General features: G+C 36.6%; 46 protein-coding genes and 1 tRNA gene. 16 read left to right on the top strand and 31 right to left on the bottom strand.

From position 1 onward, the window contains the following. Positions 1-18: 18 nt before the first annotated feature. From ACFSAV_RS06880 to rng, 4 genes are all read right to left on the bottom strand, one after another. A complete protein-coding gene (locus tag ACFSAV_RS06880) occupies positions 19-1,215 on the bottom strand; it encodes an aspartate aminotransferase family protein (RefSeq protein ID WP_379097765.1) in 1,197 nt (398 codons plus the stop codon). A 130-nt stretch (positions 1,216-1,345) separates the two neighbouring features. Beyond that, the gene (gene tldD, locus ACFSAV_RS06875) at positions 1,346-2,794 is read right to left on the bottom strand and encodes a metalloprotease TldD (protein WP_379097763.1); all 1,449 of its coding nucleotides are present in this window, start codon (positions 2,792-2,794) and stop codon (positions 1,346-1,348) included. A gap of 28 nt (positions 2,795-2,822) precedes the next feature. Continuing rightward, entirely contained in the window at positions 2,823-3,725 is a 903-nt protein-coding gene (locus ACFSAV_RS06870; protein ID WP_379097760.1) for a family 6 glucosyltransferase, read from the bottom strand. 63 nt (positions 3,726-3,788) lie between these two features. Further along, on the bottom strand, positions 3,789-5,264 hold the full coding sequence (rng, locus tag ACFSAV_RS06865; RefSeq protein ID WP_379097758.1) for a ribonuclease G: 1,476 nt from the start codon (positions 5,262-5,264) through the stop codon (positions 3,789-3,791). Positions 5,265-5,417: 153 nt separating this feature from the next. On the opposite strand from rng, the gene putP reads away from it, so the two are divergent. Together putP and cmoB are read left to right on the top strand one after the other, a co-directional pair. Further along, positions 5,418-6,932 (top strand): sodium/proline symporter PutP, encoded by a 1,515-nt coding sequence (gene putP / locus ACFSAV_RS06860; protein WP_379097755.1) that lies wholly within the window; start codon positions 5,418-5,420, stop codon positions 6,930-6,932. After that, positions 6,929-7,894 carry a tRNA 5-methoxyuridine(34)/uridine 5-oxyacetic acid(34) synthase CmoB gene (gene cmoB / locus ACFSAV_RS06855; protein ID WP_379097752.1) on the top strand — a complete coding sequence of 322 codons (966 nt, stop codon included), beginning with the start codon at positions 6,929-6,931 and terminating at the stop codon, positions 7,892-7,894. Before putP ends, cmoB begins: the two co-directional genes overlap by 4 nt. Positions 7,895-7,977: 83 nt before the next feature. Here the strand turns inward: cmoB and fabB are convergent, their stop codons facing one another. Next, entirely contained in the window at positions 7,978-9,198 is a 1,221-nt protein-coding gene (gene fabB / locus ACFSAV_RS06850; RefSeq protein WP_101775750.1) for a beta-ketoacyl-ACP synthase I, read from the bottom strand. 151 nt (positions 9,199-9,349) lie between these two features. Here fabB and mnmC point away from each other — a divergent pair, with 151 nt between their 5' ends. Next, positions 9,350-11,362 (top strand): bifunctional tRNA (5-methylaminomethyl-2-thiouridine)(34)-methyltransferase MnmC2/FAD-dependent 5-carboxymethylaminomethyl-2-thiouridine(34) oxidoreductase MnmC1, encoded by a 2,013-nt coding sequence (gene mnmC, locus ACFSAV_RS06845; protein ID WP_379097750.1) that lies wholly within the window; start codon positions 9,350-9,352, stop codon positions 11,360-11,362. A gap of 180 nt (positions 11,363-11,542) precedes the next feature. Next, on the top strand, positions 11,543-14,533 hold the full coding sequence (locus ACFSAV_RS06840) for a TonB-dependent hemoglobin/transferrin/lactoferrin family receptor (protein WP_379097747.1): 2,991 nt from the start codon (positions 11,543-11,545) through the stop codon (positions 14,531-14,533). A gap of 85 nt (positions 14,534-14,618) precedes the next feature. Here the strand turns inward: ACFSAV_RS06840 and ACFSAV_RS06835 are convergent, their stop codons facing one another. Both ACFSAV_RS06835 and grpE read right to left on the bottom strand, forming a co-directional pair. Further along, positions 14,619-15,935: an L-cystine transporter gene (locus ACFSAV_RS06835; protein WP_379097744.1), complete on the bottom strand. Its 1,317-nt coding sequence runs from the start codon at positions 15,933-15,935 to the stop codon at positions 14,619-14,621. A 186-nt stretch (positions 15,936-16,121) separates the two neighbouring features. Further along, a complete protein-coding gene (gene grpE / locus ACFSAV_RS06830) occupies positions 16,122-16,697 on the bottom strand; it encodes a nucleotide exchange factor GrpE (RefSeq protein ID WP_101776330.1) in 576 nt (191 codons plus the stop codon). A 163-nt stretch (positions 16,698-16,860) separates the two neighbouring features. Between grpE and ACFSAV_RS06825 the strand changes: the two genes are divergently transcribed. Both ACFSAV_RS06825 and recN read left to right on the top strand, forming a co-directional pair. Further along, positions 16,861-17,778 carry an NAD(+) kinase gene (locus ACFSAV_RS06825; RefSeq protein ID WP_379097741.1) on the top strand — a complete coding sequence of 306 codons (918 nt, stop codon included), beginning with the start codon at positions 16,861-16,863 and terminating at the stop codon, positions 17,776-17,778. An 84-nt stretch (positions 17,779-17,862) separates the two neighbouring features. Next, positions 17,863-19,539: a DNA repair protein RecN gene (recN, locus tag ACFSAV_RS06820; RefSeq protein WP_379097738.1), complete on the top strand. Its 1,677-nt coding sequence runs from the start codon at positions 17,863-17,865 to the stop codon at positions 19,537-19,539. Between the two features lie 76 nt (positions 19,540-19,615). Here the strand turns inward: recN and ACFSAV_RS06815 are convergent, their stop codons facing one another. Next, positions 19,616-20,230, bottom strand: coding sequence for an OmpW family outer membrane protein (locus ACFSAV_RS06815; RefSeq protein ID WP_379097734.1), 615 nt, complete (start codon positions 20,228-20,230; stop codon positions 19,616-19,618). Between the two features lie 285 nt (positions 20,231-20,515). Between ACFSAV_RS06815 and ACFSAV_RS06810 the strand changes: the two genes are divergently transcribed. The 7 genes from ACFSAV_RS06810 to mtgA all read left to right on the top strand — a co-directional run bounded on the left by ACFSAV_RS06810 (position 20,516) and on the right by mtgA (position 25,868). Further along, entirely contained in the window at positions 20,516-21,277 is a 762-nt protein-coding gene (locus ACFSAV_RS06810; protein ID WP_379097731.1) for a hypothetical protein, read from the top strand. Positions 21,278-21,283: 6 nt separating this feature from the next. Then, positions 21,284-21,838: a septation protein A gene (locus ACFSAV_RS06805; protein WP_379097729.1), complete on the top strand. Its 555-nt coding sequence runs from the start codon at positions 21,284-21,286 to the stop codon at positions 21,836-21,838. 2 nt (positions 21,839-21,840) lie between these two features. Further along, positions 21,841-22,296, top strand: coding sequence for an acyl-CoA thioester hydrolase YciA (gene yciA / locus ACFSAV_RS06800; protein ID WP_101776336.1), 456 nt, complete (start codon positions 21,841-21,843; stop codon positions 22,294-22,296). Between the two features lie 13 nt (positions 22,297-22,309). Beyond that, entirely contained in the window at positions 22,310-22,606 is a 297-nt protein-coding gene (locus ACFSAV_RS06795) for a YciI family protein (protein WP_379098044.1), read from the top strand. A 146-nt stretch (positions 22,607-22,752) separates the two neighbouring features. Continuing rightward, on the top strand, positions 22,753-24,813 hold the full coding sequence (locus ACFSAV_RS06790) for a transglycosylase SLT domain-containing protein (RefSeq protein ID WP_379097725.1): 2,061 nt from the start codon (positions 22,753-22,755) through the stop codon (positions 24,811-24,813). A 28-nt stretch (positions 24,814-24,841) separates the two neighbouring features. Further along, positions 24,842-25,150, top strand: a complete 309-nt coding sequence (trpR, locus tag ACFSAV_RS06785) for a trp operon repressor (RefSeq protein WP_101776338.1) — start codon at positions 24,842-24,844, stop codon at positions 25,148-25,150. Next, complete coding sequence (mtgA, locus tag ACFSAV_RS06780; RefSeq protein ID WP_101776339.1) at positions 25,128-25,868, top strand: monofunctional biosynthetic peptidoglycan transglycosylase; 741 nt, start codon at positions 25,128-25,130, stop codon at positions 25,866-25,868. The genes trpR and mtgA overlap by 23 nt, the downstream gene beginning before the upstream one ends. A gap of 62 nt (positions 25,869-25,930) precedes the next feature. On the opposite strand, the gene fdx is transcribed toward mtgA, so the two are convergent. The 8 genes from fdx to trmJ form a co-directional block, all read right to left on the bottom strand. Beyond that, positions 25,931-26,266: an ISC system 2Fe-2S type ferredoxin gene (gene fdx / locus ACFSAV_RS06775; RefSeq protein ID WP_174674058.1), complete on the bottom strand. Its 336-nt coding sequence runs from the start codon at positions 26,264-26,266 to the stop codon at positions 25,931-25,933. Positions 26,267-26,287: 21 nt separating this feature from the next. After that, complete coding sequence (hscA, locus tag ACFSAV_RS06770) at positions 26,288-28,147, bottom strand: Fe-S protein assembly chaperone HscA (RefSeq protein WP_174674059.1); 1,860 nt, start codon at positions 28,145-28,147, stop codon at positions 26,288-26,290. 153 nt (positions 28,148-28,300) lie between these two features. Continuing rightward, positions 28,301-28,819, bottom strand: a complete 519-nt coding sequence (hscB, locus tag ACFSAV_RS06765) for a Fe-S protein assembly co-chaperone HscB (RefSeq protein WP_379097720.1) — start codon at positions 28,817-28,819, stop codon at positions 28,301-28,303. Between the two features lie 43 nt (positions 28,820-28,862). Next, positions 28,863-29,186: an iron-sulfur cluster assembly protein IscA gene (iscA, locus tag ACFSAV_RS06760; protein WP_379097717.1), complete on the bottom strand. Its 324-nt coding sequence runs from the start codon at positions 29,184-29,186 to the stop codon at positions 28,863-28,865. A 67-nt stretch (positions 29,187-29,253) separates the two neighbouring features. Further along, the gene (gene iscU, locus ACFSAV_RS06755; RefSeq protein ID WP_101776342.1) at positions 29,254-29,640 is read right to left on the bottom strand and encodes a Fe-S cluster assembly scaffold IscU; all 387 of its coding nucleotides are present in this window, start codon (positions 29,638-29,640) and stop codon (positions 29,254-29,256) included. A gap of 266 nt (positions 29,641-29,906) precedes the next feature. Further along, on the bottom strand, positions 29,907-31,121 hold the full coding sequence (locus ACFSAV_RS06750; RefSeq protein ID WP_101776343.1) for an IscS subfamily cysteine desulfurase: 1,215 nt from the start codon (positions 31,119-31,121) through the stop codon (positions 29,907-29,909). Positions 31,122-31,175: 54 nt separating this feature from the next. Beyond that, positions 31,176-31,640 carry a Fe-S cluster assembly transcriptional regulator IscR gene (iscR, locus tag ACFSAV_RS06745; protein WP_379097714.1) on the bottom strand — a complete coding sequence of 155 codons (465 nt, stop codon included), beginning with the start codon at positions 31,638-31,640 and terminating at the stop codon, positions 31,176-31,178. A 75-nt stretch (positions 31,641-31,715) separates the two neighbouring features. Beyond that, positions 31,716-32,432, bottom strand: a complete 717-nt coding sequence (trmJ, locus tag ACFSAV_RS06740; protein ID WP_379097711.1) for a tRNA (cytosine(32)/uridine(32)-2'-O)-methyltransferase TrmJ — start codon at positions 32,430-32,432, stop codon at positions 31,716-31,718. A gap of 346 nt (positions 32,433-32,778) precedes the next feature. Between trmJ and suhB the strand changes: the two genes are divergently transcribed. Further along, positions 32,779-33,582 (top strand): inositol-1-monophosphatase, encoded by an 804-nt coding sequence (suhB, locus tag ACFSAV_RS06735; RefSeq protein WP_379097708.1) that lies wholly within the window; start codon positions 32,779-32,781, stop codon positions 33,580-33,582. A 69-nt stretch (positions 33,583-33,651) separates the two neighbouring features. On the opposite strand, the gene ACFSAV_RS06730 is transcribed toward suhB, so the two are convergent. The 4 genes from ACFSAV_RS06730 to metG all read right to left on the bottom strand — a co-directional run bounded on the left by ACFSAV_RS06730 (position 33,652) and on the right by metG (position 40,748). After that, positions 33,652-34,242 (bottom strand): hypothetical protein, encoded by a 591-nt coding sequence (locus tag ACFSAV_RS06730; RefSeq protein WP_379097706.1) that lies wholly within the window; start codon positions 34,240-34,242, stop codon positions 33,652-33,654. Positions 34,243-34,394: 152 nt separating this feature from the next. Continuing rightward, a complete protein-coding gene (locus ACFSAV_RS06725; protein WP_379097703.1) occupies positions 34,395-36,251 on the bottom strand; it encodes an ATP-binding protein in 1,857 nt (618 codons plus the stop codon). A 168-nt stretch (positions 36,252-36,419) separates the two neighbouring features. Then, positions 36,420-38,573 carry a bifunctional 23S rRNA (guanine(2069)-N(7))-methyltransferase RlmK/23S rRNA (guanine(2445)-N(2))-methyltransferase RlmL gene (rlmKL, locus tag ACFSAV_RS06720; RefSeq protein WP_379097700.1) on the bottom strand — a complete coding sequence of 718 codons (2,154 nt, stop codon included), beginning with the start codon at positions 38,571-38,573 and terminating at the stop codon, positions 36,420-36,422. Between the two features lie 132 nt (positions 38,574-38,705). Beyond that, positions 38,706-40,748, bottom strand: a complete 2,043-nt coding sequence (metG, locus tag ACFSAV_RS06715) for a methionine--tRNA ligase (RefSeq protein ID WP_101776350.1) — start codon at positions 40,746-40,748, stop codon at positions 38,706-38,708. Positions 40,749-40,929: 181 nt separating this feature from the next. Between metG and apbC the strand changes: the two genes are divergently transcribed. Beyond that, positions 40,930-42,042, top strand: coding sequence for an iron-sulfur cluster carrier protein ApbC (apbC, locus tag ACFSAV_RS06710; protein ID WP_379097697.1), 1,113 nt, complete (start codon positions 40,930-40,932; stop codon positions 42,040-42,042). Positions 42,043-42,185: 143 nt separating this feature from the next. Here apbC and rpsO read toward each other — a convergent pair whose 3' ends face one another. The 4 genes from rpsO to hutX form a co-directional block, all read right to left on the bottom strand. Then, the gene (gene rpsO / locus ACFSAV_RS06705) at positions 42,186-42,455 is read right to left on the bottom strand and encodes a 30S ribosomal protein S15 (protein ID WP_021035622.1); all 270 of its coding nucleotides are present in this window, start codon (positions 42,453-42,455) and stop codon (positions 42,186-42,188) included. Between the two features lie 177 nt (positions 42,456-42,632). After that, a complete protein-coding gene (locus ACFSAV_RS06700; RefSeq protein ID WP_379097693.1) occupies positions 42,633-45,551 on the bottom strand; it encodes a TonB-dependent hemoglobin/transferrin/lactoferrin family receptor in 2,919 nt (972 codons plus the stop codon). Between the two features lie 46 nt (positions 45,552-45,597). After that, on the bottom strand, positions 45,598-46,116 hold the full coding sequence (gene hutZ, locus ACFSAV_RS06695) for a heme utilization protein HutZ (protein WP_174674060.1): 519 nt from the start codon (positions 46,114-46,116) through the stop codon (positions 45,598-45,600). Positions 46,117-46,137: 21 nt separating this feature from the next. Beyond that, positions 46,138-46,629 (bottom strand): heme utilization cystosolic carrier protein HutX, encoded by a 492-nt coding sequence (hutX, locus tag ACFSAV_RS06690; RefSeq protein ID WP_101776354.1) that lies wholly within the window; start codon positions 46,627-46,629, stop codon positions 46,138-46,140. Between the two features lie 339 nt (positions 46,630-46,968). On the opposite strand from hutX, the gene ACFSAV_RS06685 reads away from it, so the two are divergent. Then, positions 46,969-47,053 (top strand) — tRNA-Leu (locus ACFSAV_RS06685). Between the two features lie 84 nt (positions 47,054-47,137). Here the strand turns inward: ACFSAV_RS06685 and ACFSAV_RS06680 are convergent. The 7 genes from ACFSAV_RS06680 to ACFSAV_RS06650 are packed head-to-tail and all read right to left on the bottom strand — an operon-like array spanning position 47,138 to position 56,275. After that, on the bottom strand, positions 47,138-48,307 hold the full coding sequence (locus tag ACFSAV_RS06680; protein WP_379097689.1) for a nucleotide sugar dehydrogenase: 1,170 nt from the start codon (positions 48,305-48,307) through the stop codon (positions 47,138-47,140). A gap of 15 nt (positions 48,308-48,322) precedes the next feature. Beyond that, positions 48,323-50,644: a phosphotransferase gene (locus ACFSAV_RS06675; protein WP_379097686.1), complete on the bottom strand. Its 2,322-nt coding sequence runs from the start codon at positions 50,642-50,644 to the stop codon at positions 48,323-48,325. A gap of 45 nt (positions 50,645-50,689) precedes the next feature. Then, positions 50,690-52,543 (bottom strand): ABC transporter ATP-binding protein, encoded by a 1,854-nt coding sequence (locus ACFSAV_RS06670; protein WP_379097683.1) that lies wholly within the window; start codon positions 52,541-52,543, stop codon positions 50,690-50,692. Positions 52,544-52,566: 23 nt separating this feature from the next. Then, a complete protein-coding gene (locus ACFSAV_RS06665; protein ID WP_379097681.1) occupies positions 52,567-53,760 on the bottom strand; it encodes a glycosyltransferase family 4 protein in 1,194 nt (397 codons plus the stop codon). A gap of 56 nt (positions 53,761-53,816) precedes the next feature. Continuing rightward, positions 53,817-55,040, bottom strand: a complete 1,224-nt coding sequence (locus ACFSAV_RS06660) for a glycosyltransferase family 4 protein (RefSeq protein WP_379097678.1) — start codon at positions 55,038-55,040, stop codon at positions 53,817-53,819. A gap of 31 nt (positions 55,041-55,071) precedes the next feature. Next, complete coding sequence (locus ACFSAV_RS06655; RefSeq protein WP_379097675.1) at positions 55,072-55,359, bottom strand: hypothetical protein; 288 nt, start codon at positions 55,357-55,359, stop codon at positions 55,072-55,074. Positions 55,360-55,372: 13 nt separating this feature from the next. Beyond that, entirely contained in the window at positions 55,373-56,275 is a 903-nt protein-coding gene (locus ACFSAV_RS06650) for a glycosyltransferase family protein (protein ID WP_379097672.1), read from the bottom strand. Positions 56,276-57,671: the final 1,396 nt, after the last annotated feature.

Raw genomic sequence — 57,671 nt, 5'->3', positions numbered from 1 at the left:
ACTTTTTTACTCTCCTACTTAGCTCATCAAGCTGTTAGCTAATCTTGCAAGCCCTAATTCTAATTCTTGTTCTGTAATATTCAAGGCTGGGGTAAAACGTAATACATTCGGACCTGCAACCAAAATCATTAAACCATTATTCGCTGCTTTTTTCACAAATTCACTTGCTTGACCATGATATTTGTCAATTAATTCTGCTCCAATTAATAAACCTTCTCCACGAATATCTTTAAACAACTGATATTGCTGATTAATTTGTTCTAATCCTTTTATCAATCTCGCTGAAATTTGTCTTACATTCTCTAAAAATTTTGCTTCTGAAATGGTATCAACAACTTTGGCAGCGACCGCGCAAGCCAATGGATTTCCACCAAAAGTCGTGCCATGCACACCTGGCGCAAAACTTCTTGCAATGATATCAGTGGTTAATATTGCTCCAATTGGAAAACCATTACCTAAGGCTTTTGCTGAAGTCAAAATATCAGGCACAACATCATACTTCATATAAGCATAAAAGTGCCCTATGCGCCCAACACCTGTTTGAACTTCATCAAAAATTAACAATGCATTATATTGAGAACACAACTCACGTAGCCCTAGTAAAAACGCTTTATTTGCTGGAATAACTCCACTTTCCCCTTGAATAGGCTCTATGATGACAGCACAAGTCTGCTCATCAATCACTGCTTTTGCTGCATTTAAATCGTTAAAAGGAATATGGATAATATCTGCGGGCTTTGGACCAAAACCATCAGAATATTTAGTCTGTCCCCCTACACTCACCGTAAAAAAAGTGCGTCCATGAAAACTTTGTTTAAATGAAATAATTTTACTTTTCTGATAACCAAAATGATCTACAGCATAACGGCGCGCTAGTTTCAACGCGGCTTCATTCGCTTCTGCACCTGAATTGACAAACATCACTCGATCAGCGAAGGTTTTTTCAACTAATTTACTTGCTAATGCTAAAGTAGGTTCACTGGTAAACCAATTACTTGAATGCCATAACTTTTGTCCTTGTCGTTGCAATATTTCCACAATCTCATCGGGACAATGCCCTAAACTGGTTACAGCAATGCCACTAGTAAAATCAATATATTCCTTACCATTCTGATCCCAAATTCGACAGCCTTTGCCTTTGACTGGAATAAAATCCGCAGGTGTATAGTTCTGAATCATGACCTGATCAAATAGTTCACGTGTATATTGCGTCATTAGCTTACCCTTTCTATTATCTTTTCTTTACTAAAGCATAGTTAAATTAAAATATTTAGTCAATATTAATGAATAAATATTCATTAATATACATAAAAAATCCAGATAAAGTTATCTGGATTTTGTTGTTTTAATTCGTTCCACCAACTGTGATTTTTTCAATCTTCAATGCAGGTTGACCAACACCGACTGGTACGCTTTGTCCCTCTTTACCACAAACACCGATACCATGATCAATTTCAACTTGATCAGCAACCATTGAAATATTTTGCATTACTTCAATACCGCTACCAATCAAAGTTGCACCTTTAACTGGCTGAGTAATTTTCCCTTTTTCAATCAGATAAGCTTCTGATGTAGAGAATACAAATTTACCAGAAGTAATATCTACTTGCCCACCACCAAAATGCGATGCAAAAATGCCATGATCCACAGAAGCAATCAAATCATCAAACTGACTTTGCCCTGCCAACATATAAGTATTTGTCATACGTGGCATTGGTAAATGAGCATAAGATTCACGACGGCCATTGCCTGTCGGCGCAACACCCATTAAACGAGCATTCATTTTATCCTGCATGTAACCTTGCAAAATTCCGTCTTTAATTAATACATTATATTGGCCTGGTACGCCTTCATCATCGACTGTAATTGAACCCCGACGATTTTGTAATGTACCATCATCAACAATAGTACATAATGGTGAAGTAACAAGTTCTCCGATTTTGCCTGTAAATAAGGAACTTTCTTTACGGTTAAAATCACCTTCTAAACCATGTCCAACAGCTTCGTGCAATAGTACACCCGGCCAACCAGCAGCCAGCACTACAGGCATCATTCCTGCTGGTGCTTCAATAGCATTCAAATTGACTAACGCTTGGCGCACAGCTTCTTTAGCAAAATAGGCTGCTCTTATTTCACCTTGTTCGCTCTCTAAAAACCAATCTAAACCGAAACGCCCTCCTGCTCCAGCACTACCACGTTCACGTTTACCTTCTTTCTCTACTAACACAGCAATCGATAAACGAACTAAAGGACGAATATCTGCGGCTAAAGTACCATCTGTTGCAACAATTAAGACTTCTTCATACACAGAACTTAAGCTTGCAGAAACTTGTACCACGCGAGGATCTTCATTACGAGCGCTACGATCAACTAAATGTAATAACTCAATTTTTTTCTCTTTACTTAAACTATCTAATGGGTTAATCGCTTGATAACGCAAGATAGGTTCAACAGGATTAAAAGTACTTGGTACTATAATATTACCTTGCTTTAACTGTGCAATACCTTTCACTGCATTAGCACATTGCTGTAAACTGGTTAAATTGATTTCATCGGAATAAGCAAAGCCTGTTTTTTCACCACTTACAGCTCTAACACCAACCCCACGATCAATATGAAAACCACCTTCTTTAATAATCCCATCTTCTAATACCCAATTTTCATCTTGACTTAACTGAAAATAAAGATCTGCATAATCAATATGACGATGTGACAATAAATCAAATGTGTTTTTTAAATTATCTAGATCTAAATTATTTAGAGTAAGTATAGTCTCTTGTACTTTGTTTAACATCTTATCCCTTGTCTTATATTAATATATGTTAGATCTTAGAAAGACCTTTAAATATAGCTTTAATTCTCTCTTTTAAATATCGACGATATATTTTTAAATCAAATAAAAAAGTTGACCAATTGAATTCAATTTTTTTATCAATAATACCTCTCATATAATCTTTTCCACCATATCTATAGTGATTTTTATTTCTCATAATTAATCTAACATCATTATTTCGCAAATATGATGGTTTAATATAGTGAGTTTTTTTACTTGGAAAATATTGTTGCCACTCATCTAACAAATAGCTACTAGGTAAAATAAATATTTTCTCTTTATTTTTCCAAAAGTAATGGTTTAAATGACTTTCATCATGCCATAATGCAATAATATCTTTTTTTAAGTCTAAATGGATATTATTATTCAATTGACGACACATCTCTAAAAAAGCAGAAGTTTTACCACCATTAAAACTTCCCATAACATAATGTTCACCCTCTCCATAAGGAATATATGCAGTAGATTGAGGATTTCTATCGTAAGTAGTTTTATCAATATCTAAACCAATAAACCAAGGTTGTAAAGCTGCGATTAAATCTTTCTCAGGAATAAGAATTTCATTTTGATATATATCTTTAATAAAAATTATATTTGCATTAATAAAAAAGAGATAATCTACATCTTTGAATAGTTTTTTCTCTTTTAAAAAAATATCAAAACGCATTAGAGTATCATAAGGCCAACCTAATTTTTTTTGATATATTCTATAAACATTTCCTGTTTCCTCCCCTAAAAAGCTCTCTTGATAATCTGAAAATAAGAAATACTTCTTAGCGACTCCCGGCATAAAATGCTTTTCTGAACTCCTATAGAAATCTTCCCAAAAAATATGGTAGCGTCCTGTTGCAATATACAAAATTCCAATACTACCAGAAGGTGAATTAATCATACTATTTTTCCTAAATAAATACGGAGTCTAACCTAAATCAATATAAAATATTAAAAATGGAAGTTACATAACAACAACATCAAACTGATCTTGATTGTAATATACTTCCGTTTTAATTTGTACTTGTTTACCGATAAAGACTTCTAATTCTGCCAGCAAACCATGCGATTCTTCATTAATTAAATAATCTGCCACTGCTCTTGAAGCGTATACCAAAAACTGTTCACTAGAGAATAAATGATGAACTCGAATAATCTCACGCATGATTTCGTAACAAACTGTTTCCACTGTTTTTACTCGCCCACGCCCTTGGCAAGAAGGACAATCACCACATAAAACATGTTCAAGGCTTTCTCTCGTTCGCTTACGAGTCATTTCAACTAAACCTAACTGTGTAAAACCATTTACACTGGTTTTTACGCGATCTTTTGCTAAAGCTTCTTGTAGTGATTCCAAGACACGATTGCGATGTTCATCTGTTTGCATATCAATAAAATCAATAATGATAATGCCACCAAGATTGCGTAACTGTAGCTGTTGCGCAATCGCTTTTGTGGCTTCAATATTTGTGTTAAAAATCGTTTCTTCGAGATTACGATGTCCTACAAACGCCCCAGTATTAATATCAATAGTCGTCATCGCTTCAGTTTGCTCAATAATCAAATAACCACCAGATTTTAAATTCACGCGTTTATTTAATGCTGTTTGGATTGCAGCTTCGACACCATACACATCAAATAATGGTTGATTACCTGAATAAAGTACCAATTTATCCACTAACGTTGGCATAAATTCTTCTGTAAACTGTTTTACTTCGGTAAAACATAATTTAGAGTCAATTCTAATCTTCTCTAAACCGGCACCAATGAAATCACGTAAAATACGTTGTGTTAATGCTAATTCACCATATAACATCGATTTGGTTGAATATTTAGCCCGACGCTCTAATACTTTACACCATAAACGTTTTAAAAAATCAGCATCTTGTTTCAATTCTTCTTCAGTTGCGCCTTCTGCCGCGGTGCGAATAATAAAGCCTCCGAGTTCATCACAAAATGGCAATACTAACTCTTTTAATCTTGCACGCTCTTCTTCACTTTCAATCCGTTGAGATACGCCGACATGGCTATTTTCTGGCATAAAAACAAGATAACGCGAAGGTAAAGTAATGTCTGTTGTCAAACGTGCACCTTTAGTACCAAGTGGATCTTTGACAACTTGTACAACAATATCTTGCCCTTCACGTACCAGTTCAGCAATATCTTTGACGACAAACTGTTTCTGTTCACTTTCTTCAACACATTCTGTATGTGAAACAATATCTGATGCATGCAAAAAAGCGGCTTTTTCTAAGCCAATATCAACAAATGCAGACTGCATACCGGGCAATACTCGTGTCACACGCCCTTTATAGATATTACCGACAATCCCACGCTTAGCTTGTCGTTCAATATGCACTTCTTTCAAAATGCCCATATCGACCAGCGCAATACGGGTTTCATTGGGGGTAACGTTGACTAATAATTCAACAGAATCCATAACTCTACCTAACTTAATAATTTTAAAAAACAAATTGCTAATTAGTCTAACGAAAAGGGAAATAGAATAATAGTGTCAAATAAGGTAAAATGTGAGCTTTCTCAAATTTTGGCAGATAACAATAACATTTTTTAACATGTTTGTGAGGTTAGCATGTTTGGATTAGATCCAACAATAATTACATTTACTATTTATATTTTCGGTATGTTACTGATTGGCGTATTAGCCTATCATTATACCAATAATTTATCCGATTATATTTTAGGCGGTCGTCGCTTAGGTAGCTTTGTCACAGCAATGTCAGCTGGGGCATCTGATATGTCAGGTTGGTTATTAATGGGATTACCCGGTGCAATTTATGTAGCGGGTTTAATTGAAGGTTGGATAGCAATTGGATTAACAATTGGTGCTTATCTAAACTGGCTATTTGTTGCAGGTAGACTACGTGTTTATACTGAATTTAATAATAATGCATTAACGCTACCAGAATACTTCCATAATCGTTTTGGTACTTCACATAACATACTAAAAATTGTTTCTGCTAGTATTATTCTCGTTTTTTTCACAATTTACTGTGCTTCTGGCGTAGTTGCTGGCGCAAAATTATTCCAAAACTTATTTTCTGTCGAATATTCAACCGCGCTTTGGTATGGTGCACTCGCAACAATTGCTTATACTTTCATTGGCGGTTTTCTAGCAGTTAGTTGGACTGATACTATTCAAGCTACTTTAATGATCTTCGCTTTAATTTTAACACCTATTTTTGTACTGCTTCATCTTGGCGGTCTTGACAATTTCACTTTGGTCCTTCAGCAAGCAGAGAATGCAATGCACAAAAACTTTACTGATATTTTCAGTAGTACAACACCACTTGGTTTATTAAGCCTAGCCGCTTGGGGCTTAGGCTATTTCGGGCAACCACATATTCTTGCACGTTTTATGGCTGCTGATTCCGTCAAATCACTCAACAACGCACGTAAAATCAGCATGACTTGGATGATCCTGTGTTTATTAGGCGCAATAGGTATCGGTTTCTTCGGTATTGCCTACTTTTATGCAAATCCACAAGTCGCCAATTTAGTGAATAAAGAACCTGAACAAGTCTTTATCGAATTATCAAAATTACTGTTTAACCCATGGATTGCAGGGGTGCTACTATCTGCTATTTTAGCTGCAGTCATGAGTACATTAAGTGCACAATTATTAATTTCTTCTAGTGCTATTACAGAAGATTTTTATAAAGGTTTTATCCGTCCAAAGGCTTCTGATAAAGAATTAGTCTGGCTAGGTCGTGCGATGGTACTCACTATTGCAGCTATTGCAATTTGGATTGCACAAGATGAACACAGTAAGGTATTAAAGCTTGTCGAATTTGCTTGGGCAGGCTTTGGTAGCGCATTCGGTCCCGTTGTGTTATTTTCACTTTTTTGGAAACGCATGACATCATCTGCCGCATTATGCGGAATGTTAACTGGTACCATTGTTGTCTTTGGTTGGAAACACTGGACACTTGAGGGTTCTCAGTTACATCAACTGTATGAAATGATTCCGGGATTTTTGATTGCTAGTTTGGTGATTATTATTGTGTCGCAACTGTCAGCCAAGCCAGAACAACATGTTATTGATACTTTTGAACAAGTAAAAAATGCTTATAAAAACGCACTATGATTGATTTTCGTCCTTTTTATCAACAAATTGCCACGACTCATCTATCTGCATGGTTAGAAACATTACCTTTGCAACTAAAGCAATGGGAAAAGCAAACTCATGGTGATTATGCCAAGTGGGCAAAAGTAGTCGATTTCTTACCACACTTACATGCCGATCATATTGATCTTAAAAGTGCGGTCAAATCTGAACAAATTTCACCTTTATCACAAGGCGAACAACAACGCCTTGTTTATCATCTAAGACAATTGATGCCTTGGCGAAAAGGGCCATACTATTTATATGGTGTACATATTGATTGTGAATGGCGTTCTGATTTTAAATGGGAGCGTGTTTTACCACACCTTGCCCCGCTCAAAGGACGCACTATTTTAGATGTGGGTTGTGGCAGTGGCTATCATATGTGGCGTATGTTAGGCGAAGGTGCCCAAATGGTGGTAGGAATCGATCCAACAGTACTTTTTTTATGCCAATTTGAAGCCGTACGTAAATTACTCAATAACGATCACCGAGTAAATTTAATTCCTTTAGGCATTGAAGAAATGCAGCCTCTCGCTGCTTTTGATACAGTATTTTCTATGGGAGTACTTTACCATCGTAAATCACCATTAGATCATTTAACCCAGCTGAAGAATCAACTTGTGCAAGGAGGTGAATTAGTTCTTGAAACGTTAGTTGTCGATGGTGATATCAACACAGTACTCGTCCCTGCTGATCGCTACGCTAAAATGAAAAACGTTTACTTTATTCCTTCTGTACCGGCTTTAATTCATTGGTTAGAAAAAGTAGGTTTTAAAAATGTTCGTTGTGTCGATACTGCAGCAACAACGCTAACAGAACAACGTAAAACAGATTGGTTAGAAAATGAATCTTTAGTTGATTTCTTAGACCCTCACGATCATTCTAAAACCATTGAGGGCTACCAAGCACCAACTCGTGCCGTCATTCTTGCTAATAAATAATGATACGAACAACAAAAAAGCTGGCAACTCGTCAGCTTTTTTAATAAAACATAAAGGCAGATATGCTATCTGCCTTCGTTAAATTAGCCGTGATATTTTTTGAAAATTAACGCTGCGTTTGTTCCACCAAAACCAAAGCTATTCGACATCACTGTTTGTAATCCCGCATTTTCAACCGTTTCTGTTACGATATTACAGCCTTGAGCCTGTTCATCTAAAGTTTCAATATTAATACTTGGTGCAATGAAATCATTATCTAACATTAATAAAGTATAAATTGCTTCATGCGCGCCAGCCGCACCTAAAGAATGACCTGTCATTGATTTAGTTGATGAAATTGCTGGGATGTTATCACCAAACACATTTTTAATCGCACCTAACTCTTTCACATCACCAACTGGTGTTGAAGTACCATGCACATTGATATAATCAATTGGTGTATCTACAGTTGCCATTGCTTGTTTCATACAGCGCTCTGCACCTTCGCCACTTGGCGCGACCATATCATAACCATCAGAAGTCGCACCATAACCTACAATTTCAGCGTAAATTTTCGCACCACGTGCAAGGGCATGCTCTAATTCTTCGACAACCACAACTGCACCGCCACCAGCAATCACAAAGCCATCACGGTTTGCATCATAAGCTCGTGACGCTTTTTCAGGGGTTTCATTGTATTTGGTTGACACTGCCCCCATGGCATCAAATTCAGTTGCACATTCCCAAGAAAGCTCTTCTGCCCCACCAGCAAAAACAATATCTTGTTTGCCAAGTTGAATTAATTCAAGTGCGTGACCAATACAATGTGCTGATGTGGCACAAGCTGAACTAATACTATAGTTCACACCACGAATTTTATATGGTGTTGCTAAACAAGCAGAAACACTTGATGCCATCGTTTTTGTGACTGCATAAGGCCCCACTGCTTTTACTCCACGTGGACCACGTACCGCATCACAAGCAATTAACTGGTTATGTGCAGAGCCTGTCCCCGCACCAATCACTAACCCAGTACGATCATTTGACACTTGTTCTTCAGTTAAGCCTGCATCTTCAATCGCTTCTTTCATTGACAGATAAGCATAAGCCGCAGCATCCCCCATGAAACGATAAATTTTACGATCGATTAATTCGCTTGGATTTAATTTAATGGTGCCTGCGACATGGCTGCGCATGCCAATTTCTACAAAATCAGGCACCACTTCGATACCTGATTTACCTGCTTTTAATGACGCCAATACTTCTTCTTTATTGTTACCAATACTCGAAATAATACCAAAACCAGTAATAACCGCTCTTTTCATAGAGTATTCCTTTTATTCAGAAAATGAAAATATGGTCGATAAAATAGCCTTCAAACTACAAGATTTCAAGTAGTAATTCGATCATTCGACCAGTATAGAAAATTTCGTTATTATAGTACGATTCAGCTTTTCTATAAAGGAATAAAAGGTCATGAATAAAGTTCAGTTTGCAGAAGTCCATTTCAACCAAGAAAATATACCTGTCTCTGCAAAATTTGATGATGTCTATTTTTCTAACCAAGATGGGCTCGCCGAAAGTCGCTATGTTTTTCAGCAAGGCAATCAGTTATGGCAACGTTGGCAAGATTATCCTGCAAGCCATTTTGTCATTGCAGAAACAGGATTTGGGACAGGGTTAAATTTTTTTGCGGTAACAACATTATTTCGTGAATTTTGCCAACAATATCCAGAGGCACCGCTTAAGCGCTTGTTTTTCATTTCATTTGAAAAATATCCCATTCCACTTGAACAATTAATTCTCACTCACCAAGCCTATCCCGAATTTATACAACTGGCTCAACAATTACAGCAATATTGGCTTGAACCTATCGAAGGTTGCTATCGCTTTCATTTTGCTGAAACTACGCTCGATCTTTGGTTTGGTGATCTGAATGATAACCTCCCTCAGCTTGGCGATTATATGTGTAATAAGATAGACGCTTGGTTTCTTGATGGCTTTTCACCAAGTAAAAACCCACAAATGTGGAATGATACGCTGTATCAACATATGTATCGTTACTGCAAAGAACATGGCACTTTTGCGACTTTTACTGCAGCAAGTACTGTACGAAAAGGCTTAGAACAAGCAGGTTTTGCCGTCAACAAACGCAAAGGCTATGGCAAAAAACGAGAATGTCTGCAAGGTAGTAAACCTCATGCAAGTCAAGCACACATTCACTTTCCATGGTATCTCGCACAACCTGCCCAATTTAAACGACAAGCTGATGTTGCAATTATTGGGGGGGGGATTGCTTCATTATTCTGTGCATTATCTTTATTAGAACGTCAAGCTAAAGTCACTCTCTATTGTGAAGATGAAGCGGTTGCCCTTAATGCTTCAGGTAATAAACAAGGCGCATTCTATCCACAACTGAGCGATGATGATTTGCTTAATATTCGCTTTTATATTCATGCCTTCGCTTACGGACAACAACGCTTACAACAAGCAATTCAACAAGGTATTGCGTTTGAATATGATTTCTGTGGTGTAGCGCTTTGTGGCTATGATCATAAAAGTGCGGTCAAATTAGATAAAATTTCACATTATCAATGGCACCAAAGCTTATATCAAACGCTTTCACAAACGCAATTAAGTGAAAAAGTTGGCTTACCCTTACCTTGTGCAGGTGGGTTCATTCCGCAAGGTGCATGGCTTGCACCACGCCAGTTTGTACAAAACATGTTTGCTTATTTAGTTGAACGTGGACTTGAAATCAAAACTCGACAAAAAGTGACCGCACTTGAACAACAAGATAGTAGTTGGCAATTAAAGAATGCACAAGGAGAGCAATTTAAACATCAAGTTGTGATATTAGCAAATGGACATAAAATCACCGAGTTCGCTCAAACTGCACATTTACCTTTATATCCTGTACGCGGACAAGTCAGTGAAATTCCTACAGGCAAATATCTGCAGCAACTTAACACTGTGGTGTGCTATGACGGCTACCTCACACCAATAGCACAAAGTAACACACATTGTGTGGGTGCAAGCCATGTGCGTGATTGTGATACACGTAAATTTAGCCTAGCAGAACAACACCAAAATCAGCAAAAAATCCAAACTAATCTAAAAGTCAATTGGGTAAAAGAAGTTGATACATCAGGCAATCAAGCACGTGTTGGTATCCGCTGTGCCGTACGTGATCGTATTCCCATGTTGGGAAACGTCCCCCATTTTGAACAACAATTAGTAGATTACCAAAATCTTTACAACCTTCGCCGCCGTAAGCAACCGATAAAAAGTGCGGTCAATTTTGACAACTTATTCTTAATCGCAGCGCTAGGTTCAAGAGGACTTACTTCTGCGGCATTGTTAGGTGAAACCCTTGCTTCACTCATCTACCAAGAACCATTGCCATTAAGCCAAGATATTGTCCATCAACTCAATGCGAATCGTAGCTGGATACGCAAACTATTAAAAGGTAGCACGGTAAAAAAATGACAAAATTTATCCATCACGAACAACATTCATACTAAAAAATTATTAATTAATTTAATTAGTTAACTCATTTCATTCGTTAAAGACAATATTTTTAATATTGTCCTTTTCATTTCTAAATTCCATCTCTATAATTGCGAATAATTTTCATAATCAATATTAATAATAACCTAAGAGGTACCTATGCAATTAAACAAGCAGTCTGCACTGATGCTAACCGCTTTAGCTTTAAGCCAACCCCTACTTGCGGAAGAAATTGAGCAAGTTGAACAACTCGATACGATTGTTGTTTCTGGTGCGAGTGGCGCTGAAGATATCAATATCCAAGAAAAGAAAGTGGGTGAAACTCAAATTAGTGCACAAAAAATTAGCAAACAACAAGTATCAGATAGCCGAGATTTAGTTCGTTACGAAACTGGCATCACTGTCGTTGAAACTGGACGTACAGGCGCTAGTGGTTATGCAGTACGTGGGGTTGATGAAAACCGTGTTGGTATTATGATTGATGGGCTGCGTCAAGCTGAAACTTTAAGTTCACAGGGATTTAAAGAATTATTTGAGGGCTATGGTAATTTTAATAACACGCGTAACGGTGTTGAAGTAGAGAATGTCAAAGTCGCGACCATTACTAAAGGAGCCGATTCAATTAAATCAGGCAGTGGAGCACTCGGCGGTTCAGTGATGTTTGAAACAAAGGATGCGCGTGATTATCTGATCGATAAAAATTATCATATTGGTGTCAAACGCGGTTATCAAAGCATGAATAATGAAGATATGACATCTGTTACTGTGGCTGGAAAATATAAATGGTTTGATGTGTTATTTATTAATACGCGTCGTGAAGGTCATGAAATCGAAAACTATTTTTATGATATTTATAAAACGAAAGAAGAAGACAAAGCTGCTGTAGGTAAGACGCGTGAAAAAACCGATCCTTATGATATTACTCGAGATAGCACTTTAATTAAATTTGGTTTCCAACCACATGAAGAACATCGTTTTACTGTGGCATTAGATGATTCCAAATTGCGATCACGTGGTGAAGATTTATCTTATACTTTGCGCCCAAGTAGCTATGTTGATACCGAAATCTATGGTGAAAGAAAGACTAACGATAGCTCTCATCGTAAAAATATTCAATTTGCTTATGAAAACTTTACGCAAACTGCACTTTGGGATCATTTCAAAGTGTCATTTTCTTCCCAAAAAATCAAAAATAATGCCAGAACAGATGAATATTGTAGTGGACCAAAATGTGTTTCTGTCTTGAATGAGCAAGGTTTAACGCTTGATAGCAGTACAAATGTTAATAAAATTGTAGATAAACATGGTGGTGACATTACAGCCGAAGTTATTACAGGTCGTTATGGTGGAAAAGATGTAAAATATAAAAACTCTAAAGGAGAAGAAATGCCAGGTCTCCACTATAAAGAATATTCACCACAGACTACATTAATTGATTGTTCCAAAATTGATTGTAATAAAAAATTTCGTGTTTATGTTAAAAAAAATGAAAATTACGGAGATGTATATCAATTTGAAGATAGGGAAATCACGATTAAAACCTTGTCTGATGGGAGAAAATACGGTGAAATTGAACTCAAATCGAAACCAAATGACTTCGGAGGGAAACAATACGAAGACGTCAAATTTATTCTTCCTTTCTCAACTGGTTATAGCCGCAATGACTACAATGATCGCGATCTGAATACGGATACGAAACAAATCAATTTAGATTTTGATAAAGAGTTCTCGACTTGGGGAATAGCACATCAACTGAAATATGGTGGTCTATACGGTAAAACAACCAAAAGTATGGTAAACAAAGACGGTTATAAAGGTGGTAATGTTCAATGGTGGGCAGATGCATTTTTCTGTAATCAACGTAAACCTGGTACATTTCCACCAGTCTATGAACCACGCCCAGATTACTGGCCTAGTGGTACTTGCACGGGTAATTTAAGAGAAAATGTGAATGGTCGTTATAGTTATTTGATTCCAGTGAAAACGAAAAACCAAGCAATCTATCTTGGTGATAAAATTACGCTTACTAATTGGCTTAACCTAGATCTCAATTATCGCTATGACAAAGTCGAACACCGCCCAAGTTATGATCCAAGCGTCCCTGTGCCAAAAGGACTCATTGCGGGTATTTTTATTCCATTACCCGGTAATTCTTATGGTATTGGTGCAGAATGTGGCTATAACACTGAATGTATGAACAAAAATGTTGCACAAAACTTGGCAATTATGCTGCAAAATAAAACATATAAACATCATTCTTATAATCTAGGCGTAAACTTAGATCCCTTAGATTGGCTGCGTGTACAATTAAAATACTCAAATGGGTTTAGAGCACCAACTTCTGATGAAATGTTCATGACATTTAAACATCCAAGTTTCTCAATTACACCAAATGTAAATTTGAAACCCGAAATTGCTAAAACAAAAGAGGCAGCACTGACTTTATATAAGAATCAAAGCTTCTTAACATTAAGCGCATTCCAAACCAATTATGATAATTTCATTGATTTAGTTTATGTAGGACAACGTGCAGTAGATGAAGGAAGTTCACTCACCTACCCATTCTATCAAAATCGCAATAGAGATCATGCTAAAGTTACGGGAGTTGAAGTCAGTGCACGTTTAGAATTAGCAGAACTTTATAGCAAATTAAAAGGCTTCAGAGTAGGTTATAAATTGACACATCAAAAAGGCAAAATCGAAGGAAAAATTCCGATGAATGCGATTCAGCCGACTACTGCGGTGTATAACATTGGTTATTCAACGGAAGATGACAAATATGGAATTGACTTCTTCATCACCGATGTCGCGGAGAAAAAACGCAGTGAAACTTATAACATGTATTGGGAAGGTCAAAAGAAAAATGGCACGTTAATTCAAGGTCAGAAAGTCACTGACAGCACATTAGCATGGCGTAATAATCACTATACGACAATTGATGCTATTCTTTATGCCAAACCAATTAAAAATCTGATGTTAACCGCAGGTCTATATAATATGACTAATAAAAAGTATATTACTTGGGATTCGGCTCGCTCAATTCGTTCAATTGGAACAATTAATCTCATTGACCAAAATACTGGTGCAGGGATTAAACGTTTCTATGCACCGGGCAGAAACTTTAGATTATCTGCGGAATTAACCTTCTAAGTTATCAACTAAAAGTAAAAGAGATAGCACTACGCTATCTCTTTTTTACCGTTCTATTTACTCATAATGAGGCGTTTAATTACTTTTACCTAATAATTTGATTCGTCACCGTACCTGCGACCATTGCGCCATTGACATTCAATGCGGTACGTCCCATATCAATTAAAGGCTCAATAGAAATTAATAACCCTACCAATGCAAGTGGTAAATTCAACGTAGAAAGTACCACGATGGCAGCAAAAGTCGCTCCGCCGCCAACACCTGCAATGCCTAATGATGAAATCGTGACAACTAAAATCAATGTTGCTAAATAAGTGAAACTAAAAGGGTCAAGTCCAACTGTTGGTGCCACCATGACCGCTAGCATTGCAGGATAAATGCCTGCACAGCCATTTTGCCCAATTGTTGCCCCAAAAGTTGCAGCAAAATTCGCAATCACACTGTTATTCCCCAATTTATTCGTTTGTGTTTCAATGTTCAGTGGCAATGTGGCGGCACTAGAACGAGAAGTAAAAGCAAAACTTAATGTGGGTAACACTTTTTTAAAGTAGCTCACTGGATTCACTTTAAAAAGTACCAATATCAGTGCATGTACCACGAACATGAATAAAATGGCTAAATAAGAGGCAACGATAAATGAACCTAAATTGACAATATCTGCCCATTTTGATGTTGTTGCCATTTTAATCATGAGTGCAAATACACCATAAGGCGTTAAACGAATCACCATACGCACTAAACGCATGATTAATTTATTCAATGTATCTACCCCTTGTGCAATACGTTCGCCTAATGCCTGATCTTCTTTACTTAAACTTAATGCTGCAACGCCTAACAGTGCAGAAAATAACACGACACTAATAATAGAGGTTGGATTCGCTCCTGTTAATTCTAAAAACGGATTTTTAGGAATAAATGAAAGTAACATAGCAGGAATCGTCAAACCGCTAACTTTTTCCATTCTTCCTTCGACACGGCTCTGAGCAGCTAATTCACGTTCACCAGCAACTAATCCCTCTGCACTCAGATCAAATACATAAGCCATAGCAATACCAATTGCTGCAGCAATTGCAGTAGTCACTAATAACACGGAAATCACACTGAAACTGATTTTCCCTAAAGCACTTGCCTGATTTAAACGGGTAATCGCAGATAAAATTGAAATAAAAACTAATGGCATGACAATCATTTGTAGTAAGCGTACATAGCCATTACCCACTAAGTTAACCCAGTCTAAAGTATGATTAATTACCTCTTGACTCGCTAGCTGTAATAATGCACCACCAACTAAACCCAATATCAAACCAATAAACACGGTAGTACCAAGTTTCTGTGTACGTTTAAAAATCCATGCCAATAGCACGAGTAATGCGACAAAAATAATAAGATTTATCACGGTCATAATTTGCTCTCAATACGAATAAAAAAACTACATATGATTAAATGGGAATTTCTAATAAACTACAACTACTTTTTTGCTATGGGTTATAATCTTTTATTATATAAACCCTCCTAAAATTGAATAAAAAAAGACCGCACTTTTGCTTTAAAAATAAAGTGCGGTCTATTTTGGTAAAATTTCTTGTAATTATGCAGCAACCATTACCATTGCAGGACGAATAACACGACCATTCAATAAATAGCCTTTTTGTAGCACAACCGTAATTTGATTTGTTTCAAATCCTTCCATCGGTTGCATAGAAATTGCTTGATGTAATTCAGGATTAAAGGTTTCACCAACAACACCGACAGGTTCAACACCGAAACGAGCAACGGTCGAAAGCAGTTCTTTCAAAGTTAGTTCAACGCCATCAAACAATGCTTTCACACTTTCATCTTCTAAATTTGCAGGCGTCGCTAAAGCACGTTCTAAATTATCGATCGTATTTAAAATATCTTTAGAAAATTTTTCTAATGCAAACTTATGTGCTTTTTCAACATCTTGTTCTGTACGGCGGCGGATATTATCAATTTCAGCACGTGTACGTAACAATAAATCTTGTTCTTTCTTTACTGTTTGCTCTAACTGAGCCTCTAATTCTTGAACACGAGCAATAGCTTCTTCTAAAGGATCTTCTTCTATTACTTCTTCGATTGGTTGCTCTAACTCAACTTCTTCTTGAATAACTTCTTCATTTTCAATTTGTTGTTCTTTTGCTGACATTGCATTCTCCGTTAATAACAAAATTTTGATTGATTCTAGCAAAAAATATAAAAGTTAGCACATCTATAGATACTTGCTGACAAATAAAAGGTTTTGTGTGTAATATAGTGGTTGATTTTTTGAATTCAAGTGCGGTCAGTTTTTTCGCCAAATGGAACATGCAATGAAATACCAAAATGCGGTTGATATTAAAGCGCTACAATCCTCATTTCAAATCATTGGGTTATTAGGCAAACCTCGCCATGATTTGACCTTACAAATGCATAAAAATCTTTTTCAATGGCTCATTGAAAAAGGCTATCAAGTATTGGTTGAACGCCCAATAGGTGAACAGCTTGGTTTAAACGAAGATTATTTGGCTTCTATTGAGGATATTGGACAAAAAGCACAATTAGGTATTGTGATTGGCGGTGACGGCAATATGTTAGGTCGTGCACGTATCCTTGCAAAATATGACATCGCATTAATTGGTATTAATAGAGGTAACTTAGGCTTTTTAACTGATATTGATCCTAAAAATGCTTACGCGCAGTTGCAGGCTTGTTTAGAACAAGGTGAATTTTTTGTTGAAGAACGCTTCATCTTAGAAGCTAGCGTAGAACGTGACGGACAAATTATTGCCAGTGGCAATGCAGTCAATGAAGCCGTTATTCACCCTGCCAAAATTGCTCATATGATAGATTTCCATGTTTATATTAATGATAAATTCGCTTTTTCACAACGTTCTGATGGCTTAATCATTTCTACACCAACAGGTTCAACCGCTTATTCACTCTCCGCTGGCGGTCCTATTTTAACGCCTCAGTTAAATGCAATTGCCTTAGTGCCAATGTTTCCGCATACGCTTTCCTCACGTCCTTTAGTCATTGACGGCGACAGCAAAATTTCTATCCGTTTTGCAGAATACAATACTGCACAATTAGAGGTAGGTTGTGATAGCCAGATTGCGCTAGAATTTTCGCCTGATGATATTGTACATATCCAGAAAAGCCAGTATAAATTACGATTGTTACATCTAAAAAATTATAATTATTACAAAGTACTGAGCTCAAAATTGGGTTGGCTTAGAAATCTAGTCTAAAAAACACAAAAAATGAACAAAAATCGCTTTACTGTATATAAAAACAGTTATAAACTGATAAATATACAGTAACGAGGGTTTATTATGCTTATTCAACTGACAATTAATAATTTCGCTATCGTTCGCCACCTCAATATTGAACTCACTGAAGGTATGTCTGTCATCACTGGAGAAACTGGTGCTGGAAAGTCAATTGCGATTGATGCACTAGGCGTTTGTCTTGGTCAGCGCACTGAAATCAATATGTTACGAGAAGGGCAAGAACGTGCTGATATTTGCGCCACATTTTCACTCGAAAAAAACACTCCTGCTTTCCAATGGCTGCAAATGCAAGAACTACAAGATATAGAAAATCCTAATGAATGTATCTTACGCCGTATTATTAATCATGACGGGCGTTCAAAAGCCTTTATCAATAGTATTCCTGTTTCAGCAGCTCAACTCAAAGAACTGGGACAATATTTAGTGCATATCAATGGACAACATGCCTCACAATTATTGCTCAAGACAGACTATCAATTACGATTGCTCGATAATTTTTGTGCCCACACAAACTTATTGACACAAATGCGAGCTGATCACCAAACATGGCAAGCTCTGCAATACCAAGTTGAAACTTTTCAACAAAAAGTCACTGAAAATGAAGCAAGAAAACAACTTTTACAATATCAAGTAGAAGAATTAGATGAATTTAATTTACGCCCAGATGAATACCTCGCATTAGAAGAAGAGCAAAAGCGCTTATCAAGTAGTGAACAATTAACCACGCTTTCACAGTCAACTTTACAGTTATTAAGTGAAAATGAAACGGTAAGTATTGACTCACTACTCTATAAAGCCACCCAATATTTAGACGAGCTTTGTGAATTAGATTCTCGTTACAATAATGTATCAAGTTTATTACAAGAAGCATTAATTCAAGTGCAAGAAGCAACAAGTGAAATACAGCAACTTGCTAGTGATATAGAACAAGACCCAACATCACTCTATGAAATAGAACAACGCTTAGGGCAAGCATTACAACTGGCACGTAAACATCATGTGAAACCTGAAAACTTAGTAGAATTACATCGCTGTTTAAAACAAGAATTGGCGCAATTGATTGACTTTTCCGATAGTGAAGAAATGTTAATTGCCCAAGAAAAAGCAGCATATGCACAAATGCAAGCAACGGCACTAGCATTACATCAAAGTCGCCAAATTGGCGCCACAAAATTAGCCCAACAAGTCACACAATCAATTAAAAAACTCGCTATGGAAAATGGTGAGTTTTTCATCGAATTAAATGCAGATTACAATAAGATCAACCAGCATGGTGCAGATAATTTGGTCTTTATGTTACGTAGTAATTTAGGTCAGATGACACAACCATTAACTAAAATTGCTTCTGGTGGTGAACTTTCACGTATTTCTTTAGCAATTCAAGTATTAACTTCTGATAGATCAGCGATTCCTACCTTAATTTTTGATGAAGTTGACGTTGGAATTAGCGGAGCAACTGCGAGTGTTGTTGGTAAATTACTACGTAAATTAGGACAACGTTGTCAAGTGATTTGTGTGACACATTTACCACAAGTTGCTTGCCATGGCCATCGACATTTCACTGTCGAAAAACAAACAGTAGAAGGCAAAACTGAAACAAAAATGACCGCACTTTCGCCACAACAGAGAGTAAAAGCCTTAGCTAAACTATTAGGTGGTAGCAAAGTAACAGATAGCGCATTAGCAAATGCACAAGAAATGCTCGATTTGGTTTCTTAACTCTGAAATGATTAGCGCACAAATAGGCAATGTATTTGCCCATTTGTGTAAATAAGAAATGAAAAATTACATTGAATTAAAAGCGATAACCCAATCCCAAAAAGAATACTGTAGGATCTAATTTTACATCGACTTTATGTTCATCATTACCTAATTTAAATGTAGCTTTTGATTTAATTTTTGCATACCAAACAGCTGTATTTAAAAATAAATTATCGGCTAATTTAATATCAACGCCAGCATTGAATGCCATGCCCCAAGAATCTTTTAATTTGAGGTCAGTCACACCATTTAATACTGCTTTTTCACTAAAAAACGTGGTGTAATTAACGCCCACGCCAACATAAGGACGCGCACTTGAGTCCTTATTTAGGAAATAATACTGCGCATAAAGGCTCGGTGGTAAATGTTTTGTTTTACCAACAAGTGTATTACCTAATGTAATCTCATGACTAAATGGCGTTGCGGCTAAAAGCTCAATACCAATATTATCAGTTGCCATATAAGTCGCGGTTAAACCCAATTGTGCATTGGAATTCACCTCAAATTTGAACGTATCACTGTTAGTTGATGCTTTTGGAACGACAACAATTGGACCACCACGAACAATAATGTTACCCGCTTCATGCGCCACAGCAGAAGTTGCCACTAATGATGCAACTATACTTAATGCCAATATTGCTTTTTTCATAAAAAATACCTCATCTGTCTATTACTTAAAGGAGAATATCCCCATAAAAAACGATGTCTTTTTAGATGCTGGGCAGAATACCACTTTCAAGGTACTATTTTTCTGATCTTTATCAAGCTTTTAAAATTTCGTTAAAAAAATTAATATAGACTTAACGCATTTTTACATTTAATTCTCAAACAAAGTAAAAATGATATAGATCAAAGTAATGGTTTTTATGAATTTCACGCCAAAAAGCAGTATAATATTTCCATCTTTTTTGAGTCCAAATCTGAGTCTTAATCAATGCCTATAAATTTTACGAAAATTTTGCAAGATAGTTGGAATTTTATTCAAAACCAGCGTCAACTTGTCTTAACATTTGTACTTGCTTTTTTTATAAGCGATTTATTCATCAATGTATTGTTAGGTCTAATGACCCCAATAGAAGCTGTTACAAATAATAATGAAGAATTAACGCAAATATTTGGAATGGATTCTGCAACCCCAAATATTGCAATACTTTTATTAGTCCACCAATTAATTTACTTATTTATCGCCACGTGGTGCTTACTTTCCATTCATCAAGTGAGCCAAAATCACTCATTTTCACTTAGTACCAGTATTACTATTGTATTGAAGCGATTCATTGGAGTGCTTCTAATCAATATTATTTTATTAGCGCCAATAATTATTGGGGTTTCTGAAATTTTCCTCGCTTTAGTCGTGAATAAAACACAGCCATCGATTTTTTCTTCGCTGTCAATGGGATTAGGTCTTTATTTATTTATCCGTTTTTGTCTCACTTCTGTACATTATATAACTAATCACATCACGATTAGCCAAGCTTTTCAGACTACATGGCAAGCAGGAGTCAAACGTGTTACGCCTTTATTTTTATACTGTTTAATTATTCATTTTCTATTGCCATTATTGATGCGACATATTTCTATCTTCAATATCAATTTAATTTTTGAAACGATTATTGATGGTATAAGAGCATTTTTAACCCTATTCTCATTAGTCTTTACTTACCGTTTTTACACTATTTTTATGCAAAAGGCGTAATTTACTATGAAACAATTACTCGAATTTATCCCACTTATTTTATTTTTCGCTGTTTACAAATTAGTCGGTATTCGCGAAGCCGCTTTAACTTTAATGATTGCCACTGTCATCCAGTTACTTATCCTAAAAATTAAGTACGGCAGAATTGAAAAACAGCAACTGATCATGGGAATTGCAGTCGTTTTCTTTGGCGCATTAACTGCTTACTTTAACCAACTCGAATACTTAAAATGGAAAGTCACTATCGTTTATGCCATCTTTGCGTTAGCCCTGCTCGTTAGTCAATATGGTTTTAACAAAAACTTGATTAAACTAATGTTAAGTAAAGATCAAAGCCTTGAGTTGCCTGAACAGGTTTGGCATAAACTCAATCTTGGCTGGGCTGTTTTTTTTATTCTATGTATGCTAATTAACATTTATATTAGCCAATACCTCTCCGATGATATTTGGGTTGATTTTAAAACCTTTGGCATTATTGGTATGACGTTAATTGCCACGCTAATTACGGGTATTTATATTTATCGCTATCTTCCACAAATCAATAGCAATAATAAGGAATGATTATGACAACGATGATTGATACATCAAAAAGCTGTGATGTAAGAGGCACTCTTTTATTGCGTACGCTTGCAATGCCTTCTGATACGAATGCTAATGGCGATATTTTTGGTGGCTGGATCATGTCACAAATGGATATGGGTGGTGCAATTTTAGCCAAAGAAATTGCACATGGGCGAGTTGTCACTATTGCCGTAGACAGTATGACATTTATACGACCTATCTCAGTTGGTGATGTTGTTTGTTGTTATGGTAAATGTCTCCATATTGGACGTTCATCAATAAAAATAAAAATGGAAGTTTGGGTCAAAAAAGTTTCAAGCGAGCCAATAGGTGAGCGTTATTGTGTCACAGAAGCTGTTTTTACTTTTGTTGCAGTCGATAAAGACGGGCGACCTCGCTCAGTACCAAGAGAAAATAACCCTGAATTAGAAAAAGCATTATCCCAAGTTAACTCATGAGGAAAAAACTATGATGTACTACGTTATTTTTGCACAAGATAAACCCAATACATTAGCACAACGTTTAGCTGTACGTGATAAGCACCTTGCACGTTTAACACAACTTCAAGCAGAAGATCGATTATTGGTCGCAGGTCCAAATCCTGCTATTGATGATGAAAACCCTGGTGAAGCTGGTTTTACTGGCTCAACTGTAATTGCGAAATTTGCAAATCTAGAAGATGCCAAACGATGGGCAAGCCAAGATCCTTATATTGAAGCTGGCGTTTATGCTGACGTAATGGTTAAACCGTTCAAACGTGTCTTCTAACCTCTTTCTTTTCATCACATGTTTGGGTGAAATTGAACTTTCGCCCATTTTTGCGTAAATAGGGCAAAAAGCATCAAATGCACTTTTAGTTAAAACTGCGGTCTAAACTGTATAATAATTAAACTTTAACAATTTTAGAGAACTTCATGAAATTCCCTGCTTTGACATTTGGTTGCTTATTTACGTTGCTTTCAATTTCGATATTGGCTAAAAATCAGCCTTCCCAAAATTCAGAACAAGTAATAGAAAATACGATATTGGAGCAACATTCCAAAGTAGTTTCACAACAACAAAAAGCACGCCAAATCTATCAAAAAATCCAACAATTGCTCAGTCGCTCACAAAGTGAAGCAACATTAACACTTGTTAATGCGCTATTAGTTCAAATTGAGGACTATCCACTTTATCCTTATGCACAATATCAATATTTAAAAGCCACACAAGATAAATTAACCTTAGAACAAATCAACGCTTACCAACAACGCTATTCGGCACTTCCTTTTGCCATCGAATTAAAAAAACAATGGCTACAACAAGCTCAAGCCAAGTCGGATTGGCAGAACATTATTGAGAATGTATCAAATCTACCTCAAGATGTTGTTTCCCGTTGTATCATTCTGCAAGCAGAATACGAAACTTTGCCAAAATCGACCGCACTTTCAACAGAAAAATGGCAAAAAAAAGTGGCTCAATTATGGCTAACCGGCGCTAGCTTACCTAAACAATGTGATCCTGTACTAGCAATATGGATTGAAAAAGGTTATCTCAGTAATGAATCCCTTAAAGAGCGCGCAGTTTTCGCTTTTGAACAAAAAAATCAAGGGTTGTTGACCTATTTACAGCAACAAGCCAAAGAAACAGAATTAAAACAATGGTTAATTGCACTTACACAGCTAGCACAAGCACCACAACAGTTACAAAATCCGAATACTGTATTTTACCCACCCAACATTTCCGCACAGGATACGTTTGCTAAACGTATTGTATTAAGCCATTTCCCAAGCTTTGTCAAAACACTTAAAGAAGGTGCAATACAAAACAATCAAGATCCATTTGCCCCTTATGAAGCTTGGGCAAGCGCACTGGCTCTTAGTCAGTCACAAAAAAATCAGTGGAAAAAGAACTTAATTAGTCATTTATTTGACAGTGAGAATTCCTCAATCCAAGATTGGCGCGATCAAACCATTATCACATTAAAAGATGATGCATTAACTGAACGTCGAATTCGTACTGCTATTCGTGAAAAAACAGATCTCCATCCATGGTTAGCCTTGTTATCTGAAAGTGCGAAAAATAAGGAAGAATGGCGTTATTGGAAAGCAAAAATCTTAACTCAAGATAAGAATACGCAAGCTCAAGCTGAAAAAATATTCACATCTCTTGCCAAACAGCGAGGTTTTTATCCTATGTTAGCTAGTGCTGAACTTGGACTGGAATATCAGCCTGAAATGCGTACATTTATGCCAAATGCCAAGCAAAAGATACAAGATGCTTTTCCCGAGGAATTGGCTCGTATTACTGAATTACGTTGGCTTAATGATTTAGCAAATATGAATTTAGAGTGGAAAACATTACTCGATAATGCTGCTTTTGAGCAAAAACTCGCTCTCGCCCATTATGCCAACATGCAAGAATGGTTTGACCTTGCCGTTGAAGCCACAATTCAAGCAAAAGCTTGGGGACATATCGCGCTTCGATTGCCAAATGCCTATCTTGATTGGTTTGATTTACACTTAAAAAATAAAAATATCGACCGCACTTTTGCTATGGCAATCGTGCGACAAGAAAGTGCATGGAAACATAATGTTTCCTCTCATGCTAATGCACGTGGATTAATGCAATTGTTACCAACAACAGCCAAACAAACAGCACAAAAAGCAGGGCTGCCTTATACTCATGAAAGTCAATTATTCGATCCTTTTGATAACATCATGCTTGGCACCGCACATTTACAAGAATTGTATGAAAAATATGGAAACAATCGAATTCTCATTGCGGCGGCCTATAATGCAGGTGCAAGCCGAGTAGAACGCTGGCTAGCCAAAGCGGATGGTAAACTCACTATGGCAGAATTTATTGCGAGTATTCCTTTTTATGAAACACGTGGTTATGTACAAAATGTATTAACTTACGACTTCTATTATCAAATTTTACAACAACGTTCACAGCAAAAATTTAGCACAGAAGAATATAATCGATTATACTAGTGTAACAGTCTAAACAGGAGGATAAATTATGTATCTCAGTCGCAACCTTGAACAATGGCATGCTTTTGTTGAAATGTTACGCACCGCATTCGAACAGGGTAAAGAGCAAGAAATTCTAACCTTATTACTCACCCCTGATGAGCGAGATTCCGTAGGCTTACGCTTACAGATTATTGCACAATTATTAGATAAAAACATACCACAACGTGAAATCCAACAAAATCTCAATACCAGTGCAGCTACTATCACTCGTGGTTCAAATATGATTAAAACAATGCCACCAGAATTTATGGCTTGGGTTAAAACACAGTTAGATGAGCAAGCAGAAAAAGATTAAACGCACATTTCCTTTCTTAAGTTGTTGGCAGCAAATTAAACCTTTTATCTACCGCATTTTTGCGTTTTTTCTGTTTGGATTAGTAACATGTACGTTACTATTTCGAGTCGTTCCTGTTCCCTTTTCAGCTTATATGGTGCAAAAGAAACTAGGACATCTACTACAAGGTAACTTTGATTATCAACTGAACTATCAATGGATTAGTTTAGATAATATTGCATGGCAAATGCAGCTTGCTGTCATTGCGAGTGAGGATCAGCTTTTTCCTGCCCATAATGGTTTTGATTGGCATGCTATTCAAACTGCACTACAACATAATAAATCGGGTAAAACTGTTCGCGGAGGTTCAACAATTAGCCAACAAACTGCTAAAAATTTATATTTATGGCACGGACAAAGCTGGCTGCGCAAAGGTATCGAAGTGCCCACTACATTTGTATTAGAAACGCTTTGGTCAAAAAAGCGAATACTTGAAGTTTATTTAAATATCGCGGAATTTGGACAAGGTATTTTTGGCGTAGAAGCCGCAAGCCAGCATTACTTTGCTAAACCAGCTAAATATCTTACTCAAACAGAAGCGGCTTTACTCGCTGCCGTTCTCCCAAATCCAATCATCTTTAAAGTAGATAAGCCCAGTGCTTATGTTAAACGCAAACAAATGCGAATTTTGCGACAAATGAATTTATTAGGAAAACGCTATTTAGATAAGTTAGATTAAAGTGCGGTCTGTTTTGATAAAGTTTAGAAGGCAAAAGGCTCAACATCGGTTGAGCCTTTTGTTTACTCTTCACGAGCATGATTAATAGTATATTTTGGGATCTCTACCACGAGATCTTCTTTGCCTACCAAACATTGGCAGCTCAAACGGCTATCAACTTCAAGACCCCAAGCCTTATCTAACATATCATCTTCATCTTCACTACTTTCATTTAGGCTATCAAAACCTTCCCGAATAATGACATGACAAGTTGTACAAGCACAAGATTTATCGCAGGCATGCTCAATATCAATTCCAGCATCCAGCGCAACATCTAATAAGTTCTCCCCTTCTGTAACATCTAAAGCCAGACCTTCTGGACACAGATCATCATGGGGTAAAAAAACGACTTTTGGCATTTTCTATCCTATTTCTTCATACTATTTCTGACTAACGACATCATCAACTGCTTTACCAGCTAATGCTGAACGAATTGATTTATCCATTCTACGTGAAGCAAACTCTTGGGTAGCCAAATCAAGTGCTTTAATCCCTTGCTTAATTGCTTGCGTATCCCCTTCTTTTTGCAATCTTTCTAAAGAAACTATCGCATTTTTAACCGTGCTTAATTCTTCATCATTCAATAAATCTTGGTCATAACTTAATGCGGAACGTACACTTTCTAATACACGTTCAGCTTCAACACGTTGCTCTGCTAATAAACGCACTTGAATATCTTCTTTTGCATTCAGCATAGAAGCTTTCAGCATATTAGCAATCTCATCATCTGTCAGTCCATAAGAAGGTTTGACTTGAATTGACGATTGCACACCAGTAGATTTTTCCATCGCGGTCACACTCAATAAACCGTCCGCATCGACTTGATATGTTACACGAACGTGCGCAGCACCAGCTGCCATTGCAGGAATACCGCGTAAAGTAAAACGTGCAAGCGAGCGACAGTCACCAACCATTTCACGTTCACCCTGTACAACATGTACTGACATAGCTGTTTGACCATCTTTAAAAGTGGTAAACTCTTGTGCTCGTGCTACTGGAATTGTGGTATTACGTGGAATAATTTTTTCCACTAATCCCCCCATAGTCTCAATTCCTAATGAAAGCGGAATGACATCTAACAATAACATATCCGTATCGGGTTTATTACCCACTAAAATATCAGCTTGAATCCCCGCACCTAAAGCCACAACTTTATCGGGATCAATTGAAGTTAATGGCTGTTTTTGGAAAAAGTTTGCCACTTGCTCACGCACAAAAGGCACACGTGTTGATCCACCAACCATAACGACTTCACACACATCATCAATACTGACATTTGCATCTTTTAATGCGCGACGACAGGCTAATAAAGAGCGTTTAACTAATGTTTCAATTAACTGATTAAACTGCTCACGGCTAATATTCCCTTTCCAATCTTGATAGACAATTTCCGCATTAGTATTAGTCGTCAAAGTAATTTTGATCTGAGTCGCTAACTCCACTAACAGGCGTTGTTGCTGTGCTGTTTGTGGTTGAGTTCCCGATTGTTGTACGATCCAATCCATTAATTGATGATCAAAATCATCACCACCAAGCGACGTATCACCACCAGTTGCAAGCACCTCAAATACGCCTTTAGATAAGCGCAAAATTGAAATATCAAAAGTGCCACCACCTAGATCATAAACAGCAATCACACCTTCTTGCCCACTATCCAATCCATAAGCAATCGCCGCAGCTGTAGGTTCATTTAATAAACGTAATACATTAATACCAGCAAGTTTTGCTGCATCTTTAGTGCTTTGGCGCTGTGCATCATCAAAATAAGCAGGCACGGTAATCACCGCACCAGAAAGCTTGCCAGCTAAGCGTTGCTCAGCAAGTGCGGTCAGTTTTTTTAAAATTTCAGCAGACACTTCGACCGGACTGACTAATCCTTTCACTGTTTTAATCAAGGGTAAGCCGTTCTCACTTGCTTCAAATTGATAAGGTAAATTCGGATAACGCTGCTTTACATCAGCCAAACTACGGCCAATTAAACGTTTAACCGAAATAATTGTATTATTTGGCGCCTTACTTGCGAGTTCACTCGCCTCATAGCCAACAAGCACGTTATCTCGTTGAAAATGCACGACTGATGGCACTAATGCACGATCTTTTTCATCTAATAAAATATCAGCTGTACCGCTACGTACTGTCGCAATCAAAGAATTTGTTGTCCCCAGATCAATACCCACTGCTAATTTATGCTGATGCGGTGCTGCACTTTGACCCGGTTCTGCAATTTGGAGTAATGCCATTATTTATCTCTTGTTCAAATGATATTATTTTTATTATAGCTTGTTTTGCTCTTTTTATTTAATTATCTATGCCACTAAGCAGGTTACATCTGAATGAATCAATTTTCTTTATTCTTAAGCGCTTAAGTGCAGTTAGAAAAAATGGCGCTAAACTTAAATTTCTAATAGTGACTCTTCTACTCGCTCAACTTCAACTAAAAGTTTTTTAATAAAACGCAATTTATCGTTAATTGCTTTTGCTTGCGACCATTGACATTCCGTAAGTGCGCTAGATAATTCAGCTAAAATAACTTTTCGTGTTTGTTCAATTTCTGCCGAAAAAGCCAAAAGTTTATCGCAACTGCGTTGATTCTCAATCTCTTCCAAACACTCACGCCACTGCATTTGTTGCATTAGAAACGCCATATCATGGTTACTCTTTTCTTCAAGATTTTGTTGTTCACCAGTATGAATAGCAATAATACTGTCTGCACGTAGAATTGGATCTTTTAAAATCTGCAATGCATCATTGACTTCTGCTGATTTTTGTATTGCAAGACGTTGTTCCTGCGCTGAATGCGTAGTGTAATTATCGGGATGCAACGATTTTTGCAAAGCAAGGTAGCGGCTTGATAATGTGGCTTGATCAATATGAAAATCAACGGGTAAATTAAAAATTTTAAATGGGTTCATCTTTAACTCAAGTTAAGAATAAAATAAAAAATGCGATCAATATTTAAACATGAAAACTTTCACCACAACCACATTGTTCTTTAACATTAGGATTATTAAATTTGAAACCTTCATTTAATCCTTCTTTGACGAAATCTAACTCTGTACCATCGAGATAGACTAAACTTTTAGTATCAACAATAATCTTTACACCATACTGCTCAAATACGTGATCATCTTCATGTAATTCATCGACAAATTCTAATACATAAGCCAAACCAGAACAGCCTGAGGTCTTAATTCCTAAACGCAAGCCTATTCCTTTACCACGATTTGTCAGAAATGTTCTGACACGATCCGCCGCAGTTTCAGTGAGAGAAATACTCATTAAATTATTTACTCCATATTCTTTTTTAATACTAAGGGGGCAAATATTTGCCCCACTTAATTTTCCATTATTTGGCTTCTTTTTTCGCTTTGTAATCAGCAATTGCTGCTTTAATTGCATCTTCTGCCAGAATTGAACAATGTACTTTTACTGGCGGTAATTCTAATTCTTCAGCGATCTGGCTGTTCTTAATCGCCTGTGCTTCATCTAAGGATTTACCTTTTACCCATTCTGTAATTAATGAGCTTGACGCAATAGCAGAACCACAACCATAAGTCTTAAATTTTGCATCTTCAATAATGCCTTCATCATTGACTTTAATTTGAAGCTGCATCACATCACCACAAGCAGGCGCACCTACCATACCTGTACCTACATTAGTATCTTTTTTATCTAAAGAACCCACATTACGCGGATTCTCATAATGATCAATCACTTTTTCACTGTATGCCATGTTTGTATTCCTTTAAGTTTTTTAAAGAATTTCAAGAACCTAAATTAGCATCCTACGGTATGTATTTCACCAAAATGAGTAAAAAAACAACCGCACTTTTCATTCTTTATATTCATAATTTTGTTTATAAACGCCTATGTGAAGTTTTATCTATCATTTTTAATTTGTGATATCTTTTCAACAGTCACAAGGCATGCTGTTAAAGACAGTACAAAGTGCACAGTAAAACAGCATAACGCCGCCAATATGGTGAAATATTCACAAATTTAGTGGTGAGTCCACTCAATCGTACTTAAATCAATCCCTTCTTTATACATATCCCAAAGTGGAGATAATTCACGCAATTTTTGTACTGCATTTTTGACTAAGTCAATAGTGTAATCAATTTCTTCTTCTGTTGTATAACGCCCTAATGTAAAACGAATGGAACTATGTGCTAATTCATCGTTCAAACCTAAAGCACGTAAAACATAAGAAGGCTCTAAACTTGCTGAAGTACAGGCAGACCCTGAGGAAACAGCAATATCACGTAATGCCATCATTAGTGATTCACCTTCTACATAGTTAAAACTAATATTTAAATTACTGTCTAAACGATGTGTCATTGAACCATTCACATAAGTTTCTTCGATATCTTTTAAACCATTATAGAGACGATCACGTAATGCTTTTAAACGCGGCATTTCAGTTGCCATTTCTTCTTTACAAATACGATAAGCTTCACCCATGCCGACAATTTGATGTACAGGCAATGTACCTGAACGCATACCACGTTCATGACCACCACCGTGAATAATAGCTTCTAGACGCACACGAGGTTTACGGCTCACATACAACGCGCCAATCCCTTTTGGTCCATATAACTTATGGCTTGACATTGACATCAAGTCCACTTTTAACTCAGCTAAATTAATGGGTAACTTGCCGACGCTTTGCGTCGCATCAACATGGAATAAAATTTTACGTGCACGACAAAGTTCACCTATTGCTGCGATATCTTGAATCACGCCGATTTCATTATTCACATGCATAATCGAAACTAAGATCGTATCATCACGCATAGTATTTTTTAATTCTGCTAGATCAATCAAACCATCAGATTTTGGATTTAAATAAGTCACTTCAAATCCTTCACGTTCAAGTTGGCGACAAGTATCTAATACGGCTTTATGTTCTGTCTTACAGGTAATAATGTGTTTGCCTTTAGTTTGGTAAAAATGAGCAGCACCCTTAATCGCTAAATTATCAGATTCCGTTGCGCCTGAAGTAAAAACAATTTCACGTGAATCTGCACCGATTAAATCAGCAATATGATTGCGCGCGATATCTACAGCTTCTTCTGCCTGCCAGCCAAATTTATGTGAACGTGATGCAGGGTTACCAAAGTTTCCCTCAACGGTTAAGTATTCCATCATTTTTTGGGCAACACGTTCATCCACTGGACAAGTCGCTGCATAATCAAGATAAATAGGTAATTTCATTTGTTTCTCACTCCTAAAAAATTCATTTTTTAACCGCACTTTTCATCAATCGGTTTAATTATCTAATATGATCAAATTATCAAAGTCACCGTGAAACTCAATTGGCGCGCATTTCTGACGATTTTGTTCAACCAATTCAGCTAACGTAATTTCATTTAAAAAGTCTTCAATACGTTGGCTTAATTCTTTCCATAAAGAATGGGTCAAACATTCTGCACCTTCTTGGCAATCACCACGTCCTAAACAACGTGTTACATCAATATTCTCATTTACTGCATTAATTACCATACCTACTGAAATTTGATCAGTCGATAATCCCAATTGATATCCCCCACCCGGTCCACGGACACTTTTTACTAATCCACGTCGACGCAATTTCGCAAATAACTGTTCTAAATAAGAAAGCGAAATATGCTGTCTTTCAGAAATATCAGATAAACTCACAGGGCCTCTGTTTGAATGTAATGCAATATCAAGAATCGCAGTTACTGCATAGCGTCCTTTAGAGGTTAATTTCATCTTTTTTTCCTTTAATTAATCAACAATTTTGGAATATTTACATATCATACTAAATTAGTCAACTATTCAAAAACACTATTTGAGTCGTTTTTTGACCGCAGTTAACATACCTTGCAAAATATTCAGTTCATTTTTTTCTAAACCTGCTCGCTGATATAACCGCCTTAATTTAGGCATAACTCCTTGATTTTGAATAAAACCTAGTTCTGTATAAAGCTGTTCTGTATGAGTAAAAAAATGTTCAATTTCCGCACTATTTGGATAGATATTTTCTATTGTTGAAAATGGCGCTGGCTTTTCTTGCTCAGCTAAATATGCCATACGGAATTCATAACATATAAGCTGTACTGCCATCGCTAAATTCAACGAGGAATATTCTGGATTGGCAGGAATGGTAAGATGATAACGACATTTTAATAACTCCTCGTTAGTTAAACCTATCCGCTCACGCCCAAAAACAATAGCTATCTGTCCATTTGCACTATGTGCAATTGCTTTTGCCGCGCATTCTCGAGGTTCAATCAGGGTATTTTGTAAATGGCGTAATCTCGCACTGGTTCCGATCACTAAAGAACAATCCGCAATAGCCTCATCAAAATCAACAACAGTAATTGCATTTTTAACCACATCTTCTGCCCCAGCAGCAAGTGCGATAGCTTGTTCATCAACTGGTTGTTTTGGTGACACAAGATACAAACGCTGTAATCCCATCGTTTTCATCGCTCTCGCAGTAGAACCAATATTGCCACTGTGTGAGGTTTCCACTAAAACAATTCGAATATTTTCCAACATACACTACACATCCATTTAAAAGAGGGGGCTATTCTAACATAATACCCATGATTTTTAGTCAAGAATTTGGTGCTTTTTTGTTAGAACACGCATAAAAAAGCGGATATGATAATATCCACTGTTTTTCTATTTTATCTTAAATTATCACTCATGATTTATCGCCTTTTTTACCTTTTGAGGAGTAAAAATCAACATGATAAAAATAGTATTTTATCAATATTATTTAATGAATAATTTCTCAATCCTAATCGAAAAAACCATCCTGGTTTAAATTTTTCTCGCTATCTTGACTAAAATTACCTATAATGCCAGTCCTTTTTATGTTCTTTAAAATCTGGTGGAAACAATGAATCCAATGTTAAATATCGCTATTCGTGCGGCACGAAAAGCGGGCAATGTAATTGCTAAAGGTTATGAGCGCCGCGATGATATTCAAATGACGTTGAAAAATACAAATGATTATGTCACAAATGTCGATAAGGCATCTGAGCAAGCTATCATTGAAGTAATTAAAAAATCTTATCCTGAACATACTATTATTACTGAAGAAAGCGGTGCATTAGAAGGAAAAGATAGCGATGTACAATGGGTAATTGATCCACTAGATGGCACAACAAACTTTGTAAAAGGTTTACCTCATTTCTCTGTTTCTATCGCTATTCGAGTGAAAGGTCGTACTGAAGTCGGCGTAGTTTATGATCCAATTCGTAATGAATTATTCACTGCAGTTCGTGGTGAAGGCGCTAAAGTCAATGATACGCGTTTACGCGTTGATAATAAACGTGAGCTAACAGGTACTGTCATTGCAACAGGTTTCCCATTTAAACAAACTCGTTTAATGCCAATTCAATTTGCTGTGATGAATAGCTTAATCACACAAGCAGCAGATTTTCGTCGTACTGGTTCCGCTGCATTAGATTTATGCTACGTTGCAGCAGGTCGTGTTGATGCTTACTTTGAAATGGACATTAAAGCTTGGGATGTTGCTGCTGGCGATTTAATCGTACGTGAGGCAGGTGGTTTAGTCTGTGACCTCCATGCTGGTCATCATTACTTAACCGCGGGGCATATTGTTGCAGCACCGCCACGTGTAATGAAAGAAATGCTTAATAAAATTCAGCCTTGTTTAGGTGATGTATTCAAAAAATAACTAAAATAGACCGCACTTAGCACAATAGGATTGAGATAAAAATACCCCAACAACTTGGGGTATTTTACTTCATAAATCTCTCAATAAGGTACGACGCTGTGGTCGCTCTTCTAATTTCTGTTCAAGAAGCAATAACTCAGGTGCAGAATAAATAATTTCTGCGGGTTGACGAATATCATTATAAGTTAGTAAAGTCAAAGCAACCGTCCCTTTAGCAAACTGATGAGTATCCAAAAGAGCTGTTTCATTTTTCTTACGTCGTTTGATCTTGCCTTGTAGCACATCTTCTTCAATTAAATCACGTTGCTCGACATGCATAGGCTTACCATACTTTTCTTGTAATACATGTAATAACAATTCTGCAGGATATTTTGGATACTCTGGCATGCGCAACTCAATTGCTTTTAGCTGCCCACCGATGAAACGTAATCTAGCTAATGCATAGCCATCATCAAAACGAAATTTATCACAAATCCAGTACCCACGTACAACACGTCGCCAATCATCAGTATCAGGTAAACGCCATTCCGTTTCACATAATTTGGTCTCTCTTGCTTGTTCAATTGTCATGCCAAACTTAAGTTCTTTATAACCGTCAATAGGAGAACTTGGTACAACGAAAGGCATTAGAAATGCCGATAATACAGCGAACACTTTCATAATAGGTCCTTAAAATGATTGATAATTGTGCAATAGAATAGCATTCATTTCCACATAATTAAAATGGTTAATATGCTGTTTTACACTAAATTAAATGATATTGTTAATAAAAATGCCACCGCTCAAATAGTTTAAAAAAGATGTAGTTAAATTTATTTTAAACGGCCTAAATACTGTTCTAATTCTTCGACATCTAATAACCAAAGTTGTGCTAATTGCTGGGTCCAGCCCTCAATCTTACATTCCCATTTTTCATGATCAGGATCCTGTGCTTGAGCTGCAATTTGTTGTAAGCGCTTCAATCCCACCGAAGCTGCGGCACCCTTTATTTTATGCGCAATAGAAAGTACCTCTGATTTCTTTGCTGCATCTTGTTGATAAGCCGAAAAAGCGAGTAATAACTCATTAATATAACTAGACATCGTTTCTTTAAATAGCACTAAATTTTTTTGTGCAAAACTAACACCGAGCATCTCAATCAATTCATTTAACATTTTCACATCAAAATGTGATGCAATAGAATCATCTTTATTTTTCACTAGCACATCTATCTTGATCGTACTTTCATTACCAAAATAGTCTATTAAACAGGCTGTTAGCTCTTCTAGCGAAAGCGGCTTACGTAATACATCATCCATCCCGTTTTGTTGATAGTCTTTTTTGTTATGCATGACATTTGCTGTCAATGCAATTAATGGCGGTAGGAAGTCATAATCACCATTTTCATACCCCAGACGAAGATGTTGTGCCACATCAAAACCAGACATATCAGGCAGTTGGATATCTAAAAGCAATAAATCATAATAATTTTGCTCAAATTTTTCTATCGCTTGTTGCCCTGTCATTGCTACATCTACAGCATAACCTAATTTCTCTAACATAGATCTAGCGACAACAACATTCACTTCAATATCTTCAACTAATAAAATTTTTAACGTTGTTGGGATCTGATTTTTTGCAGCTATCGGTTTATCAACCTCATTAATAGGCAAAATCAAAGTAAAACAGGACCCTTTACCAATTTCGCTGGTGGCATATAAATCTCCTCCCATTAATTGTGCAATCGTTTTTGAAAGCGCCAAACCAATCCCACTACCTAGTGGCTTATGCTCATTAGATTGTACTTGATAATACATTTCAAATACGCGTAGCAATTCATTCGCTGGAATACCAATCCCTGTATCTGTCACACTAAACGCAATTTGATAAGCTGAAACACGGCGAACATTTAAACTCACATTACCTGTAGGAGTAAATTTCACCGCATTACTAATCAAATTCCACAGAATTTGGCTTAAACGAGCATAGTCTCCCATCAGCCAACTAGGCAGATCATTATCCGTAATTAATTGAAAATCGAGCTTTTTTTGTTGTGCCATCAAACTGGCAAAATTACTGATATCATTTAAAAAACTATTCAATTCAACTTCTTTTAAATTTAGCTCAATCCTACGTGCATCAATTTTTTCAAGATCAATAATGTCGCTAAAAATATGCCCTAAAGAAATAGCACTAACATTAATCGTTTTTAGATAATTACGTTGTTGCTCAGTTAACTCCTCATCTAACAAAATACGACTTAAACCGATAATGCCATTTAGGGGGGTACGTAATTCATGACTAATGGTCGCCATTAAACGGGTTTTATCACGGCTTGTTTTTTCAATATTATCTAGTGCAATAGACAATTTTTTCTCAGCAATGACTCTTTCTGAAACTTCATTGCGTAAATTGTTAACTAACTGCGATAATCCTTGCCGCGAATGTTCCAATTTTTCCACTAAAACGGTAAAAAAATAAATCACAAATGGCGCAGAAATTAAGCCAAAAGTGATAGAACGAATTAAATCGCTCCAATACACTTCACCAATAATGAAAAAACTGAGTAGCGCTTGAGTACATAAAGCCAAGATAGCCAACACAATAAGCCCAAGAATAGAAAATTTTACGCGACCTAAACGAATCACCCAATCGACATATTTTTGAGTAAAATATCTTATATTTTTCATTTTATTGGTTTACTTTAGCTTGATGAAATTAACGGCGCCTATTGTATCATCAAGTCAATAATTGCAGAAGTGAGCTATTTCTCAAATTCAACATTTTGTGCCATATAAAACAACACCCTATTAGGCAAACTAATAGGGTGCATACAAACGAAAATATCAAAAATGTCGTTAAACTAAATTGATCAGCCAACAATTATGAATATGCTTATTGCGTTCAAAATCCAATGGTAACGTTTTTGTTGAAATTTCAACCGCACTTAAACCCAGTTCAGCAAGACCAGTAAAGTCCATTTTAAATCCTCGCTTATTATTAGAAAAAACGATAGTACCATTTGCACGTAAAATACGTTTTAAATGGGTCATCAATTTAATATGATCACGTTGTACATCCCAACTCTCTTCCATACGCTTTGAGTTAGAAAACGTTGGTGGATCAACAAAAATAAGATCAAATTGACGTTCACATCCTGCAAGCCACTGTAAACAATCTGCTTGAATTAATTTATGCTGCTTACCTTCTAAATCATTTAACAATAGATTTTGTTCTGCCCAATTTAAATAGGTATTTGACATATCAACTGTCGTCGTCGATTTTGCACCACCTAATGCAGCATGAACAGTAGCTGAACCAGTATAAGCAAATAGATTCAAGAAATCCTTCCCTTTTGCCATTTCACCCAGCATTTTGCGAGTCAAACGATGATCAAGGAATAATCCCGTATCCAAATAATCGGTTAAATTCACCCACAACTTCGCCCCATATTCATTCACATAGAAATACTCACCTTTGTTTGCTAATTTTTCATATTGATTAGTACCTTTCTGTTTTTGACGTACTTTTAAAATCAACTTATTAGTCTCAACACCTGTTACTTGCAAAGTTGCAGTGACAGCATCTAACAAGCGTTGACGAGCTTTATTTTCATCAATATTTTTTGGTGCAGCATATTCTTGTACAACAATATGATCATCGTAGCGATCCACTGCTAAATTATATTCTGGCAAATCTGCATCATATAAACGATAAGCATTAAGTCCTTGCTGTTTTGCCCACTTCTCTATTTTTTTACAATTTTTCTGTAATCGGTTAGCAAAATCTTGTGCGACTTGCACAGCTAGAGTGCGGTCAGTTTCTAAAGCATTTTCAATCATCCCTTCGTGCTCTACTATGCGTGAACGAGGGCTAATATGATAATTTTTTTGCACACAATCCAAAGGACCGTTCTTAGCTTTAAATTGACGGTGTGAACGTAAACGTAAACAATCTAATAGCGCAGGCTCAGCACTAAATACGGAAACATTCCAATCTGCAAACTGCGCTTTCAAACGCTGACCAAATACCGAATACAACGCAATCAATGCTGGTGTTGTCCCTAAACGCTCACCATAGGGTGGATTACAAATTACAGTGCCTTTTAATTCTGTAAATGGATTTTTTAACACTGCCACATCACCTTGCTGCCATTGAATTAAATGTGCAACACCTGCATTTTGTGCATTACGTTTTGCTTTTTGTAAAACTCGATGATCTAAATCTACACCATAAAAATTTGCTTTATGTTCTTGGTTAAATGCTTTCTCTGCTAAGGCGATTGCCTCACTTTTTACTTTCTCCCAAATCGCTTGATTATGCGCCTGCCAAAAATCAAAACCCCAGTGTAGGCGATGCAATTGTGGGGCAATCTTAGCTTGCATTTGTGCGGCTTCAATGAGTAATGTGCCAGAACCACACATAGGATCGACTAATGGCGTACCAATTTGCCAGCCTGAACGTAACACAATAGCGGCGGCTAAGGTTTCACGTAAAGGTGCTTTACCTGTATCTTCACGATAACCACGCATATGTAAAGCTTCGCCACTTAAATCCAAAGAGATCACCAATTCTTCACGATTTAAATAAGCATGCACTCGAATATCAGGATAGTCTTTATCTACATTCGGACGAGCTTTGCCATGACGTTCAAAATAATCGACTATCCCATCTTTAACGCGCATTGCCCCAAATTGAGTATGGCGAATTTCACGGTTTGTACCATTAAAATCCACCATAAAACGCACTTTCTCATCAAAATACGCTAGCCAATTTTGACTAGTGACCGTCGAATATAAATCTAAATCACTGTAAATTTTAGCCTGTACAATCGGTAATAAAATACGTGAAGCTAGACGCGTCCAAAGTAATACACGATATTGGGTTTCATCATCAGCATAAAAATGTACACCGCCCTGTGCAACTTGGCATTTTGTTGCGCCAAGCTCCGTTAATTCGACTTTTAATAATTCTTCAAAACCACGCGCAGTGGTGGCGAAAAGTTGTTTCATAGGTGATCTCTATCGGTAAAATGAGGAGGAATTATAGCAGGTTTAACCAGCAAAAACGTAGTAAACACAAAGTGCGGTCAAAATTCTAAAAATTTGCACCGCACTTTATGTTATAAACATAGTATAAATACTTTATTTCACTTGCATACCCGCTTTTGCACCTTGATCCACATCTAACAAGAACAAATCCGCACCACCAGTACCCGCACTTAAAATCATTCCCTCAGACAAACCAAATTTCATTTTACGGGGTGCGAGGTTGGCAATCACAATCACAAAGCGCCCTTCTAATTCTTCCGGTTTACTATAAGCAGCTTTAATTCCAGAGAACACTTGGCGAGTATGATCGCCAAGATCTAATTCAAAACGTAATAATTTATTCGCTTCAGGTACAGCTTCACATTTGATCACCTTCGCCACACGTAAATCTAATTTCGCAAAATCATCGATACTAATAGTTTCAGCAATCGGCTCAACATCACTTGTGCTCGGTGTTTCTACTTTCTGTTGTGCAGCTTGCATTTGTGCAAACTGTTCTTTGGTTTCATTCACAATTGCCTCAATTTGTTTTGCCTCTAACCGTTGAGCTAAAGCTTTAAATGGTAAAATTTGATGATTTAATAATGGGTTAGCTAATTTTTCCCACGTTAATTCATCTTGTAAAAATGCTTCTGCACGTTCGATAATCTGTGGAATAATCGGCTTCAAATAAATAGATAACACACGGAATAAGTTCAATGCCATAGAACATACATCCTGTAATTCCGCGTGACGAATTTCATCTTTCGCAATGACCCAAGGTGCTTTATCATCAATATATTTATTCGCTTTATCTGCTAATTGCATCACTTCTCGTACCACTTTGCCAAATTCGCGTTCTTCATAATAAGCCGCAATTTGCGTTGCTTTTCCTATAAATTCATTAAACAGCTCAATATCATCAACTTGCGCAGCAAGCTTGCCATCAAAACGTTTTGTAATAAAACTCGCGCTACGAGAAGCCAGATTAACAAATTTATTCACCACATCAGCATTTAAACGTTGAACAAAATCTTCTAGATTGAGATCTAAATCTTCAATGCGATTATTTAATTTTGCCGCATAGTAATAACGTAAATATTCTGGTGCTAAATGACGTAAATACGTAGCGGCTTGAATAAAAGTACCACGTGATTTCGACATTTTGACCCCATTTACTGTCACATAACCATGTGCAAACACATTTGTTGGTTTGCGTAAATCACACCCTTCTAACATGGCTGGCCAAAATAAACTATGGAAATACACAATGTCTTTGCCGATAAAATGATAAAGCTCGGCAGCGCTGTCTTTTTTCCAAAAATCGTCAAAATTTAACCCATTCTTATCACATAAATTCTTGAACGATGCCATATAGCCAATTGGTGCATCCAACCAAACATAAAAATATTTATCTTCTGTATCTGGAATTTTGAAACCAAAATAAGGCGCATCACGTGAAATATCCCATTGTTGTAAACCCGATTCAAACCATTCTTGCATTTTATTCGCAATTTCAGGCTGTAATGAACCTGACTTAGTCCATTCTTTCAACATATTCTCAAACGCAGGTAAATCAAAGAAAAAATGCTCTGACTCTTTTAAGACAGGTGTGGCACCAGATACGACTGAACGAGGGTTAATCAGTTCTGTTGGACTATAAGTCGAAGAACATACTTCACAATTATCACCATATTGATCCTCTGCCTTACATTTCGGGCAAGTACCTTTGACAAAACGATCAGGCAAAAACATGCCTTTTTCTGGGTCAAATAATTGTGAAATAATACGGCTTTTAATAAAACCATTAGCACGCAATTTTTTATACATCTGCGCAGTTAACTGCTCATTTTCAGGGCTGTGAGTAGAATGATAATTATCATAACTAATATTAAATCCTTCAAAATCAGCAACATGATCTGCTTTTGAGCGAGCGATCAATTCCTCGGGCGTAATCCCTAATTTATCTGCATTCAGCATAATTGGCGTACCATGTGCATCATCAGCGCAAATAAAATGCACATCATGACCACGCATGCGTTGGAAACGAACCCAGATATCTGCTTGAATATGTTCAAGTAAATGTCCTAAATGAATTGCACCATTTGCATAAGGTAAGGCGCAGGTAACTAAAATATTGCGTGCTGAATTCGCCATTGATTATTCCTATATTTTCACCAAAAAAATTGGCGTTTATGTTACCTTATCAGCGGTATTTTTTCCAGTTTAACCGCACTTTTCCACTTTTCTGCTTAACAGTTGCCAAGGTTCATGGTTAAATATTGTTGAGTGATTAACTAGGGCTTTAACTAGCTTCAAATATAACAGGATAAAATCAATGGGAATTTTATTTTCTGATAACTTAACAGACAACCAAAAACAAGCCATTCAAAAGCAATTTGAACAATTCCAACATCCAAGTTTACAAAAAGATTTAATCGCTTTAAATGCGGTAAAAAAAATTGAAAAAGATGGGGAGATTTTACGCATTGAAATCACAATGCCATTTGCTTGGAATACGGCATTTGAACAATTAAAAGAAACGCTTTCTGCTAATTTATTAGCATACAGTGAAAGCAGAGCTATTAAATGGCAATTAAATTATCAAATTGCGACATTAAAACGTGCCAATAACCACCCCGCAGTCAAGGGAGTCAAGAATATTATTGCAGTTACCTCAGGTAAAGGTGGTGTGGGTAAATCCACTGTTTCAGTCAATCTTGCGCTTGCTTTACAACAGCAAGGTGCCAGAGTCGGTATTTTAGATGCCGATATTTACGGTCCATCTATCCCACATATGCTTGGTGTCGCAGATCAACGCCCAACTTCACCAGACAATAAACACATTACACCAATTCAAGCACATCAATTATTTGCCAACTCTATTGGTTTTCTTATGGATGCTGATAGTGCAACAATTTGGCGCGGTCCAATGGCAAGTAGCGCATTAAGTCAGCTACTCCAAGAGACCTTATGGCCAGATTTAGACTATTTAGTTATCGATATGCCGCCAGGTACAGGTGATATTCAACTGACACTTTCACAGCAAATCCCTGTTACTGGTGCTATTGTTGTCACTACCCCACAAGATATCGCTTTACTTGATGCAATTAAAGGCGTAGCAATGTTTGAACGTGTTTCAGTGCCGGTGCTAGGTATTGTTGAAAATATGTCTATGCACATTTGTAGCCATTGTGGTCACCACGAAGCGATTTTTGGTACAGGTGGTGCTGAAAAAATTGCACAAAAATACAATGTGAAAGTCTTGGGTCAACAACCATTACATATTCGTTTACGTGAAGATCTCGACAAAGGTACACCAACAGTAGCTGCTGCGCCAGACAGTGAAATTGCGCAATCATTCATACAACTTGCAGAGAAAGTAGCAACCGAACTTTACTGGCAAGGTTCGGTGATCCCAAGTGAGATCATGTTCAAAGAAGTGAAATAATAAAATTTTACTAAAATCGACCGCACTTAAACCTAATCAGTTAAAAGAGCGGTCACTTTTGTATAAATTTTTTCAATAATATGCGATTACTAAAAAAGCCCTCAATATTGAGGGCTTTCTTTTGGAATATATCGTAATAAAAATTAGCGACGTAAACCTAAACGAGCGATAGTTGAAGTGTAAAGCTCAAGATTAGTACGTTTTAAGTAATCTAAAAGTTTACGACGACGAGAAACCATACGCAATAAACCACGACGACCGTGGTGATCTTTTTTATGTTCAGCAAAGTGAGCTTGTAAGTGGTTGATTTGTGCAGTCAATAATGCGATTTGCACTTCTGAAGAACCCGTATCTTTTGCATCACGACCAAACTCAGCAACGATTGCTGCTTTTTTTTCTGTACTTAGAGACATTCGATAACTCCTAAAAGTTAAGTTAAAAATACATCGTTAGCCGATCTCTAATCCAGCTACGACAAAGAAGTGTGAATTTTAGCATTGATTAGGATAAAAGCAATAAAATCTTTATAAAAACCCACCGCACTTTGAATCAAAAAGAAAGCCTGTATAAACAGGCTTTCTCTCGTTTAATTAAAAAGTAATTTCTGCACTTAGCTTATAATTTCTACCAGGTGAATAAAAACGATTGATACCTGCGCCTGTTTTTTGATTAATCAAGTTACTTGTTCCAAATGGCTTAATTGAACGAGCAGATTCCCAAGTTAAATATTTACGATCAGTCAAGTTATAAACACCAAACTGTAAAGTGACATTTTTAACTGGTTTCACATAAGTCACAAAATCAACTAATGTATAATCATCACTACGCCATCTCACGGCACTATCGGTATAACCTTGTTCTTTATAGAACATATTATAAGTATCTTTTGCTTTCTTCGCGCTTACATGAGTCACATACAAATCTGCTCCAAATTTATGCGCTTTATGATCATAACCAACACCAATAATTGAGGTCTTTGGTTGGATCGCATTCATTGGTCTATCATCAGCTAAACGCCCTCTTTGATAAGTAAATTTATAGCTTAAATTAAAGCCCTCTAACTTCTCAAAGAAATAACCAATATTCAGACGAGAGTTAATCTCAATACCTTTCACTTTAGCACGATCAACATTTATATTTTGATACACTTGGAAATCTCTCGCTTGTGCTTTACCACCAACAGAATTTGATAGATTTCTTGAACCTAAATAAGCTAAATCAATAAAATTGCGATATTTGGTTTGGAATACACTCGTACTCACAAAACCCCACTCATGATGGAAAGTCAATGCAATTTCTTGGTTTTTAGCTTCTTCTGGCTTCATCGTTGGATTTGGTAAAATCGTGAAATCAGGATGTTTAAAGGTAAAATACAATTCATCCGATGTTGGCGCTCTAAAGCCTTTTGAGTATTTCACTTGCAATCTTAAGAAATCAAGCGGATCAAAAGTCGCACCTAAAGAATAAGAGTGTTTTTTAAATTTTTTCTCTTGGGCAATATAAGCAATGTTGTCTTCTGCATTTTTACGAATTTGTTCTGGTGTGTAAATAGGATTACCACGCCAATCTTTTTTGTCTGTTGGAGGAAGCGGGATAAATAATTCTTTTACCATATCATCCGCGATCTTAGGCGTTACACCTGGAATATACTCTGGTTGATATTTAATATCATCATAACGATATCCCAAATCCACACTCAACATATTATGCAACTTCACCGTATCAGCAAAATACAACGATTTCGTTGTAGCTTCTACTGGGATCAAGAAAGAAGTTTTAGGTTCATGGCGTGGACAAAGCAAACCATTAAAAGACGAGCTAGTTTTACAATTTTTAGGATTACCTAAAAAATCTTGTCCTAATGTTCTTTCTGCCCACCAAGTTGGATTACTGCCATCATAACCTGATTTATTGACCATTTCCTTACGGGTTTTAGAGTAAACACCACCGTAAGAAACATTATTTTCTATATCAAATACAGAAAATGCTTTTGTTAAGTCCAAATTCACTTGTTTTGTATTAGTATTTAAATCACGTTCTTTATAATCAAATGGACGATAACCTTGGGAATTAGGTAAAATGACATGATAACGCCCATGGTTACTATCTTCATAAGTCGCAAATTTCTTGCCATCTACTTCCATAAATTTATTTAAAATAATTTCAGATTTTTCTGGATTATCAGATGAATAACGATATTTATAGGCAGTAAGGGGCTTAGTACAATCAAAAACAGAACAATCTAACCAAAAACCTGACGTTCCTAGCTGTTTGCCGTTAAACGCGGCATTATTGGTTCCTTTATCTGCAACAAAAGGATTACCATTCTTATCAATGATTTGATGTTTACCATCTCTTAATTCTAATTTAATCGGATTTCCTTCACGATCGACAATTTTCCCATCTTTAAGTTGCAATCCTAAAGGATTTTTATAAGTATCACATTTCTCATTCCCATCACAATAATCTTCTGTTCTGGCTCTTGTTGTAATTTTTTGTTGCGAATAACTTAACTTCAAGGTGTCCCAAAGTGGCGTAACTGTATAATTCTCATAAGTGAACGAGATATTACTACGTTTGACTCTATCATTTGCATGACGAGATTCTTTTTCATCATAAGTCAAATAATTAGACTGCGGTTGCAGCGTATAAGAACGGTCATGTCCACGTGTATGGGTTTGATATAGATCAGAAGCAATCGTAAAACGGTGGTTCTCATTTGGAGAAAAAGAAAACTTAACTAACGTACTTTCTTTAGTAATCGTATAAGGATCTGTTTTCTCTCTTTCCTTGCCTTGAATATCCGCAGCATATTTATAATCAAAGTTTTCTAGCTCATGACCATGGCGTTTAGTATGCATAAATAACACATCAAAATATTTATAGCGTCCCGCAGCAGTAATAGAATTTAAACTCTGATTATCGGCAGTACTATAGCCCGTTTTATAGCCAAGATGCCAATCTTTTTCAGTTAAAAAATCCCTTGCATCTTTGGTTTCAAACAGTACCGCTCCCCCTAATGAACCGCTACCGACTTTAACTGAATCTGCTCCTTTAGCAATTTTAGCGACTTTCAAAGTTTCAATTTCAACACTATTTCTTGTGTTATTAAAATTACCGTAGCCTTCAAAAAGTTCTTTAAAACCTTGTGATGAAAGCGTCTCTGCTTGATGAAGCCCATCTACAGTAATCGCAACACGGTTTTCATCAACACCACGAATCGCATAGCCACTTGAACCAAAGCGTCCTGCTTCTACAACACTGATACCTGTTTCATAACGCACCAAATCACGACTATCTTGAACTTGTTGACGTTTTAAAATTGAAGATGTTTTTACTGTCTCGCCGATTTTTTTCTCTTTGATTTCGATTGCATCTTGTTGAGAAGTGACGGTAATTGTATCTAATTCAGCCACCTCCTCTGTATCTGCCAAAACAAAACCGCAATAATTAAATAAAGCTAAAGTAATCAATGAAAGCTTTACTTTTCTATTCGCTACAATTGCCATAATCTTTTCCTAAAATAAAACTGCTACACCTTAAAGTTGTATATTATTAATCTTCTAAATGACCTTCATCTAAATGAACAAAGCTGACTAAATCATCATTACTCACTTGAAATGCCTGACCAAAGCCCTTTACAAATAAACCTTGCGTTGGTTTAAAACTAAATAAATGAAAATCTCTCATTTTTGATAATTCATCAATTAAATTTCCTTGTCTTGCTTTTAATGCTGCAATACTGTCTTTCCACTCGTCTGTTTCACGTTCAATAATCCGTACCGTGGCGTCAAAGGAAAGGCGGCGGCGCGCAAAAATCTGACGACTTTTACTTTCATCTTCAATTAACATTAATGATACTTTTGGCACTTCTTGTAAATTACGCGCATGGCGTGCAATTGTTGAAATGAAAACTTGATACTCACCATTAGTAATCGCGAAAGGTGCATAACTCACATTAGGATAACCATCTTCTCCTACTGTTGCTAACATGATCGTTTTACATTGTGCTTTTAATTCTTGAATCTCTGGTCCTAAACGGTTTTGTAATACTTCTTGACGATTTGTTGTCATTATCTTTCCTTAGTTTACTGCTTAAATAAATTGTTTAAATTTTTCCACTTGTTCTGGAAACAATTGACGCTCTTCATCACGCCCTAAATAAATTTTAAAAATGGTTTGTCCATTATCAGCAATAAATGCGATGTTATAACTTTCTTTGCCACGGAAAGGCAAACTGACAAAAGCAATTTTCGCAATATTATCTAGCTTCAAATGTCCATGTAATGCGCCTTCATTTCCCTTCATATTTAAATTGTAATAACCTCGCCCAATCATGCCTGTTGGAAAACGATCTTTGATTTCAAAAATAGAACCTTCTTTTTCAATGATAGTCGTAAAAGTTCCCCATTGACTCACTTCAGTCAAAATTTCGTCTGTTCTTGCTCCCGAAAAAATACGTACAAATGCTTCAGGTAATGCACATAAGATCTCGCCTTCTGGCTGATTAAAATGGGCAGCCATGTCCAATGTAATTGCCATCGGATTCTGCGCGATATAATCCGCAATTTGTTGTTTTAACGTCATCGCCTTTTTCATCCTCAATCAAAATATCTATGATACAAATAAATTAAAAAAAATAGTATTGATAATAGTTATTAATTATATTTGTGATTAACTTTTTTTTCAAAAAAAATTACATTTTTTTGCAAGAAATGTGATAAATATCGAATAGTTAGTATAAAAATCGCAATAAATAAAACCTTATTTTTTATAAGACTTTAGTTTAGAAAGTCTGTAACATGAGAATAAAAAATAGAAATGATGAAAATAAATACAATTAATCTTAAAGCCAGATTTTTTACTTGTAACCTGCCATTGAATGGGTATAATACTTCCCACGTTTTACTACTGCTTATTATTGCTGCCTGGGTGGCGAAATTGGTAGACGCAGTTGATTCAAAATCAACCGCCTTCGGGTGTGTCGGTTCGAGTCCGACCCTAGGCACCACTAATAAACAGTATGAGAAAACAAAAGCCGACAATAATGTCGGCTTTTTCTATATTTATTACACGCAAAACAATACAAAGCGTCCTAAAGATCACTCCCCTTTAAATCACGGGTGTACACTTTCGGGAGTACGTCTTCTAGATTTGTTGTTATTCTATTTGCTAAGATAATATCTGCACATTGCTTAAATTCCGTTAAATCTCTCACTAACTCTGCATCAAAAAACTTGTCTTCTTTATATTTTGGTTCATAAACAACAAGCTTAACACCCGCTTCGCTCAATCTACGCATAATACCCTTAATACTCGAGCTTCTAAAGTTATCCGAACCCGCTTTCATCGTTAAACGATACACGCCTACTACCGTTGGTTTCTTACTCAAAATATCATTAGCAATAAAATCTTTACGCGTGACATTCGACTGAACAACAGCACTAATCAAGTTCTGTGGGATATTTTGGAAGTTGGCAAGTAATTGTTTCGTATCTTTAGGTAAACAATATCCACCATAACCAAAAGAAGGATTGTTATAATGCGTGCCAATACGTGGGTCCAATGACACTCCGTCAATGATTTGCTGAGCATCTAGACCAAATGTTAAGGCAAACGAATCTAATTCATTAAAGAAAGCCACGCGTAATGCCAAATAAGTATTTGCAAATAATTTAATTGACTCTGCTTCTGTTGGATTAGTCAACAAAATAGGGGCATTCGGCTCAAGACTACAATCACGTAATAGCTGTGCAAATGTTTTTGCAGCCTCACTATGATCACCTACTACAATACGAGAAGGATGTAAATTATCATACAGTGCTTTACTCTCTCGTAAAAATTCAGGCGAGAAAAAAATGCGCTCATTGTTAAAATATTGACGCATTCTTAAGGTAAATCCGACAGGGATTGTTGACTTTATTACTAAATATGCTCGTGAGTTTTGCGCGATAGCCGTTTCTAACACAGATTCGACTGAGTTTGTATCAAAATAATCAGTAACGGGATCATAATCTGTTGGTGTAGCAATAATGATATATTCAGCTTCAGTATAAGCCTCCGTACTATCAAGAGTTGCATGCAAATTTAGTGTTTTTGTCATCAAATAATCACTAATTTCAGCATCTTGAATCGGCGAAATTTTACTATTAATTAGATTTACTTTTTCAGAAGATACATCCAACAATGTCACTTCATGCTGTTGAGCAAGCAAAATCGCATTTGATAGCCCAACATAACCTGCTCCTACAATAGTGATTTTCATACTTTTTCTCCTATGTTAAATCCAATCTCTTGTTAAATGAGAATTCAATTTTTCCTCACATAATGAAATTAAAGTTTCTGTCGTATGTTGACGATCTGGAAATTGAGTACTGAGATAAATATGACGAGCTAAAGACAATATTGTATAAACCTCAATATCTTGTGCTGTAGCGGTTGAATTATTCGTTAAAAAAGTATTAATAAATGCTTGTTGATGTGCAGATAACGCGTGAGGGTTTGCATACTGACGAATAGCAAACTCTTGAATATGAGCTAAGTAATTTCCCGCATCTAAGGCAGCATGTCCCTGACAAACTAAATCAAGATCAAGTAGCACCATATATCCCGGATACCCACTACGTTCTAATATCTGATCTTGATAAAAATCTCTGTGTACAGAAACAACAGGTAATTTTGAAAGTAAGCTCACTATTTTTTCACAATCAGAAAGCAGCTTTGCAATACGAATAGAAAATGCAGGTAACAGAAGTTGTACTTGCATTAGGCGATCACGCAAAATTTGTAATTCCTGCTCAGCCGTCCAAACAGGCAAATCTACCCATTTTTCGACCGCACTTTGATGTAATGCTCGTAGTGCTTGTGCCACTGCACAGCCCAAAAAAGCTAAACGTTGGTTTTGAGGTATTAGCATATCACCGATACAACGTCCACTCACTTTAACTTGTAGCCATGTTCTTTGTGCAGGCAATATACTTAATGGTTGTGAGACACTCACAGGCATACTTTGATCAAATCCATTTTGCCACAATGCTTTTTGAATTTGAAAAGAACGCTTATCTAATCCTTTACTCCGATACTTTCCTATCACACATTGCTTTGTTTTTTTAGACTCAATTTGGTATTCAATCAAGGCACGTCGTTGAATTTTATAACGGATAAGCTGCGCAGATTCTAATACTCCCTGAAACTGTTCAGGCAATACCTGCTTCAATAAATCTTGCATTTGCGTAATATCAGTTAGCGTAAATAAGATTGAATCAAAAGATAAATCTACCTGTTGTTTCTCTGCTGAAACGACAGATTGAGTAACTGTTTTACTTAGGATATTTTCAACACGTTGTAATAACAATAACGTATGCTGTTCCCATTCCAAACTCCGTTTACGGAAAGGTTCGATAGCCAAACGCAACATGGCTGAAGCCACAAACCAAGATAATCCTTCTAGACTAAATTGTGTTTTAGCTTGATAAGCACTTAAAAACTTAGTGATTAAATCCTCTGTCTGCCATACAGGTAAAACCCCTTCAATTACTTGCAATTCTAACCTTGCTTGTAGAGTAGCCAAATCTAACAGTGGATTTCCATGCGCTGAGCGATCCCAATCTAAAAGATATAATTCATCAATGTCTTGTTTATCTTGGCTTTTCACAACTTGATCTAATGAAAAATCACCATGAATCAGCGTGAATAGCTCTGATGACTGTGCGGATAATCCTTTAGAGATACGCGCAACTAATTGAGTAAACCAAGAAACATACTCTGGCAAAATATGTTGAAATGCTTGCTGAACACCTTTTAAGGACTGAATTTCATCACTAATTTGATAAGTAATAGGATGACTATAACTCGTACTATGTACTTGCGCTAATAAGGTTGCTAGCTGGTAGATATCTTCAGTAGAGCAAATAAAACCTGTTTCAGGACATAAACTCTCGCCCTCTTGCCAACTTGTGATCACGGAACAAAAATGTCCATTACTACCAAGCAGTTTTACATAGCCTTGAGCCATACCAAAAGCAGCACCAGTTAATACTCGACTAAAATCAGAGGCTTTAATTGTACGTACAACTAATGTTTGCTTATTCTGAGTAATCTTCGCGACTAATCTACGCTCTGGTTTGTAACGTAAAATATCAATATTTACAGATTGTTGAACCATCTCAGATATAGGACACCAATCGAATAGCTGATGGCGTAGTTTATTATTGATTAACCAACCTAAATAGCGTATACCTCGATCATAGGCGGGATGCAAAAGCATAACGTATAAATCAAACAAGGCTAAAGGCGCATTAGGATCTGCCTCTCGAATGAGTTTTTGTCGCTTCGGATTAGCCCAAGACTCGGCAAACCGTGCTGGCGTTAATGCTTTAGCATAGTAATAATTCACACTGCCATCTTGCAGTACAATTCGTAAAGTACCAGCACAACTGTTATTTGGTTTGTAACGCAAATATTGGATATCAACCCGCCTTATCGCGTAAAACTGAGGCAGCTTTCGCAATCTGTCCAATAATAAGTCATTATCTAACAAGGCAATTAAACCTGGTAAATCCGTATCTCTTGCAATGATTCTTTTATCCGCATCTGTAAGCATATTGATACCTTTGTTTAATTCTAGGCAAATACTTATATACAAAAATTAAGCAAGTTGCATTTTCCACCAAGCGGCATAATTTCCTTCTGCCTTTAATAATTGCAAGTGTTCTCCCTGTTCAACAACTGCACCTTTATCTACGAATAAAATACGATCAGTTCTCGCAGCAAGCGCAAGATTATGCGTGATCATAATTGTAGTTCGTCCCTTCATCAGATTATCTAGTGCTAGAATCACTTGTGTTTCACTTTCTTGATCCAATCCAACTGTAGGTTCATCTAGAATTAAAATCGCACTTTTATTCATCGCTGCTCGCGCAATAGCAATTCTTTGTCTTTGACCACCTGATAAAGATCCTCCTCGTTCACTTAACACCGTATCGTAACCATCTGGTAATCTAAGAATAAAATCATGTGCTTGTGCTAATTTCGCGGCAGCAATGATTTCTTCATCACTTATTTTCTCTGCACGATTAATCGCTCCTAACGCAATGTTTTCACGGATGGACAATCCAAACAATAAGTTGTCTTGTGGCACAATCGCAATTTGACTACGTACACTAGCGATTTGATAATCTCGAATATCTTTTCCATCAATACGAATAACGCCACTATCTGCTTCATACAATCTTAATAATAAGCTAGTGATTGTGGATTTACCTGCGCCAGACGGACCGATGATCGCCACGCTTTCGCCAGCATTAATGACAAAATCCATATTTCTAAGTACGGCTGGTGCATCTTTATCTGTTCCATGATAGCCAAACTCAACATGCTCAAAACGAATTTCCCCGCGCACATCAGCTAATGGCAGTGCATCTGGTTTATCTTGAATATCTGGTTGCTCATCTAACAAATTCACAACGCGTTCACCTGCTGCCAGCGCTTTTGAAAGGCGACCAGTATACTTAGCATATTCTCTAACAGGTCTAAACGCATTGTTTAAATAAGACATAAAAATAATCAGCTCACCAGGCGTCATCTCTCCACCTAAAACGGAATAAGCACCTTTGAGCAATACTGCAGCAGACACTAATGCCACGATAATATCGACTCGACGCTCAAGACCTGCTGATAATTTCTTTGACTGCACATTCTGCTTGCGACTTTCTGTATCATCACCAACAAAACTACGAATAGTTTCATTTTCTAATGAAAGAGATTGGACAGTACGAATTGAACCAATAAATTCTGCTGCTTTAGAAGCCAATGCACCTTCTCTTTTCCGTTGAGCACGGCTAACTTCATGGATACGTTTACTTGAACGGACAGTACTCCACCAAATTAACGGTATAGCAAGCAATGTAATCGAAGTAAGTTGCCAATTGATATATATCATCATTGCAAACATCCCTGCTAATATCAGGATATTTGCCAGCATAGGCATCAACGCAGTAATTACTGCTTCACGCAGCATGCCTATGTCATTAATCAGGCGCATAGTTAAATCACCTGTTCTTGCTTGCGAATGAAAACGCAGTGATAAACGTTGTAAATGTGCAAACAGGTCATTACGAACTCGGCTTAAAATCCGACTGCCAGCTAAAGCAAGCCCAACTGTACTGACATAACTAGAGCCTGCCATAAATAAAGCAATCAACACGACTGTAGCTGCACAACCGAATAACAAATGTGTGGTGTCTACAGAAATGAGTAATGATGCGATAAAGCCATTTAACGCTTTGGTATCTTTGGCAGACTCTGCGGAAACCTCTACAGCATCTAACAACACATAATCGACCACAAATGCTAAAGGCAATGGCTTAAGCAGACGCATTGCAGTCGCAAGCAATAATGCACATAAAGCACCAAAGACTAACATTCGCTCAGGATAAATATATTCTTTTAAACGATAAGCTACTGACCACCATGCGTTTTTATTGACTGTCTTTTTGCTCATACAGTTGAATCCTATTCAAATCATTAGTTTTTCTCGTTTTTACAAGAACGAGCGATATCTAAAATACGCTCAACGACGGATAACCAACTATGATATTGTTCAGCAGTAAACCGTGCATTCTGTCCCAGTTGCTGTGCTGTTGACGGCGAAACAAATAGTTCTGCGATACTGTTCGCCATTTTTGAAGGTTCATCAGGCACAACAAGAATGCCATTGTAATTATTCTCAATAACTGAATCTAAATGCCCCACTCGAGTAGCAATGATTGGTAACCCTGCTGCCATATATTCATAAATTTTTAAAGGTGAAAAATAGAACTTATCTATTGTAGGATAAGGGGCAACAGCAATATCCATTTTAGCTAACCACATAGGTACAGTTTCTGGCGCAACAGCACCAGTAAACTGTACATACTCTAACAGCCCTAATTTTTCAATCTCATCACTAAGTGCTTGATATTGAGGACCATCACCAACAATTAATAAACGCGTGTTATATCCTCGTTCTCTCAATAAAGCCCAAGCCTGAACTAAAATAGACACCCCATGCCAAGGCTTCAGCGTTCCTAAAAAGCCTATCGTTGGTATGTCCATTTCACCTTGCTCAACAAATTGCTTCAAACGTTGAGCATTTTCTGTAGCCGCTTGTGCAAAGCGAGAAAGATCAACACCATTGGCAATAACATGTACTTTTCCCTTCGCTTTATCAAAAGTTTCTAAATAATGTTTTACACCAGGTGAAACAGCAATCATCGCATCTGCATTAGCAAAAACACTTTCTGCAACAATTTGTGCCTCTTTTTCTAAAGGTAATTCACGATGTTTTTTCTGTTCTTCAATTAAAGGCGCATTGACTTCTAAGATTCCAATACAACCATGCTTTTTAGCAAAATGCATACCTGCTTGACTCCAAAGAGAATAGCGCTCATAAATAAGATCAAATTTCTCTGTATCTTCCAATATTTTTTCTACCTCAGCATTTGCCACTAATGCTGCTAATGCTCGCTCTTTATTAGAAAAATTTGGTAAGGCAGGCAAAACATGAACAGGAATATGCTTCAATTCTTCAGGTGGCTCACCACCTAAACGTTGTGCAAATAATGTGACATCTAAACCATTTTGAAGCATTCCTTTGATGACTTCTTGGACATGGACGGAAGCACCTTTGGTGCCAAATACAGGAATACCAGGATCAGCACAAATATACGCGACTCGCATAACTTTTCCTTCTATTTGATACTTGTTTTAACTTACAAAAATCATTTAAAAATAAATTAGTTATCAATTGCAGTACGAAACAACGCTTGTAATAGCGCTACATTTTTATCTTCATCATACTCACGCTCAATCAAAGCTCGAGCCTGATAAGAAAGTGTTTTACAAAGCTCAACATCTGCTAATAGGCACTGTATCGCATCAGCTAATGCTGTAGGGTCATTTGGCTGCACACATAACCCTGTAATGCCATCTTGGACTAATTCAGGGATACCCGCGACATGAGTAGAAATGACAGGTGTTCCTAATGCCATAGATTCTAAAAGTACAGTTGGTAAACCATCTCTATCTCCGTCTTCACTAATGACACTTGGCGCAATCATCATATTCGCGGACCTCATAAATTTGATGATTTCTGGTTGTGGCATTGGGCCAACCATTTGTACAATATCGCTAATATTTAAGGCATCAATTTGCGCTTGTAACTGTTCACGCAAAGTTCCATCTCCAACTAAAGTGCATTGCATATCAATATTACGTTGTTTTAATATCGCAAGCGCATCTAATAAAACACTAAAGCCTTTCTTTGGCACCAAACGACCCACTGCGAGAATCTGACGGTTAGGAGAATGAAAAGATTGATAAGGGAATTTACTGAGATCCATTCCGTTATAAATTCGGACCGCACTTGCTGCATCACTACCATATTTTTCACGCAAATAAGTCAGGTTATAGTCAGAAACAGTCACGGTTGCTGATGCATCATGCATTTTCTGCCCTAGTTCAGTGGACTGCTCATATTGGTAATAAATATCTTTAGCATGTGCTGTAAAGGTATAAGTAATATCTGCAAAAATCGCAGCTTGTCTAGCAACTGTAGTCGCCTGAGTACCAAAGTGCGCATGTAAATGCTGAATACCTCTTTTCTTAATCTCTAATGCTAACAGTATACTTTGAGCAATTTCATGTATTGTGCCTTTTGCACTCTCTAATTTAATTGCGAAATCAGACAACTGACTAAATCCTTGTGTCATTATCCCCCACAAGGTTTCAGTATTACGCTGTTTATCTACTAAACGGGTTACTGGTGCTCTAACTTGTGAAATACCATCTTGAAAATGGGTTTCCATTACTGGTCCTAAAGCAAAAATATCAATTTTTGTACCCGCCCTTTCATGTGCCAGAATCTCATTTACAACAAAAGTTTCAGAAAAACGAGGATAACGTTTTAGCACATAACCAATATACATTGGCTTTAATTCACTTAAAGTCATGGTGTTCATGATTAACTCCACAGAAAAATATGTAGATAAATTAAGAATTAGTCGCTAACTTACTTACAATCGATTGAATTTGTGTAACTACATTATCCAACCCATTAAAACGCAATACATTTCTAGCATTAAGCTGCTCTTTTTTCTCTGCTATCCAGGAAGACAGCGCATCAGGCGAAAGAGAGTTAGGATGTAAACAATCGACAATGCCCATTTCAGCTAATCTGGAAGCACGTATCCATTGTTCCTTTCTTGGTGTAATTCGCGGTACAATTAATGCTCTTTCATTAAATGATAAAATTTCAGTGACAGTATTGTATCCGCCCATTGAGATGATGCATTCAGCATGCCTGCATCAATTTGAGAGGCTCAGCAACAAAATCAACAACATGAATTTCAGGGCGTTGTTCAATCATATCGTGAATTTGTTTGCGTTGTTCTTCTGGCATTAAAGCACCAGTAATGAGCAAGCCATTCCAACCCTCTGGGAGGTCTGCCTGCATAAAAGTTTTTGCTAGTTGAAAACCATCTTGCCCGCCGCCAACAACACAAAGCGCATAAGGTGCTTCAACACTTGATGAAATCACTGTATCCAGTCCTTGGACTTCCATACGACGAGTCTGATCTAAATAGCCCACATATTGCAATTTCTCACGAATATCTTGATCAAGCCCATATTCTTTTGCTAAATCAAACAAATGAGGATCACCATATACCCAGATACTATTAAAATACAAACGAATAATTTCTAAATTCTTTAGTTTTTTCCATTGTTGACGAACCACATCGGGCTCATCAATAATATCTCGTAACCCTAATACAATATGAGTTCCTCGACTTGCTAATACAGGCAAAACACTATCTAACTCATTCATTGCCCCACGCGGTACATTATCAATAACCACGATATCTGGTTTAAATGAATCTAAAGTTGCATAGATGATTTGTCTGCGCACCTCAACTAGGCGATCAATATCAGTGCCTAAAGAACTAGGAATATATTTGCCTTCTGCCGTTTTAAAATAGCTCGGCATAGTGACAGTATCTGCTCCTTTTGGTAACTTAAACGCACCAGATTCTCTGACACCTGAAAGTAATAGAATTTCTGTATTTGGACATGCTTGTAGCACTGATTGAGCTAACAACATATTTCGACGAATATGCCCTAATCCCATAGTATCGTGAGAATAAAAGGCAATTCGAGATGGGAATAAACAATCACACTTTTCTAATAGATTTTGCATAATTGATTTTCTCTCAAGTTCCTAAAATAGCTAAACACCACTCATATAAAATATAAAAAACTTCAATAAAATCACTTCTTTTGACAGATACTACCTTAATAAAGTACAAAATAAAAGCAATAAAACCTATTAAAGTACAAATTTTAACCAAGCAATACCACATTGATTTTATTAATAAAACAGAAAGAAATATAAATATAACTTTTAATAACAAAGAAGTTAAAAAAGAAAGAAAAACATCAAATGGAGGAAAACTATCTTTACTAGAAAAAATCAAGCACTATTGACAGCATGTCCAAACTAACTTATGAACTATCCCTTAGAAATTCACACTTATTTCTTCCTTTTTATTTCTTAAAAGCGTGTTGAATAAAAAATCTCCCGCATACAAGGTCAAAATATTTCCCTCAGTTATAAAATGAAATTTGCGAAAAACAGACCACACTTAGCAAGTAAAGTGAGCTAACGCCTAAAAGCTGGACTTACTCCCCAATAGATTAAGATGCAGATTTTTATAAGTAAATATTATTTAACCGAATTTAAATTAAATGTTGTCAACAGAGTGTTAAATGACCAATTAGGAGTACATAAAATAGCTGAACACTATCATTTCTATCGCCCGTCTTCTGATTGCAACAATTTCAGAAACAAAGTATTACCGGACTGATTCCTTAACTTAACAAAGGGTATGTATGAAAAATGAAAAAATACGATGAGACTTAAAAAGACCAACTGGTATTAAGATATTTTTGAAGCGCACAACCTATCCTGAAGCGGGAAACGACATTTTAAAAAAGCTCAAAGAGCTGGACGAGAGAAAACCTAAGCCAAAAACCAAATCATCTACAACTTGAAAGATAAGCATCAGCTATCCTTATTATTACAACTCGTATCCTTATCCCCTTCAACTTGTTACTATAAAGCAACTATCAAAGAAAAGACGACTGCTCGTCTATAGATAACAGATTAAGATTTGGTTGCTGATAAATCAACGTTATCTTCTCTACCTAGAAATCAATAAGTGGTTGTTTGAACGATATGTGATATTTAATCATAAAAACCTGCATCTTAATCTATTGGTGAATAAATCCAACTTTTTGGGACATAACACAGATTAGGGCACTATTTTTTATGACACAAATAACCAAAAATTACGATTCTTTCTCTGACAAAATCTATTAAATATTTTTCTACGGCATTTAACTATCTTAATTACCGTCAAAAATTTAACTCATTGCCTTTCATTCCAAATGAACAAGTTAAACATTTTCTATAATTCATCATATTTTAACGATTGGTTTTGTTTATAAATATGTAATAAAAAAATGGTCCCTCTTTAGGGGACCATTATTGTAAGAACTAAAGCCAATACTACATCATCTTCCGTTTTTTTAAT

The sequence above is a fragment of the Pasteurella oralis genome, assembly GCF_042681465.1.
Lineage (GTDB): Bacteria > Pseudomonadota > Gammaproteobacteria > Enterobacterales > Pasteurellaceae > Pasteurella > Pasteurella oralis.
This window is presented reverse-complemented; position numbering and strand designations above follow the sequence as displayed.

Excerpts from the sequence above, each read along its gene's own strand:
- ACFSAV_RS06880 (WP_379097765.1), bottom strand. The coding sequence starts at position 1,215 with ATGACGCAATATACACGTGAACTATTTGATCAGGTCATGATTCAGAAC.
- tldD (WP_379097763.1), bottom strand. The coding sequence starts at position 2,794 with ATGTTAAACAAAGTACAAGAGACTATACTTACTCTAAATAATTTAGAT.
- ACFSAV_RS06870 (WP_379097760.1), bottom strand. The coding sequence starts at position 3,725 with ATGATTAATTCACCTTCTGGTAGTATTGGAATTTTGTATATTGCAACA.
- rng (WP_379097758.1), bottom strand. The coding sequence starts at position 5,264 with ATGGATTCTGTTGAATTATTAGTCAACGTTACCCCCAATGAAACCCGT.
- putP (WP_379097755.1), top strand. The coding sequence starts at position 5,418 with ATGTTTGGATTAGATCCAACAATAATTACATTTACTATTTATATTTTC.
- cmoB (WP_379097752.1), top strand. The coding sequence starts at position 6,929 with ATGATTGATTTTCGTCCTTTTTATCAACAAATTGCCACGACTCATCTA.
- fabB (WP_101775750.1), bottom strand. The coding sequence starts at position 9,198 with ATGAAAAGAGCGGTTATTACTGGTTTTGGTATTATTTCGAGTATTGGT.
- mnmC (WP_379097750.1), top strand. The coding sequence starts at position 9,350 with ATGAATAAAGTTCAGTTTGCAGAAGTCCATTTCAACCAAGAAAATATA.
- ACFSAV_RS06840 (WP_379097747.1), top strand. The coding sequence starts at position 11,543 with ATGCAATTAAACAAGCAGTCTGCACTGATGCTAACCGCTTTAGCTTTA.
- ACFSAV_RS06835 (WP_379097744.1), bottom strand. The coding sequence starts at position 15,935 with ATGACCGTGATAAATCTTATTATTTTTGTCGCATTACTCGTGCTATTG.
- grpE (WP_101776330.1), bottom strand. The coding sequence starts at position 16,697 with ATGTCAGCAAAAGAACAACAAATTGAAAATGAAGAAGTTATTCAAGAA.
- ACFSAV_RS06825 (WP_379097741.1), top strand. The coding sequence starts at position 16,861 with ATGAAATACCAAAATGCGGTTGATATTAAAGCGCTACAATCCTCATTT.
- recN (WP_379097738.1), top strand. The coding sequence starts at position 17,863 with ATGCTTATTCAACTGACAATTAATAATTTCGCTATCGTTCGCCACCTC.
- ACFSAV_RS06815 (WP_379097734.1), bottom strand. The coding sequence starts at position 20,230 with ATGAAAAAAGCAATATTGGCATTAAGTATAGTTGCATCATTAGTGGCA.
- ACFSAV_RS06810 (WP_379097731.1), top strand. The coding sequence starts at position 20,516 with ATGCCTATAAATTTTACGAAAATTTTGCAAGATAGTTGGAATTTTATT.
- ACFSAV_RS06805 (WP_379097729.1), top strand. The coding sequence starts at position 21,284 with ATGAAACAATTACTCGAATTTATCCCACTTATTTTATTTTTCGCTGTT.
- yciA (WP_101776336.1), top strand. The coding sequence starts at position 21,841 with ATGACAACGATGATTGATACATCAAAAAGCTGTGATGTAAGAGGCACT.
- ACFSAV_RS06795 (WP_379098044.1), top strand. The coding sequence starts at position 22,310 with ATGTACTACGTTATTTTTGCACAAGATAAACCCAATACATTAGCACAA.
- ACFSAV_RS06790 (WP_379097725.1), top strand. The coding sequence starts at position 22,753 with ATGAAATTCCCTGCTTTGACATTTGGTTGCTTATTTACGTTGCTTTCA.
- trpR (WP_101776338.1), top strand. The coding sequence starts at position 24,842 with ATGTATCTCAGTCGCAACCTTGAACAATGGCATGCTTTTGTTGAAATG.
- mtgA (WP_101776339.1), top strand. The coding sequence starts at position 25,128 with ATGAGCAAGCAGAAAAAGATTAAACGCACATTTCCTTTCTTAAGTTGT.
- fdx (WP_174674058.1), bottom strand. The coding sequence starts at position 26,266 with ATGCCAAAAGTCGTTTTTTTACCCCATGATGATCTGTGTCCAGAAGGT.
- hscA (WP_174674059.1), bottom strand. The coding sequence starts at position 28,147 with ATGGCATTACTCCAAATTGCAGAACCGGGTCAAAGTGCAGCACCGCAT.
- hscB (WP_379097720.1), bottom strand. The coding sequence starts at position 28,819 with ATGAACCCATTTAAAATTTTTAATTTACCCGTTGATTTTCATATTGAT.
- iscA (WP_379097717.1), bottom strand. The coding sequence starts at position 29,186 with ATGAGTATTTCTCTCACTGAAACTGCGGCGGATCGTGTCAGAACATTT.
- iscU (WP_101776342.1), bottom strand. The coding sequence starts at position 29,640 with ATGGCATACAGTGAAAAAGTGATTGATCATTATGAGAATCCGCGTAAT.
- ACFSAV_RS06750 (WP_101776343.1), bottom strand. The coding sequence starts at position 31,121 with ATGAAATTACCTATTTATCTTGATTATGCAGCGACTTGTCCAGTGGAT.
- iscR (WP_379097714.1), bottom strand. The coding sequence starts at position 31,640 with ATGAAATTAACCTCTAAAGGACGCTATGCAGTAACTGCGATTCTTGAT.
- trmJ (WP_379097711.1), bottom strand. The coding sequence starts at position 32,432 with ATGTTGGAAAATATTCGAATTGTTTTAGTGGAAACCTCACACAGTGGC.
- suhB (WP_379097708.1), top strand. The coding sequence starts at position 32,779 with ATGAATCCAATGTTAAATATCGCTATTCGTGCGGCACGAAAAGCGGGC.
- ACFSAV_RS06730 (WP_379097706.1), bottom strand. The coding sequence starts at position 34,242 with ATGAAAGTGTTCGCTGTATTATCGGCATTTCTAATGCCTTTCGTTGTA.
- ACFSAV_RS06725 (WP_379097703.1), bottom strand. The coding sequence starts at position 36,251 with ATGAAAAATATAAGATATTTTACTCAAAAATATGTCGATTGGGTGATT.
- rlmKL (WP_379097700.1), bottom strand. The coding sequence starts at position 38,573 with ATGAAACAACTTTTCGCCACCACTGCGCGTGGTTTTGAAGAATTATTA.
- metG (WP_101776350.1), bottom strand. The coding sequence starts at position 40,748 with ATGGCGAATTCAGCACGCAATATTTTAGTTACCTGCGCCTTACCTTAT.
- apbC (WP_379097697.1), top strand. The coding sequence starts at position 40,930 with ATGGGAATTTTATTTTCTGATAACTTAACAGACAACCAAAAACAAGCC.
- rpsO (WP_021035622.1), bottom strand. The coding sequence starts at position 42,455 with ATGTCTCTAAGTACAGAAAAAAAAGCAGCAATCGTTGCTGAGTTTGGT.
- ACFSAV_RS06700 (WP_379097693.1), bottom strand. The coding sequence starts at position 45,551 with ATGGCAATTGTAGCGAATAGAAAAGTAAAGCTTTCATTGATTACTTTA.
- hutZ (WP_174674060.1), bottom strand. The coding sequence starts at position 46,116 with ATGACAACAAATCGTCAAGAAGTATTACAAAACCGTTTAGGACCAGAG.
- hutX (WP_101776354.1), bottom strand. The coding sequence starts at position 46,629 with ATGACGTTAAAACAACAAATTGCGGATTATATCGCGCAGAATCCGATG.
- ACFSAV_RS06680 (WP_379097689.1), bottom strand. The coding sequence starts at position 48,307 with ATGAAAATCACTATTGTAGGAGCAGGTTATGTTGGGCTATCAAATGCG.
- ACFSAV_RS06675 (WP_379097686.1), bottom strand. The coding sequence starts at position 50,644 with ATGCTTACAGATGCGGATAAAAGAATCATTGCAAGAGATACGGATTTA.
- ACFSAV_RS06670 (WP_379097683.1), bottom strand. The coding sequence starts at position 52,543 with ATGAGCAAAAAGACAGTCAATAAAAACGCATGGTGGTCAGTAGCTTAT.
- ACFSAV_RS06665 (WP_379097681.1), bottom strand. The coding sequence starts at position 53,760 with ATGCGAGTCGCGTATATTTGTGCTGATCCTGGTATTCCTGTATTTGGC.
- ACFSAV_RS06660 (WP_379097678.1), bottom strand. The coding sequence starts at position 55,040 with ATGAACACCATGACTTTAAGTGAATTAAAGCCAATGTATATTGGTTAT.
- ACFSAV_RS06655 (WP_379097675.1), bottom strand. The coding sequence starts at position 55,359 with ATGGGCGGATACAATACTGTCACTGAAATTTTATCATTTAATGAAAGA.
- ACFSAV_RS06650 (WP_379097672.1), bottom strand. The coding sequence starts at position 56,275 with ATGCAAAATCTATTAGAAAAGTGTGATTGTTTATTCCCATCTCGAATT.